The sequence below is a fragment of the Cyanobium gracile UHCC 0281 genome (assembly GCF_034931305.1).
In the GTDB taxonomy this organism is placed as follows: domain Bacteria; phylum Cyanobacteriota; class Cyanobacteriia; order PCC-6307; family Cyanobiaceae; genus Cyanobium; species Cyanobium gracile_A.
On the sequence record NZ_JAYGHY010000019.1, the window covers coordinates 1 to 50,699 of the forward strand.

General features: G+C 65.0%; 49 protein-coding genes, 1 tRNA gene and 1 pseudogene. 24 read left to right on the forward strand and 27 right to left on the reverse strand.

Annotation, left to right across the window (positions count from 1 at the left end; genetic code table 11):
• The 10 genes from hypF to VB739_RS07715 all read right to left on the reverse strand — a co-directional run.
• Window positions 1-2,168: carbamoyltransferase HypF (hypF, locus tag VB739_RS07670; RefSeq protein ID WP_323356507.1), on the reverse strand; the 2,168-nt coding region annotated here is incomplete at its 3' end.
• Entirely contained in the window at window positions 2,165-2,875 is a 711-nt protein-coding gene (gene hypB / locus VB739_RS07675; protein ID WP_416233310.1) for a hydrogenase nickel incorporation protein HypB, read from the reverse strand. The genes hypB and hypF, both read right to left, overlap by 4 nt.
• A gap of 150 nt (window positions 2,876-3,025) precedes the next feature.
• Complete coding sequence (locus tag VB739_RS07680; RefSeq protein WP_323356509.1) at window positions 3,026-3,946, reverse strand: outer membrane protein; 921 nt, start codon at window positions 3,944-3,946, stop codon at window positions 3,026-3,028.
• Window positions 3,947-4,353: 407 nt separating this feature from the next.
• Window positions 4,354-4,695, reverse strand: coding sequence for a hydrogenase maturation nickel metallochaperone HypA (gene hypA, locus VB739_RS07685; protein ID WP_323356510.1), 342 nt, complete (start codon window positions 4,693-4,695; stop codon window positions 4,354-4,356).
• Window positions 4,688-5,131 (reverse strand): hydrogenase maturation protease, encoded by a 444-nt coding sequence (locus tag VB739_RS07690; protein WP_323356511.1) that lies wholly within the window; start codon window positions 5,129-5,131, stop codon window positions 4,688-4,690. Before VB739_RS07690 ends, hypA begins: the two co-directional genes overlap by 8 nt.
• Window positions 5,128-6,570: a Ni/Fe hydrogenase subunit alpha gene (locus tag VB739_RS07695; RefSeq protein ID WP_323356512.1), complete on the reverse strand. Its 1,443-nt coding sequence runs from the start codon at window positions 6,568-6,570 to the stop codon at window positions 5,128-5,130. Before VB739_RS07695 ends, VB739_RS07690 begins: the two co-directional genes overlap by 4 nt.
• Before the next feature lie 10 nt (window positions 6,571-6,580).
• Window positions 6,581-7,159: an oxidoreductase gene (locus VB739_RS07700; RefSeq protein ID WP_323356513.1), complete on the reverse strand. Its 579-nt coding sequence runs from the start codon at window positions 7,157-7,159 to the stop codon at window positions 6,581-6,583.
• An 11-nt stretch (window positions 7,160-7,170) separates the two neighbouring features.
• Entirely contained in the window at window positions 7,171-7,890 is a 720-nt protein-coding gene (hoxU, locus tag VB739_RS07705) for a bidirectional hydrogenase complex protein HoxU (protein ID WP_323356514.1), read from the reverse strand.
• Window positions 7,887-9,485: a NuoF family protein gene (locus tag VB739_RS07710; protein WP_323356515.1), complete on the reverse strand. Its 1,599-nt coding sequence runs from the start codon at window positions 9,483-9,485 to the stop codon at window positions 7,887-7,889. The genes hoxU and VB739_RS07710 overlap by 4 nt, the downstream gene beginning before the upstream one ends.
• 53 nt (window positions 9,486-9,538) lie before the next feature.
• Window positions 9,539-10,576: an ABC transporter substrate-binding protein gene (locus VB739_RS07715; protein WP_323356516.1), complete on the reverse strand. Its 1,038-nt coding sequence runs from the start codon at window positions 10,574-10,576 to the stop codon at window positions 9,539-9,541.
• A 41-nt stretch (window positions 10,577-10,617) separates the two neighbouring features.
• Between VB739_RS07715 and VB739_RS07720 the strand changes: the two genes are divergently transcribed.
• Both VB739_RS07720 and VB739_RS07725 read left to right on the forward strand, forming a co-directional pair.
• Entirely contained in the window at window positions 10,618-13,359 is a 2,742-nt protein-coding gene (locus tag VB739_RS07720) for an EAL domain-containing protein (RefSeq protein WP_323356517.1), read from the forward strand.
• Between the two features lie 17 nt (window positions 13,360-13,376).
• Window positions 13,377-15,149, forward strand: coding sequence for a GGDEF domain-containing protein (locus VB739_RS07725; RefSeq protein WP_323356518.1), 1,773 nt, complete (start codon window positions 13,377-13,379; stop codon window positions 15,147-15,149).
• Here VB739_RS07725 and VB739_RS07730 read toward each other — a convergent pair.
• The gene (locus tag VB739_RS07730; protein WP_323356519.1) at window positions 15,131-15,634 is read right to left on the reverse strand and encodes an NAD(P)H-dependent oxidoreductase subunit E; all 504 of its coding nucleotides are present in this window, start codon (window positions 15,632-15,634) and stop codon (window positions 15,131-15,133) included. The two genes, VB739_RS07725 and VB739_RS07730, sit on opposite strands and share 19 nt — an antisense overlap.
• A gap of 350 nt (window positions 15,635-15,984) precedes the next feature.
• Between VB739_RS07730 and VB739_RS07735 the strand changes: the two genes are divergently transcribed.
• Both VB739_RS07735 and VB739_RS07740 read left to right on the forward strand, forming a co-directional pair.
• Window positions 15,985-18,015: a PAS domain S-box protein gene (locus VB739_RS07735; protein ID WP_323356520.1), complete on the forward strand. Its 2,031-nt coding sequence runs from the start codon at window positions 15,985-15,987 to the stop codon at window positions 18,013-18,015.
• A gap of 29 nt (window positions 18,016-18,044) precedes the next feature.
• Window positions 18,045-18,470, forward strand: coding sequence for a VOC family protein (locus VB739_RS07740; protein ID WP_323356521.1), 426 nt, complete (start codon window positions 18,045-18,047; stop codon window positions 18,468-18,470).
• Between the two features lie 23 nt (window positions 18,471-18,493).
• Here the strand turns inward: VB739_RS07740 and VB739_RS07745 are convergent, their stop codons facing one another.
• Both VB739_RS07745 and VB739_RS07750 read right to left on the reverse strand, forming a co-directional pair.
• Window positions 18,494-18,736, reverse strand: a complete 243-nt coding sequence (locus VB739_RS07745) for a hypothetical protein (protein ID WP_323356522.1) — start codon at window positions 18,734-18,736, stop codon at window positions 18,494-18,496.
• 78 nt (window positions 18,737-18,814) lie between these two features.
• Entirely contained in the window at window positions 18,815-19,540 is a 726-nt protein-coding gene (locus tag VB739_RS07750) for a DJ-1/PfpI family protein (protein WP_323356523.1), read from the reverse strand.
• Between the two features lie 68 nt (window positions 19,541-19,608).
• Between VB739_RS07750 and VB739_RS07755 the strand changes: the two genes are divergently transcribed.
• Window positions 19,609-20,721 carry a glutaredoxin family protein gene (locus VB739_RS07755; RefSeq protein ID WP_323356524.1) on the forward strand — a complete coding sequence of 371 codons (1,113 nt, stop codon included), beginning with the start codon at window positions 19,609-19,611 and terminating at the stop codon, window positions 20,719-20,721.
• A gap of 3 nt (window positions 20,722-20,724) precedes the next feature.
• Here VB739_RS07755 and VB739_RS07760 read toward each other — a convergent pair whose 3' ends face one another.
• From VB739_RS07760 to VB739_RS07770, 3 genes are all read right to left on the reverse strand, one after another.
• The gene (locus VB739_RS07760; protein WP_323356525.1) at window positions 20,725-21,024 is read right to left on the reverse strand and encodes an MTH1187 family thiamine-binding protein; all 300 of its coding nucleotides are present in this window, start codon (window positions 21,022-21,024) and stop codon (window positions 20,725-20,727) included.
• 264 nt (window positions 21,025-21,288) lie between these two features.
• Window positions 21,289-21,972: a DUF2459 domain-containing protein gene (locus VB739_RS07765; RefSeq protein WP_323356526.1), complete on the reverse strand. Its 684-nt coding sequence runs from the start codon at window positions 21,970-21,972 to the stop codon at window positions 21,289-21,291.
• A gap of 29 nt (window positions 21,973-22,001) precedes the next feature.
• A tRNA-Leu gene (locus VB739_RS07770) sits at window positions 22,002-22,085 on the reverse strand.
• A 41-nt stretch (window positions 22,086-22,126) separates the two neighbouring features.
• On the opposite strand from VB739_RS07770, the gene VB739_RS07775 reads away from it, so the two are divergent.
• The 5 genes from VB739_RS07775 (at window position 22,127) to VB739_RS07795 (ending at window position 24,688) form a co-directional block, all read left to right on the forward strand.
• Window positions 22,127-22,381: an NAD(P)H-quinone oxidoreductase subunit L gene (locus tag VB739_RS07775; protein WP_323356527.1), complete on the forward strand. Its 255-nt coding sequence runs from the start codon at window positions 22,127-22,129 to the stop codon at window positions 22,379-22,381.
• Window positions 22,378-22,713, forward strand: a complete 336-nt coding sequence (locus VB739_RS07780) for a DUF3007 family protein (protein WP_254944063.1) — start codon at window positions 22,378-22,380, stop codon at window positions 22,711-22,713. Before VB739_RS07775 ends, VB739_RS07780 begins: the two co-directional genes overlap by 4 nt.
• Window positions 22,714-22,757: 44 nt before the next feature.
• On the forward strand, window positions 22,758-23,603 hold the full coding sequence (gene trpA, locus VB739_RS07785; protein WP_323356528.1) for a tryptophan synthase subunit alpha: 846 nt from the start codon (window positions 22,758-22,760) through the stop codon (window positions 23,601-23,603).
• Window positions 23,604-23,745: 142 nt separating this feature from the next.
• Window positions 23,746-24,384 (forward strand): DUF938 domain-containing protein, encoded by a 639-nt coding sequence (locus VB739_RS07790; RefSeq protein ID WP_323356529.1) that lies wholly within the window; start codon window positions 23,746-23,748, stop codon window positions 24,382-24,384.
• A 37-nt stretch (window positions 24,385-24,421) separates the two neighbouring features.
• On the forward strand, window positions 24,422-24,688 hold the full coding sequence (locus VB739_RS07795; protein ID WP_323356530.1) for a YciI family protein: 267 nt from the start codon (window positions 24,422-24,424) through the stop codon (window positions 24,686-24,688).
• Between the two features lie 33 nt (window positions 24,689-24,721).
• On the opposite strand, the gene VB739_RS07800 is transcribed toward VB739_RS07795, so the two are convergent.
• Window positions 24,722-25,117: a c-type cytochrome gene (locus VB739_RS07800; RefSeq protein ID WP_323356531.1), complete on the reverse strand. Its 396-nt coding sequence runs from the start codon at window positions 25,115-25,117 to the stop codon at window positions 24,722-24,724.
• Entirely contained in the window at window positions 25,114-25,476 is a 363-nt protein-coding gene (locus VB739_RS07805) for an AbrB family transcriptional regulator (protein ID WP_323356532.1), read from the reverse strand. Before VB739_RS07805 ends, VB739_RS07800 begins: the two co-directional genes overlap by 4 nt.
• Before the next feature lie 103 nt (window positions 25,477-25,579).
• Between VB739_RS07805 and VB739_RS07810 the strand changes: the two genes are divergently transcribed.
• Complete coding sequence (locus tag VB739_RS07810) at window positions 25,580-26,056, forward strand: GNAT family N-acetyltransferase (protein ID WP_323356533.1); 477 nt, start codon at window positions 25,580-25,582, stop codon at window positions 26,054-26,056.
• Between the two features lie 18 nt (window positions 26,057-26,074).
• Window positions 26,075-26,623, forward strand: a complete 549-nt coding sequence (locus VB739_RS07815) for a Nif11 domain/cupin domain-containing protein (RefSeq protein WP_323356534.1) — start codon at window positions 26,075-26,077, stop codon at window positions 26,621-26,623.
• Here the strand turns inward: VB739_RS07815 and VB739_RS07820 are convergent.
• From VB739_RS07820 to VB739_RS07840, 5 genes are all read right to left on the reverse strand, one after another.
• Entirely contained in the window at window positions 26,532-27,068 is a 537-nt protein-coding gene (locus VB739_RS07820; protein WP_323356535.1) for a phosphate-starvation-inducible PsiE family protein, read from the reverse strand. The genes VB739_RS07815 and VB739_RS07820 overlap by 92 nt on opposite strands.
• Window positions 27,068-27,337 (reverse strand): hypothetical protein, encoded by a 270-nt coding sequence (locus tag VB739_RS07825; RefSeq protein ID WP_323356536.1) that lies wholly within the window; start codon window positions 27,335-27,337, stop codon window positions 27,068-27,070. The genes VB739_RS07820 and VB739_RS07825 overlap by 1 nt, the downstream gene beginning before the upstream one ends.
• Before the next feature lie 91 nt (window positions 27,338-27,428).
• Window positions 27,429-27,770, reverse strand: coding sequence for a hypothetical protein (locus VB739_RS07830; RefSeq protein ID WP_323356537.1), 342 nt, complete (start codon window positions 27,768-27,770; stop codon window positions 27,429-27,431).
• A gap of 9 nt (window positions 27,771-27,779) precedes the next feature.
• Complete coding sequence (locus VB739_RS07835; RefSeq protein ID WP_323356538.1) at window positions 27,780-28,157, reverse strand: YkvA family protein; 378 nt, start codon at window positions 28,155-28,157, stop codon at window positions 27,780-27,782.
• A 98-nt stretch (window positions 28,158-28,255) separates the two neighbouring features.
• Window positions 28,256-29,176 (reverse strand): sigma-70 family RNA polymerase sigma factor, encoded by a 921-nt coding sequence (locus VB739_RS07840; protein WP_323356539.1) that lies wholly within the window; start codon window positions 29,174-29,176, stop codon window positions 28,256-28,258.
• Window positions 29,177-29,391: 215 nt separating this feature from the next.
• Between VB739_RS07840 and VB739_RS07845 the strand changes: the two genes are divergently transcribed.
• Window positions 29,392-29,880 (forward strand): DUF2214 family protein, encoded by a 489-nt coding sequence (locus tag VB739_RS07845; RefSeq protein WP_323356540.1) that lies wholly within the window; start codon window positions 29,392-29,394, stop codon window positions 29,878-29,880.
• On the forward strand, window positions 29,880-30,617 hold the full coding sequence (locus VB739_RS07850; protein WP_323356541.1) for a peptidase: 738 nt from the start codon (window positions 29,880-29,882) through the stop codon (window positions 30,615-30,617). Before VB739_RS07845 ends, VB739_RS07850 begins: the two co-directional genes overlap by 1 nt.
• 9 nt (window positions 30,618-30,626) lie before the next feature.
• On the opposite strand, the gene VB739_RS07855 is transcribed toward VB739_RS07850, so the two are convergent.
• Window positions 30,627-31,433, reverse strand: coding sequence for a metal ABC transporter ATP-binding protein (locus VB739_RS07855; RefSeq protein ID WP_323356542.1), 807 nt, complete (start codon window positions 31,431-31,433; stop codon window positions 30,627-30,629).
• A 95-nt stretch (window positions 31,434-31,528) separates the two neighbouring features.
• Between VB739_RS07855 and VB739_RS07860 the strand changes: the two genes are divergently transcribed.
• Together VB739_RS07860 and VB739_RS07865 are read left to right on the forward strand one after the other, a co-directional pair.
• Window positions 31,529-32,200 carry an SDR family oxidoreductase gene (locus VB739_RS07860; RefSeq protein ID WP_323356543.1) on the forward strand — a complete coding sequence of 224 codons (672 nt, stop codon included), beginning with the start codon at window positions 31,529-31,531 and terminating at the stop codon, window positions 32,198-32,200.
• A gap of 36 nt (window positions 32,201-32,236) precedes the next feature.
• Entirely contained in the window at window positions 32,237-33,205 is a 969-nt protein-coding gene (locus tag VB739_RS07865; RefSeq protein ID WP_323356544.1) for an N-acetylmuramoyl-L-alanine amidase-like domain-containing protein, read from the forward strand.
• Window positions 33,206-33,340: 135 nt separating this feature from the next.
• Here the strand turns inward: VB739_RS07865 and VB739_RS07870 are convergent, their stop codons facing one another.
• Entirely contained in the window at window positions 33,341-33,601 is a 261-nt protein-coding gene (locus VB739_RS07870) for a hypothetical protein (RefSeq protein ID WP_323356545.1), read from the reverse strand.
• A 465-nt stretch (window positions 33,602-34,066) separates the two neighbouring features.
• On the opposite strand from VB739_RS07870, the gene VB739_RS07875 reads away from it, so the two are divergent.
• The 4 genes from VB739_RS07875 to VB739_RS07890 all read left to right on the forward strand — a co-directional run bounded on the left by VB739_RS07875 (window position 34,067) and on the right by VB739_RS07890 (window position 45,891).
• Window positions 34,067-36,466 (forward strand): autotransporter domain-containing protein, encoded by a 2,400-nt coding sequence (locus VB739_RS07875; protein ID WP_323356546.1) that lies wholly within the window; start codon window positions 34,067-34,069, stop codon window positions 36,464-36,466.
• 84 nt (window positions 36,467-36,550) lie between these two features.
• Window positions 36,551-37,330, forward strand: a complete 780-nt coding sequence (locus VB739_RS07880; RefSeq protein ID WP_323356547.1) for an N-acetylmuramoyl-L-alanine amidase-like domain-containing protein — start codon at window positions 36,551-36,553, stop codon at window positions 37,328-37,330.
• Between the two features lie 856 nt (window positions 37,331-38,186).
• Window positions 38,187-43,136: a DEAD/DEAH box helicase gene (locus VB739_RS07885; RefSeq protein ID WP_323356548.1), complete on the forward strand. Its 4,950-nt coding sequence runs from the start codon at window positions 38,187-38,189 to the stop codon at window positions 43,134-43,136.
• Window positions 43,137-43,446: 310 nt separating this feature from the next.
• Window positions 43,447-45,891, forward strand: coding sequence for an AAA family ATPase (locus VB739_RS07890; RefSeq protein ID WP_323356549.1), 2,445 nt, complete (start codon window positions 43,447-43,449; stop codon window positions 45,889-45,891).
• A 620-nt stretch (window positions 45,892-46,511) separates the two neighbouring features.
• On the opposite strand, the gene VB739_RS07895 is transcribed toward VB739_RS07890, so the two are convergent.
• On the reverse strand, window positions 46,512-46,877 hold the full coding sequence (locus VB739_RS07895) for a hypothetical protein (protein WP_323356550.1): 366 nt from the start codon (window positions 46,875-46,877) through the stop codon (window positions 46,512-46,514).
• Window positions 46,874-47,536, reverse strand: coding sequence for a bifunctional phosphoribosyl-AMP cyclohydrolase/phosphoribosyl-ATP diphosphatase HisIE (hisIE, locus tag VB739_RS07900; RefSeq protein WP_323356554.1), 663 nt, complete (start codon window positions 47,534-47,536; stop codon window positions 46,874-46,876). The genes VB739_RS07895 and hisIE overlap by 4 nt, the downstream gene beginning before the upstream one ends.
• 99 nt (window positions 47,537-47,635) lie before the next feature.
• Between hisIE and VB739_RS07905 the strand changes: the two genes are divergently transcribed.
• The 4 genes and pseudogenes from VB739_RS07905 to VB739_RS07920 all read left to right on the forward strand — a co-directional run.
• Window positions 47,636-48,136, forward strand: a complete 501-nt coding sequence (locus VB739_RS07905; RefSeq protein WP_323356551.1) for a 6-carboxytetrahydropterin synthase — start codon at window positions 47,636-47,638, stop codon at window positions 48,134-48,136.
• Entirely contained in the window at window positions 48,133-49,101 is a 969-nt protein-coding gene (locus VB739_RS07910) for a permease (RefSeq protein ID WP_323356552.1), read from the forward strand. Before VB739_RS07905 ends, VB739_RS07910 begins: the two co-directional genes overlap by 4 nt.
• Window positions 49,098-49,805, forward strand: coding sequence for a TIGR03943 family putative permease subunit (locus tag VB739_RS07915; RefSeq protein ID WP_323356553.1), 708 nt, complete (start codon window positions 49,098-49,100; stop codon window positions 49,803-49,805). The genes VB739_RS07910 and VB739_RS07915 overlap by 4 nt, the downstream gene beginning before the upstream one ends.
• Window positions 49,802-50,699, forward strand: a pseudogene (locus VB739_RS07920) (hypothetical protein); the annotation flags it as partial. The gene VB739_RS07915 and the pseudogene VB739_RS07920, both read left to right, overlap by 4 nt.

Consider the following 50,699-nt stretch of genomic DNA (forward strand, 5'->3'; position numbering starts at 1 on the left):
GCCCTGCTGGCGGCGATCGCCGCCAGCAGGGCGTCCAGCAGCGGTTCCCAGTCGAGCCAGCCCAGGCTCGGCCCCCCGGCGGCGACGCCCCCCGCAACAGCCTCCGGCGGCACCAGGGGCAGGGGCCAGCTCGCAAGCTCACCAGGGGCAGCGGCGGCAGCCCCCTCCAGGCGCAGACCCCCTTCGCCCTCAAAGCTCTGCACCTGCACCAGGCCCAGCAGGGAGGCGACCGCGTCGAACAGCCGACCCACGCTGGTGCTCAGGGGGCTGTTGCAGCCGCTGGCGATGGCCTGCAGCAGCAGCTGGCGCTCAGCGGCCGCGAAGGCGTTCAGGCTGTGGCGGGCGCCGGGGTGCGCCAGGGCCCAGGAGCCGGCGGCGGCCAGCAGCCCCAGGGCCGCTCGGCGCGGTTCGGCCATGGCCCGCTCACCGCCCGGCAGGAAGAAGGGCCTCAGGGCCACCAGTCGCTCGCAGGGGGCGGCGCCGGGCCCGCCCAGCAACAGCAGCTCTCCGCCCCACAGCTGGGAGGTGCCATCGGCACCCGGGGCGTAGCCGAGACCATCCCAGGTGACGGCCAGCAGCGGCAACGGCAGCCCGTGCTCGGCCAGCACCGCCAGGCCGTGGGCCCGGTGGTGCTGCACCGTTCGCCGCGGCCACGGCTGATCGGCGGCGAGTTGGTGGCTGAGGTACCCGGGGTGGGCATCGCAGGCGATCCGCGTCAGCCGCCCACCCCAGCGCCGCTCGATCGCTGCCAGACCGTCGGCCAGCCGGGAGAGCAGGCGGCCCTCGGCCAGGTCCCCCAGGTGGGGGGCCAGCCACAGCCGCCCGTCCAGCGCCAGGGCCGGCGCACTCTTGAGGTCCCCGCCAAGGGCCACCACCCCCTCCGGCGCCCCGCCTGGAGCCAGCGGCAGGGGTTCGGGGGCATAGCCCCGGGCTCGGCGCAGCAGGGCCGGCCGGCCATCAATCAGCTGCAGCACCGAATCGTCCAGTGGCCGGGCGATGGCGCGCTCGTGCACCAGGAAGACATCGGTGATCGGTTCGCCAGCCCCGCCCCCCAGCCGCGCCACCGCCTCGGCGGGATCGGTGCAGAGCGGCTCACCGCTGGGGTTGCCGCTGGTGGCCACCAGGGGCCGGCCGAAGGCGTGCGCCAGCAAATGGTGCAACGGCGACGCCGGCAGCATCGCCCCCAGAGAGGGGCTGCCCGGGGCCACCCCCGGCAGGGCTTCCGGGCCCCCCAGAAGGCGGCGCAGCAAGACGATCGGGGCGGCGGGTTCCGCCAGCGCCCGCCGCTCCTCAGCATCGAGGCGGCAGAAGGGGGCCATGGCGCCGGCCTCAGCCACCAGCAGGGCGAAGGGCTTGGCGGGCCGCCGCTTGCGCCGCCGCAGCCGCGCCACCGCCGCGGCGTTGGTGGCATCCACCAGCAGCTGGAAGCCGCCCACCCCCTGCAGGGCCAGGATCTCCCCGGCGGCGAGACGGCCGCAGCAGGCCCTGATCAGGGCCCCGGTGCTGCCGTCACCGCCCGGACCCGCCAGGGGCCTGCCGGCGCCATCCCACAGGGCCAGCCGCGGACCGCACTCCGGGCAGGCGATCGTCTCGGCGTGGAAGCGGCGATCGGCCGGGTCCTCGAACTCCCTGCGGCAGGCCGGGCAGAGCGGGAAGGGGGCCAGGGTGGTGTGGGCCCGGACCCAGGGCTCGGCGGTGGCGATGCTGAAGCGGGGGCCGCAGTCGCAGCAGCTGATGAAGGGGTAGCCGAAGCGGCGATCGGCGGGATCGGCCAGCTCGGCCAGGCAGGCGCCGCAGGGGGCCCGATCGGCCACCAGGGCCGCCGCCACCAGATCGATGCCGAGGCGCTCCGCCCCCCCATCCAGGATCCGGACCCCCGCCGGGGGCGCCCCGGATGGCCGTGTCGGCGCCGGCAGCCAGAGCGGATCCAACCGCTCCAGTCGGGCCCCGGGGGGCAGCTGACACGGCAGGCGTCGCAGGAACGCCTCCAGGGCATGGCGCTCCCCCTCCAGCTGCAGCCGCACCAGGCCAGGGCCGTTCTGCACCTCCCCACTGAGGGCCAGGTCGGAAGCCAGCCGGTGCACCAGGGGCCGGAAACCCACCCCCTGGACCACCCCACGGCACGCGAGCTGCAGCCGGGCCCGTCCGGCCCCAGGCGGCCCGCTCACCCGGCGACGGGCACCCGCTCCAGGCCGAGGGCCGCCAGCAGTGCGGCGATGCCCTCACCGGTGCGGGCGGAGACCTCCACGATCCGGGCCTGGGGGGCCACCCGGGCCACGTTGCGGCGGGCCTGGGGAGCCTCGAAGCCGCAGGCCTCAGCCAGGTCGACCTTGCTGATCACCACCACATCAGCGGAATGGAACGTGGCCGGGTACTTGAGCGGCTTGTCCTCCCCTTCGGTGACCGACAGCAGCACCACCCGCAGGCTTTCGCCCAGGTCGAAGGCGGCCGGGCAGACCAGATTGCCCACGTTCTCGATCACCAGCAGTTCCAGGCCAGCCAGGGGATGGCCGAGGTGGTCGAGCTCATGCAAGGCCCGGTGCACCATCGCCGCCTCCAGGTGGCAGGCCTGGCCAGTGGTGATCTGCAGGGCCGGCACCCCGGCGGCCCGCAGGCGACGGGCGTCGTTGTCGGTGGCCAGATCCCCCACGATCACCGCCATCGGATGGCGTGCCGCAGGCAGGGCCGGGGCCAGCTCCAGGGCCAGCCGCTCCAGCAGGGCGGTCTTGCCGGAGCCGGGGGAAGACAGCAGATTGATCACCCGGACGCCAGCGGCGGCGAAATGCTCCCGGTTGGCCGCCGCCTCGGCGTCGTTATGGAGGAGCAGGCGCTGGCCCAGCTCCAGGTGCCGGGGGGATTCGGTGGCGGCGGCCACCGGCTGGCCGCAATTGCAGTCGAGACACATCGCAGGATCGACCCCAGACAAGAGAGCGGCACGGAAAAGCCCCGCCGGGGCCCGGCCTGGCCCGAAGGCTAGGCACGGAGCTCCGACGGGGCCCTGATGGCCACCGGGACCATCCGGTGTTCACCAAAGACCGCGGATCGGCGCGGGGGCCGGTTCAGGCTGGGGCATCGGCATGGGTGCCGGCTGCATGATCGGTTCCGGCTCCGGGGTGGGAGCAGGTGCTGCCGCGACAGGGCGGGCGCCGAAGCGGTAGCGGAAGCCGATCTTGCCGCCGAAGCTGTTGAAAGCGTCGAAGGTCACGTTGTCGGAGGAATACCCACCAGCGCCCTGATAGACGCCCTCAAGGTAAACATCGGAGTTGTAGCTCATGGCGTAGCTGACGCCCACCTTGGCCTGCCAACCGAACAGCCCCTTGTTGACACTGCTGGTGGGGAAGCCGTTGAGGCTGAAGCTCGGGGTGCTGAGGTTGGTGTACCCGATGCCACCGCCGATGTAGGGCGTCCAGCGGCTGTTGGTCTCGATGTCGTAGTAGAGGCTGGCCAGCACATCATTCTTGTTGATGATGCCGGAGACATTGTTGGTGAAGGGAACGATGCCGAAGGCACCGAAGCCGATCGGGTTGGTGGCACCAACGGCGTTCAGGCTGGCCCGGCTGTAGCCGTAGGTGAGCTCAGCCCGCAGGGCACCGAAGTCGTAACCAACGCCGACGTCACCGGAGAAGCCACCGCCCAGGTCGAGCTTGGTGGAGTTGTTGTTGCCGAAGTTGAACAGCAGTGGTGTGAAGAAGGGTGAAACCAGCGTGCCGTTGCTGTTGACCGTCTGATCACTGGGGGTCTGGGCGCCAGCACCGATGGTGAGATACCAGCCCTTGGCGGAGTAGGCCTCTTTCACCACCGGCAGGGGATAGGTCTGGGCGATGAGGGTGGCCTCCGGCGCGACCTGGGGAGCCAGGCTTGCGCCGGGGGCTGGAGCGTCACTGGGGCCGGCTTCCGTGAACCCGGGAAGGCTTGCCGACGTTTCCAATGCCACAGGATTGGTCACCGGCTCGGTGCGCTCGCCAGCGGACCTGACCTCCGCCAGGGCGGGACCGCCCAGGAGAAGACCGCCCGTTGCAGCGATTCCCACTCCGCGGAGAAACGTCCGATTGAATGTCCTCGTGAAATAAGTCATGGGGGTTGCGTTCCTCTCACTCATTTACAAATAAACCCACGCCATGGTCGAAATGTCAGGTCATGGACAGCATCAGGCCTGGCACAGAGTGCAAAAAAAGAAAACTTGCGCAAGATTTCAGTTCATGCCTGAAAGTGGCTACATTTTGGCTGCGAGCGCATAATAGAGAATATTTTTTCTAGTCCTGATCGGGATAACCGCCGACCTTGGGCTGGGGCCGCGAGGTCCACATCGGCATGGCGATTCCGGGGGTGCAAGGCAGCCAGGCCCGCACGGGCTCAGTCGAGCTCCAGGGAGGCCAGCTGCAGTTCCCGGCCCCGCAGCAGCTCCCGGCTGATGCGGCCGCAGAGCGGGCAGTCGCAGCAGCCATCGCGCGCCGGAAACGGCTGACCGCAGGCGGCGCAGAAACACGCGGCGGCCACCGCCTCGATCACCAGCCGGGAACCGGCGGCGATCGTGTCCGCCATCACCACCGTGTGGGCCAGGCGCAGGGCCTCAATCTCCACCCCCGCCAGGCTGCCCACCCGCAGCGTGATGGCCGTGATGCGGCGGGCCCCATGCAGGGCGGCCTGCTCCAGGGCCTGCTGCCGCACCGCGTCCATCAGGCTGAGTTCATGCACGGGGCGCCGCAGCCCCCTGCAACCAGCCCCGCAGCAACCGGCGCGCCTGCGGCAACTGGCGCCGCAGCTGCGGCGAAAAGTGATCGCCCCAGGAGAAGTCGAAGGCCGGCACCAGCAGCTCGTGGGCCGGCACACAACGCTCGAACAGCTGCTCTGCCAGGGCCAGCAACCGGGCGGGCGCCACCCGGTGCGTGTCCCGCTCCCAGCCGTCGCTGGCCAGCAGGGGCCGCAGCAGGCAGCGGCTCCGGGGTGGCGCCAGCCAGGCATCGACGATCAGCAGCCGATCGGCCGCTGCCACCGTCTCGGCCAACTCGGGGGTGAGCTGGTGGCGCTGCAGACCCAGACCCTCCACCAGGTGCCAGCCCACCCCGTCATCACCCCGCAGGGGGTTGCCGATGCCGATCAGCAGCGCCCCCTCGACGCCAGGACCGCTCATCCCCGCAGGCGTTCGGCCAGCACGGTGCCATCGGCGGCCAGCAACTGCAGCCGCAGCGGCATCTGGCCGGCGGCATGGGTGGAGCAGGAGAGGCAGGGGTCGAAGCAGCGGATGCCCGCCTCCACCCGGTTGAGCATCGCCTCGGGGATCTCGGCGCCGGCGGGCACCGGATCGGGGATGTACGCCTGGGCGATCTGGTGCACGGTGCGGTTCATCGCCAGGTTGTTCTGGCCGGTGGCGATGATCAGGTTGACGCTGGTGAGCAGGCCGTCGTCATCCACCTTGTAGTGGTGGAAGAGGGTGCCCCGGGGCGCCTCGCTCACCCCCACCGCCTCGTTGCGGTTGAGGGAGGCGCGCAGACGGATGCGGCCGTGCATCAGGTCGGGATCGTTCACCAGGATTTCGATCGCCTCCAGGCAGGCGACGATCTCCACCAGCCGGGCGTGGTGATAGGCGAAGCTCGAAGTGGCGGTCTGGCCGCTGCGCTGGCGCAGCTCCGCCAGCTCCCGGTCGGCCCAGGGGGTGCCGATGCTGTCGCAGACGTTGAGCCGGGCCAGGGGGCCCACCCGGTAGATGCCGTCTGGATAGCCGAGGGGCTTGTAGTAGGGGAACTTGAGGTAGCTCCAGGGTTCCACCGCCTCGCCGAGGAACGCGGCGTAGTCGTCCTCGCTGAGCTGGTCGGCCACGATCGCCCCATTCGCATCGCGGAAGCGGATGCCGCCGTCGATGTGCTCCCAGAGCCCCTTGGGGGTCACCAGGCCCATGAACAGGCTGGGGAAATCGCCGAAGACGCGCTGCTCCTTCTGCAGGGGGCCGTCGAGGAGCTTTTTGTACAACTCCAGCGCCAGGGTCACGGTGGCGCGGGCCTCTGGCAGGCGGTCCAGGATCCAGTCCTTGGCCTCCTGGCTCAGGGGGGTGCGCACACCGCCGGGCACCGCCCAGGTGGAGTGGATCTTGCGGCCGCCCAGCAGCTCCAGGATCTGCTGGCCGAACTGGCGCAGGCGGATGCCGGCGCGGGCCAGATCGGGGTCGGCGGCCATCAGGCCGAAGACGTTGCGCTTGGCCGGATCGCTCTCCCAGCCCAGCAGGAAATCGGGGCTGCTGAGGTGAAAGAAGGAGAGCGCGTGCGACTGGGTGAGCTGGGCCAGGTTGAGCAGCCGCCGCAATTTGTCGGCCGCCGGGGGGATCGCAAGGGCCAGCAGCTTGTCGCCGGTCTTGGCGGCCGCCAGCAGATGACTCACCGGGCAGATGCCGCAGATGCGGGCCGTGATGCCGGCCATCTCGGTGAAGGGCCGACCCTCGCAGAACTTTTCGAAGCCCCGGTACTCCACCACGTGGAAGCGGGTGTCGGTGAGGTGGCCGGCCTCGTCGAGGTGGAGGGTGATCTTGGCGTGGCCCTCGATGCGGGTCACAGGGTCGATGATGACGGTGCGGGTCATGGCGTTGTCCTCATCCGAACCGCAGCATGGCGGACCCTTCCTGCACCGGCCGCTCACCGGCCAGCAACGGTGTGATCGCCTCGCGGATGCGCTCGGCGGAGGGGGGGCAGCCCGGCAGGTAGAGGTCGACAGGAATCACCTCGTGCAGGGGCAGCACCCGGGGCAGCAGCTCGGGCACGATGCCGGGGGCGAAGGGCAGCTGGCCCGTGGCATCGGCCAGCTCCAGGTAGCCGCGTTCCAGCACAGCCTTGGCGCTGTCGTGGCCGCCATCGAGCAGGTTGCGCAGGCCGGGCACATTGGCTGTGACGGCGCAGTCGCCGAAGGAGATCACCAGAGCCGTGCGCTCGCGCACCTGCAGGGCCAGTTCGAGGTTGTCGACATTGGCCACCGCCCCCTCCACCAGGGCGATGTCGACGTTCTCGGGGTAGATCTTGACGTCGGTGCCGACCGGCGAGAACACCACATCCACCTTCTCGGCCAGATCGAAGAGGAACTCGTCGAGATCCAGGAACGACATGTGGCAGCCGGAGCAGCCCGCCAGCCAGACGGTGGCGAGGCGGAGCTTGGCGGCGGGGGGGGAGGGAGTCATGGGGTGGGGGGTCACTGGTTGTGCCAGCGGCGCTGTTCGCGGGCAGTGCGCAACAGGGCGGGCAGGGTGGTGTTGGGCTGCTTCTCGGCGGTGGTGTCGCTGTTGCGGAACAGGGCGCCGGTGGGGCACACATCGACGCATTTGCCGCAGGAGGTGCAGGCCTGCACCTGGCCCCAGGGCTCATCCAGGCCGGCGACGATGTGGCACTGGCCGCCACGGCTGCCGATGTCCCACACATGGGCCCCTTCGATCTCGTCGCACACCCGCACGCAGCGGGTGCAGAGGATGCAGCGGTTGTGGTCGAGGGTGAACTGGGGGTGGGAGGCGTCCACCGGCCGCTGCGGGTACTGGTAAGGGAAACGGGAGTGGTCCATGCCCACGGTCACGGCCATGTCCTGCAGCTCGCAGTGGGTGTTGGCCACGCAGACGGCGCAGACGTGGTTGCCCTCGGCGAAGAACAGCTCCACCGTCATGCGCCGGTACTCCCGCAGCTGGGGGGTGTGGGTGTGCACCACCATGCCCTCGGCGGCGGCGGTGCTGCAGGCGGGCAGCAGCTTGTTCGAACCCTCCACCTCCACCAGGCACAGCCGGCAGGAGGACACCGGGGTGAGGCCTTCGAGGTGACACAGGGTGGGGACGTTGGCCTCCGCCGCCCGGGTGGCGTCCAGCAGGCTGGCCCCCGCCGGCACCGCCACGTCCTGGCCGTTGACGTTGAGGGTGACGACGCTCATCGCTCCACCCCCGCAGTGGCGACGCAGGCCGCTGGCTCCCGGCAGGCCGCCTCGTACTCGTGGCGGAACCAGCGCAGGGTGCTGAGCACCGGATTGGGGGCCGACTGGCCCAGGCCGCAGAGGCTGGTGACCTTGACCATCTGGCAGAGGGCATCGAGGCGCTCCATGTCGGCGGGGGTGGCCCGGCGTTCCACGAAGCGATCGAGCAGCTGGGCGAGCTGCACGGTGCCGGCGCGGCAGGGCACGCACTTGCCGCAGCTCTCGTTGACGCTGAAGCCCATGAAGTGGCGCGCCACCTCGGGCATGGAGGTGCTCTGCCCCATCACCACCATGCCGCCGGAGCCCATCATCGAACCCAGCTCCAGCAGGCTTTCGTAGTCAACGGGGGTGTCGAGCCGTTCGGCTGGGATGCAGCCGCCCGAGGGGCCGCCCGTCTGCACGGCCTTGATCGGCGAGCCATCGGGCACCCCGCCACCGATCAGCTCCACCACGGTGCGCAGGGGGGTGCCCATCGGCACCTCCACCAGGCCGGTGTTGACCACCGCACCGGAGAGGGCGAAGACCTTGGTGCCCTTGCTGTGCTCGGTGCCCATGGCGGCATACCAGTCGCCGCCCTGGCGCAGGATCGCCGGCACGGCGGTGAAGGTCTCGACGTTGTTGATCAGGGTGGGCGCCCCCCAGAGGCCCGACTGGGCCGGGAAGGGGGGCCGGGGCTGGGGCATGCCGCGCTGGCCCTGGATCGAGAGCAGCAGGGCCGTCTCCTCACCACACACATAGGCGCCGGCCCCCACCCGCACCTCCAGGCGCAGGTTGAAGGTGGTGCCGTGGATGTGGTTGCCCAGCAGGTGCCGGCTGCGGGCCTGCTGCAGGGCCAGCCGCAGCCGCTCGATCGCCAGGGGATACTCCGCCCGCACGTAGACGAAGCCCCGCTCAGCGCCGACGGCGTAGGCGGCGATCGCCATCCCCTCGATCAACCGGTGCGGATCGCTCTCGAGCACGCTGCGGTCCATGAAGGCGCCCGGGTCCCCCTCGTCGGCGTTGCAGACCACGTAGCGGGGGCCGGGGGGCTGCAGGGCCACCGTGTCCCACTTCAGGCCGGTGGGGTAGCCGGCACCGCCGCGACCGCGCAGACCGCTGCGGCGCATCTCGTCGCGCACCTGCTCGGGGGTGAGCTCCTCCAGGACGCGCTGCAGCTGGGCGTAGGTGCCGAAGGCGATGGCGTCGTCGATGGATTCGGGATTCACCTGGCCGCAGCCCTCGAGCACCACGGGCCGCTGCAGGGCGAAGAAGGGAGCCTCCAGATCGAGCCGATGGGCGGCCAGGGCATCGCCGCTGCTGGCAAGGCCGGCGGCGATCAGATCCCCGGCGTGCTCCGGGGCCACGCCGCCGAAGAGCTGGGTGGGGCCCGGGCCGTCGCAGGCCACCAGGGGACCGCTGCCACAGAGGCGCAGGCAACCCACCGGTTTGATCGTCAGCGCTTCAGCCGAGAGGCCGGCGGCGTCCCGGGCGCCCTCCAGGGCGGCACGCAGGGCCTGGCCACCGGCGGAACGGCAACCACTGGCATCGCAGCAGCGCAGCTGCGGGGGGACGGGCATGGGGACCGGGGACGCCTATCGACTTGCTAGCCAGGAAATCACTGCTGCGCCGCTCACTTGGCTTTGGCCAGCGCCCGGGCGATGCTGTCCACTGTGGCCGGCAGGGGGCTGTTGGCGGGGATCACGCCATTGGCGTAGAGCACCTTGCGGATCTTGTCCAGCAGCGGGGGCAGGTTGTTGTGGGCCGGGTTCAGCAGTTCGTACTGCTCCTGGGGGCCGGGGTAGCGGATGCCTTCCCACAGGGCAGCGGTCGCACCGGAATCAAGGCCCAGGTGGTCGGCCATCGCCTGGCGAACCTCCGCCGGACGGCGGCCTTCCTCCTCGCGCATCGCCTGCCAACCCTGAACGAGGGCCAGAACCGCGTCGGGATGCTGGTCGAGCAGCTCGGGTTCAACGGCGAGCACATCGAGGATCTCGTAGGGGAGTTGCCGGCTGGTGAACAGCGTTTGCAGCGGCTGGGCGCGAAGCAGCTGCTCGCTCCGGGGTGGGTAGGTCACCACCGCCTGCACCTCCCCCCGTCGCAAGGCCGCTTCCCAGGAGGTGGCAGGCAGGAAACGCAGCTGGGACGGCTCCGGGGGCGGCAGTCCCACGGACTCGAACGCGCGCGACAGAACGTACCGGGAGAGGCTGCTGCGGTCGAGGGCGATCGGTTGATCGGCCAGGCCCTTGAGGTCCTTCACCCCCTGACGGGCCAGCAGTTGATCGGCGCCGCGGGACTCATCGACCACGTAGACGATCACCGGACACCGCTCCGGGGCCACCCCGCAGATGGTGACGGCATCGATCGTGGTGGTGGCGATCGCCTGGGCCTTACCGGAGACATAGGCCTCCATCGTGCCTGCCGCGTCGGCGAAATTGCGCAGATCGAGGTTGATCCGGCGGACGTCGTAGTGGCTGCGCGCCTTGGCCAGGGCGAAGTAGGCGTACCCGGGCCATGGGTTCACCGCCAGCACGATCCGGGGAGGCTGGCGCTGGCACCCCAACGCCACCGCCAGCAGCAAGGACCCCAGCGCGGCGAAGCAGCCAAACCGCTGCCGCCAGCCCCGCCGGCTTCTCCCCGGAGGAAAGGCGATGCCGGCGTGAGCCCCCATGGGTGGACCCGGAAATGTGAAAAAAGTATGATGGATGTTCGATGCGAACGTTGCCGTTCCGCCAGACCCCGTCGCCCCATCTCCCCCTGCTCCCCCGCCCCCCTGCCGACGAACGCCTCGACCAGGAGCGCCGCACTCTGGTCTTTGGCGTGGTGGCCATGGGGCTCCTCGGCACCACCCTGCTGACCTGGAACAGTTACACCCAGTTCCAGTCGGGGCATGCCAGCCAAGAGAAGGCCACGGCCGATCTGGTCTATGCCGCCCTGCAGCTGAAATTGGTCAACTCGGAATCCTTGGTGCGGGGCCTTGCCGGACTGGATCGGGCCTCTGAGGAGGTCACGCTGGCCGAGCTGCAGCGGTTCGTCAGTGCCGTAGGAGCCGGTGGCCCGGCACTCGAAGGCATCGGCACCTTGGGCTATGCCACGGCCGCATCCGGCAGGGTCCCGATCCGCCTGATCGCGCCGCTCAATCCCGGCAACCGCCTGTTGCTGGGCAGCGATCTGCGCAGCTTGATCCGGAACTCCGGCCAGGCTCTGCGGCAAGACGCGAGTCCCCACGAAGGCTGGCTGTTCAGTGGGCGTCCCGGCCCGGGAGGACCTGCCTTTCTGGTGCAGGTCCTCCCCATCGGCGGCAGCAACGGCACAGCAGGCCGAGGAACGGCGCCACCGTCAACCTGGGCCTTCGCCACCCTGCCGCTGCGCGATTTTCTGGTGGCGGCCCTCGACCACCCGTTGATGCGACTGAAGGAGGAGGTGGACCTGCAGCTGTACAGCGGCGACCGTGCCGATCCACGCCAGCTCCTTTACGACTCCCGCAACCGTCCAGGGGCCGAAGTTCTGCCCCATGCGCTCTCGCGGCCCTTCGAAACCGGTGGCCAGCGTTGGCTGTTGCTGGTGCAGGTGCCCCTGCAGGTGTCCGGCCCCTGGCTGCCCACCTGGGAAGTGGTGCTGCTGCTCGGACTGACGAGCAGCGTGCTGGCCGGCCTGGTGAGCGATCAGTTCCTGCAACGCCGCCGGGCGCTTGAGCGGGAGGAGCGGAGCCTGGGCGCGATGCGGCGCAACTGGGAGGCCAGCCTCGAGTGGTTTCACCTGTATCGCCAGGCCTTTTCCCTGATCCAGGACGGCGTGGTGATCACCGACAGCACGGGATTCATCCTGACCTGCAACGAGGCCTATTCCGCCATCACCGGCTACGAGCTGGAGGAGCTGGTGGGCCGCAACCCCCGCATGATGAAATCGGGCTACCAGGACAAGGCCTTCTATGCGGCGCTCTGGGAACAGCTGCTCGCCAGCGACCGTTGGGCAGGGGAGATCTGGAACCGCCGCGCCAACGGGGAGATCTACCCCGTCTGGATGCAGATGGGGGTGGTGCGTGACGCCTCCGGCGCCCCCAGCCATTACGTCGCGGCTCTGGCCGACCAGACGCGACTGCGGGAGAAGGACCGGCAACTGGAGTACCTGGGTTATCACAACCCCCTCACGGAGCTGCCCAACCTGCAGATGGCCGAGCTGCAGCTGGGCCAGCTGTGCCAACAGACGCAACCGCTGGTGGTGATCTGGGTCGAGCTGGACGGTGTTAAACGCATCGAGGAAAGCTTCGGCCCGGCCAAGGGGGATGAGCTTGTCAAGGTCGTCGTCGAACGGCTGAACCGCTTCGTCGGGCCCACGGATGTCTTGGCCCAGGTGGGCAGGAGTGAGTTTTTGATCGTGCATTCGCTCGATCCCGCTGATCCCACAGGCGTGCAGATAGCCGGAAGGATTCTGGCTGGGCTCAGCGATCCGATTGGCCCGGTGGAAACGCTGGAGGTGGCCCTGGCGGCCTGGGCTGGCGTGAGCTGCTTCCCCCAGGATTCCAGGGAGCCGGAAAACCTGCTCCTGTTCGCGGCCACGGCCCTCGGACAGGCACGACGCCAGGAGGTGGGCACGATCCTGCGCTACTCGGGCGAGATGACGATCCGCAGCCGGCACCGCCTGGCGATCGAAGCCCACCTGCAGCGGGCCTTGGAAACGGGCCAGCTGGAGCTCTACTACCAGCCCCAGGTGGATAGCCAGGGGGATCTCCTCGGCGCCGAGGCCCTGCTGCGTTGGCGCAGTCCGGAGTTCGGTCCGGTCTCACCGCTGGAGTTTCTGCCGATCGCGGAAACCAGCGACCTGATCCACCGGATCGGCGCCTGGGTGCTCGAGGACGCCTGCCGCCAGTGGCAGGGGTGGGTGCAGGCCGGCCTCGCCCCTGGCCGGGTGGCGGTCAACCTTTCCACCCGACAGTTCCAGGACCCCAGGCAGAGCGTGCCCGAGCTGGTGCAGCACTGCCTGGCCCGCACGGGTCTGAGCACGGGCTTGCTGGAGCTGGAGATCACCGAGAGTTGCCTGATGCCAGCTCTGGGTACCCGCGAGCAGCTGCTTAAACTGAAAGAACTGGGTGTGGAGTTGGCCATCGATGACTTCGGTACCGGTTTCTCTTCCCTGAGCACGATCCACACCTTTCCAGTCAGCAAGCTGAAGATCGATCGTTCGTTTGTGGATGGTGTGGACACCAACCTCACCTCACAGGCGATCGTGCGCGCCACCTTGGCCATGGCCCGGGGACTGGGGGTGAGCACCCTGGCCGAGGGGGTGGAGCGTCCCGAGGAGCTGGACTTCCTGCTCCGCTGCGGCTGTCCTGCCTACCAGGGCTTCCTGTTCAGCCGTCCCCTGGCCGCCACGGAGTTCGAAGCCCTGCTCCGGCGGGGAGTGGCCGCCAACTCGGTGGCCGGCACTCAGCCGGCAAGGGTGCATCTGCCATGAAGCTTCCAGGCAGCAGCTTGACCCCGCGCCAGGGCCTGCTCCTGGGCCTGCTGACCGGCCTGGCCGTGCTGGGCAACGTGACCGCGGTGCCGCTGTTCTTCAGCATCCACATCCTGCTCGGGTCGATCGCGTCCACCCTCGCCCTTCTCTTGCTGCGGGGCTGGTGGAACGTGCCGATCACCGTCCTGGCGAGCCTCTACACCTGGAAGCTCTGGAGCCAACCCTGGGCCATCGTGATCTTCAGCGCCGAAGCCCTCTGGCTGGCGCTGTTCGTGAATCGCTTCAGCGGCCCACCGCAGAACGACATCAAAGGCAAGATCATCCTGGCGGATATCGCCTTCTGGCTTCTGGTGGGAACACCGCTGGTGTTCTTCTTCTACGACGTCGTGCTGGCGAACGATCCGGCCAATGTGGCCGTGGTGGCCGCCAAGCAAGTGGTCAACGGCATCGCCAACACGATGGGGGCCTTCTTCCTGTTCGTGCTGGTCCAGGTGTGGCGCAGCCGCCGGGGCCAGGGACTGTTGCCCCTGCGGGGCGTTGTGTTTTCAGTGGTGCTGGCTTCGGTTCTGTTGCCGTCGATGGCACTCAGCCTCCTTTCGGGCAACCTGCTGCAGAGCGCCACCCAGGAGGGGGTTCTGGAGAACCTCCAGACCGTCGGCGAAGCCGCCGCCAGGATCACCCCCCTCCAGTACGGCACACCCTCCCGGGCACTTCCTTCGAGCGTCGGTTCAGCGGCCTTCCTGCTCATCGACACCGATGGCAACCGGATCAGCTCCAACCCCGGCCTGTTCCTGCGGCTGGAGAACAGTTTCCAACCCGCCCCAGCGGAGCAGATCAAGGCGAATGGGCTGCAGATCCTGATCCCCAGGGATCACCGTCCTGGCCTCAAGGTGTGGTCCCAGGGGTACTGGAGCACCACCCAGCCCTCCACCCGTTATCTGGTGCAGGTCGTGCAACCCGCGGCACCGCTGGTGATGAAGCTGCAATCCCAGAGCACCACCTTGCTGACCACCCTCCTCTGGATGATGCTGCTGGGGGTGCTGCTCAGCGAAGTGGCGGCCAGCCTGGTGCAGAGGCAGCTTCAGATCCTGCCCCAACCCCTTGAGGCCGCCACCGAGGGGCCTGTGCCCGCCGCCAGCCTCGAGCGTGTTGCCCCTAACTCCCTCAGCAGCATTGCTGAGGTCTACGAACTGGCGAATCGCCTCCAGGAACAAAACACGAGAGTGCAGCGTCTGAGCCAAGACTTCACGGATGTGAGCTCCAGACTCAAACAGTGCACCGAGAGACAACGACGCTCGAGGACGTTTGATCTTCTCACCGGTGCCACCAACCGCTGTGAGTTGGAACAAAGTCTGTTGCAAGCCAGCGAACGGGCCCAGGCCTGCTCCGTGCCCGTGGCCTGCCTGGCCTTCTCCGTGCAAGGACTGCGGTCAATCAATGCGTACCACGGCCGGCAGAAGGGAGACGAGGTCCTGACGCAATTGATCACCGCTGTGAAGCCCCTGCTCCGTGCCAACGACGAATTGTTCCGCATCGGAGGCAGTGAATTCCTGCTGCTGCTCTGGGGCCAGCCGCTTGAATCGGCCCGCAGCACCGCCGAGCTGATCCGCCAGGTCATCAGCCAGGCCGAACTTCCACCTGGCGATCCATCATCCCCACGGCTGACCATGAGCGCAGGGGTGAGTCTGCTGGATGGCACCGATACCAGCGGCCAGGAGCTGCTCTCAAGGGTGGAACTGGCCCTGAACCAGTCCAGGGAGCTGGGAGCCCATCAGGTGGTGGTGCGCTGAGGCAGGCCGGCGGCCTCCAGGCGGGCGTCCAGCGCCTCGCTCTGGTCGACGGGCAGCCGCGTGATCAATTCCCCGTCCACCACCAGCACCGGCGCCTGGCCGCAGGCCCCCAGGCAGCTGACGTGCTGCAGGGCCCAGACGCCGTCCCCCGCCGCATCGTCGAGGCGCACCCCCAGCCGCTGCTCAATGCGGGCCGCCACCTGGGCGCCCCCCTTCACGTAGCAGGCGGTGCCGAGGCACACGGCACAGCGGTGGGCGGTGGGGGGCTCAAGCCGAAAGAGGTGGTAAAAACTGGCCACGCCGTGGACACGGCTCAACGGCAACCGCATCCCGGTGGCCACATCCCGCAGGGACTCCGGTGCCAGGTAGCCATGGAGCTCCTGCACCTGATGCAGCACTTCGATCAGGGCGTCGGCGCGGGCCCCATGGCGGCGGATCACCTGGGTGATGCGCGGGTCAGTGCTGGCCGGGGCCGAGCTGGTCATGCGGTTGTTCTCCCACCGTCCCTTGCTAGCCACCGCAAGGGCCACGGTCAGCAGACCGCGGCAGCAATGCAGCATCCGGGCCTACAGCCTGGAAGCCAGCGGCTACTTATAGTTCATCCCATGAGCACCCCTGCCGTATGAATCCTGCGTTTCAAGCTCCGTTCCGAGCCGTCTTGTTGAGTTTTGTTCTGTTGCTCAGTTCAGCGGCCATGGCCTGCGAAAAGCACATCAACGGCCACCAGAACAGTTCCGACACCCATTCGGAAAGCATCAACAACTAACTATCTTCACCCCAACCCGGTGAAATGGACGGCTAATGATTAGCAGTCACATTCGTTAGTCAGAATATTTTGATTCCTTTCCGCCCTCCTTACCATCCAAGAGTCGTCGTCTCGGCTGCTGCCCTGATCGGCCTCTTTCTGCTGGATCTGGCCCTCACCAGAAGCCTGGGATTCACTCTGTTTCCTTACTACTGGATCCCCGTGGTGCTGGCGGCCTCCTTCGCCACGCCACGCCAGGTGGGTGGGTTCACGAGCCTGGCGATCGTGCTGACGGTTGTCTGGTCCCTTCAGGCTCCCCAGCCCACAACGCTGGAACTGCTGCTGCGGCTGGTCGGGCTGATCGGGATGGCCTGGGTGTCCTTGCATCTGGCCCGGGAACTGCAGGCCAAGGACCGCAGCAACCGGGAGCTCAAGCAGCACTACCAGTTGCTGGCCGAAAATGCCCCGGATGTGGTCCTCAGCAGCAACCTGAACGGGCGGATCGCCTGGATCTCCCCGTCGGTGCACCAGTTACTGGGCCATGACTCCCGGCAGCTACAGGGACGCACCATCGACGAACTGCTGCTGGAGGCGGACCGCGGGCAGCTGGATCAGAGCATCGGCCTGGTCCTGCAGGGAAACAGCAGTGTCTGCGAGCTGCGCTTCCGGACCGCTGATGGGGGCAGCCGCTGGGTGTCCATGGCCCTGCGGCCGGTGCTCGGGGCCGCTGGCGAGGTGCTGGGGATGGTCGGCAGCTGGCGCGACATCCAGGGGGAGGTGGAGGCACGTCAGGCGGAGGAGCGCACCAAGGCGGCCCTGGAGGCCTCGGAAGAACGGCTGCGCCTCACGATGGAGAACGCCTCCACCGGCATCGCCCTGCTCGACGCCCAGGGGCATTTCCTCTCCATCAACCCCACGGGCAGCGGGCTGCTCGACCAGGACCACGTTGGCCTGGAGGGCCTCACCTGGCAGGCGTTCTCACCGGCGGCCGACCAGGCCAGCGAAGCCCCGCTGATGCAGGAACTGCTCAGCGGTCGACGCTCCTGCTACCGACTGCGCAAGCGCATCCTCCAGCGGCCCGACCGCTGCATCTGGGTGGATTGCAGTGTCTCCTGCTCGCGCCATACCGACGGCACCACAGCCTTCGTGATCGCCCAGTTCAACGACGTCACCGAGATGGTTCAGGCGGAAGCGGCCCTGGCCACCTCGGAGGAGCGCTACCGGCTGCTGGCGGAGAACTCCAGCGATGTGGTGCTGCTGATCAAGGACGAGCTGATCAGCTGGATCTCCCCGTCGCTCACCTGCATGCTGGGATGGCAGCCGGGAGACTGGATCGGCCATCCCCTGAGCCGCTTCATTCCCGCCGAGGAGCAACCGGCCCTGGAGCGCGATCTTCACGCCCTCGCCGCCGGTCGAACGGTGGTCAGCAGGCTGCAGGCCCTGGCCCACGATCACAGCCAACGCTGGGTGGAACTGCATGCCAGTCCCTACAGAGATCTCGATGGCCACCTCGACGGCATCGTGGGATCCTTCCGGACCGTGGATCAGGAGGTGGCCGCCGAAAGGGAGCTGGCCCGCCGCGCCTGCACCGACGAACTGACCGGGCTGGTGAACCGCCACGAGGCATTGGAGCAGATCACCGCCATCGCCGGCCGTGTGGTGCGCCAAGGCCATGCCACGGCCGTGTTGTTCTGCGATCTCGATAACTTCAAGGAGATCAACGACACCTTCGGTCACGTGCCTGGTGATGAATTGCTCAGGACCGTGGCCACGAGAATCCGCATGGGCCTGCGCAGCGGCGACATGGCCGCCCGCATTGGTGGCGACGAATTGATGGTGGTGCTGCAAGGGGTGCGACATCTGAGCGATGCGGTGACCATCGCCGACAAGCTGCGTCGGGCCGTGGCCGAACCGATCTCCACCAGTGCTGGCTTCCTGTCGATCACCCTGAGCATCGGCGTCACCATGGTCGAACCTGGCGAAGACTCCGACGAGATCATCTCCAGGGCCGACCGCGCCATGTACCGGGCCAAACAGACCGGGCGCAACCAGGTGCTGGCCTTCAGCGACCAGACCGACACGATCAAAGACCGGAGTGCCAGCTGGCAGCCTGCGCTCTGAACGGCTCAGGCGGCACGGCAGCGTGAACGATGGCTAGCGAGGCAACCGCCATGGAGATCATCGGCATTGACCATGTGGTCCTGCGCTGCAGGGATCTGGAGCGCATGGAGCGCTTCTACATCGACGTGCTGGGATGCACCGTGGCACGACGCAACGAAGCACTCGGCCTGATCCACCTCAGGGCCGGCAACAGCCTGATCGATCTGGCGGCCGTCAACGGGGAACTGGGTCGCCGGGGAGGTGCGGAGCCGGCGGCGGAAGGCCACAACCTCGATCATGTTTGCCTACGGATCGAACCCTTCGATGAAGAGGCGTTGCGGGCCCATTTCCGCCGCCATGGTCTCCAGACCGGCCCCCTCCATCACACCTACGGGGCGGAGGGTATCGGTCCGGCCCTCTATCTCGAGGATCCGGAGGGGAACAGCATCGAACTCAAGGGTCCTTGCCAACCCTGACCGGGCCTCGAGCCCCGGCAGCTTCAGCCACGCCAGGTGGGCTGGCCTCCGGGTTCCAGGGTGCCGCGGCGGCGCCAGAGCGCTGCCGGACTCACCTCAATGCCGTGCTGGCTGGCCAGATCAGCTGCTGCCTGGGGCGTTTCGGACGTTTGCAAGGCTTCGGCGAACACCGGATCACGGAGAGCCAGATCCTTCACCTGATGAAGGGCTTCCGCGGCGTTGGGCTGGGGATAGGTCGTTGTACTGGATCGCTCACAGGTTGTCATGGGATTTCCTCTGCTTTTGACTCATCCTAATCAGATTTAATCGTCATCATGATGAGTGCAAACACCTATCCATTCGTCTTACGATGTCTGAAAGTAAGCCGCCCCCTTGCCACTGCTGGCGGCAGACCCATAGATCTTCGTCGAAGGGAAATATTCGGCCTCCAGCTGTACCTGAGCGGCCGCCTCTTCTCCTGCCGTTTCAGCAATGAATTGCAGGGTAAGATCGATGCCCGACGAGATGCCCGCCGCCGTCCAGATCGCCCCATCGCGGGTGAAGCGTTCTTCCACCACCACCACGTCGCCGAGGGCCCGCAGCCGCTCCAGGGAGGCCCAGTGGGTGGTGGCCCGCTTGCCGCTGAGCAGGCCCGCGGCATGCAGAAGGAAGGCTCCTGTGCAGACCGACAGCACCGCCCGGCAGTGGGCGGCCTGTTGGCGGATGAAGCTGATCAACTCGGGATTGTTCACCTGCGTGCGGGTGCCCAGGCCGCCGGGCACCAGCAGCACCTCCAGGGGGGGAGCTGTGGCGAAGCTGGCCTGGGGCAGCAGCACCAGCCCCTTGGCGCAGGTCACCGGAGCCTCGCTCTGGCCAATCAGCAGACACTGTTCGGGTCCACCGCTCTGGCGCGCCCACAGGGTGGCCATCTCCCAGGGTCCGATGGCATCGAGTTCCTCCACCCCTGGGAACAGCAGGAGGCCGAAGATTCCGGCGCCAGTGGACGCGGCTGGATCCATCGTCAGCCCCGCCAGCAGGCACAGGAAAGCGACCCAGTTTCCCACCAGCCGCCAAACCACAGCGAGGATCAAGACCAGGCCGAGGAGCGATGGCGATGGGGACAGCCACGGCAACGAAAAGACTTTGGCGGCAAGCGCTGATGGCCCTGGCCCTGGCGGCCCTGCTGAGCCTGGTACCGCCCGCAGCCGCCGCTGCCGCCGCGGAACTGCAGGTGTTCGTGCGCGAGGGCTGTCCCCACTGCGCCGCCGCCAAGGCCTTCCTGCCCGAGCTGCAGCGGCAGCGGCCAGCCGTGCAGGTGCGGCTGCGTGACGTGGGGGTCGATCCGCAGGCCCGCGACGACCTGATGCGCCTGTCGCGGCAGGCGGGCATCCAGGCCCCCGGCGTGCCCACCTTTGCGTATGCCGGCCGGTTGCTGGTGGGCTTCGACGACGCCGGCGGCCGCGGGAGCGAACTGCTTGCCCTGGTGGCGACGCCCAGCACAGCCAACCCGGGCGAGGGCGCGGCCGGTGCCGGAGAGCTCAGCCTCGGCCCCCTGGGCCGCCTCAGCGTCGCCGAGCTCGGCCTGCCCCTGTTCACCCTGGCGATGGGGCTGCTGGACGGCTTCAACCCCTGCGCGATGTGGGTGCTGCTGTTCCTGCTGTCGCTGCTGGTGCATTGGCACAACCGTCGCCGCATGGCCCTGGTGGCGGGCACGTTCGTGCTGGTCAGCGGCGCGGTTTATTACGCCTTCATGGCCGCCTGGCTGAACGTGTTTCTGCTGCTGGGCTGGTCCACCGGGCTGCGGCTGGTGCTGGCCGGCCTGGCGATCACGGTGGGGGTGGTCAACGTGCTGGACAGTCGGCGCCAGGGCAGCGGCTTCAGCCTCTCGATCCCGGCGTCGGCCAAGCCAGGCCTTTACGCCCGCCTGCGCAACGTCGTCCAGTCCCGCTCCCTGCTGCCGGCCCTGGCGGCGGTGGCGGTCCTGGCCGTGGTGGTGAATGCCGTGGAACTGCTCTGCACCGCCGGCCTGCCGGCGATCTACACGGCAGTGCTCAGCCAGCAGAACCTGCCGGACAGCACCCACTACGCCTACCTGGGCCTCTACATCCTGGGCTACATCGCCGATGACAGCCTGATGGTGGCCGCCGCCGTGCTGGCCCTGAGCAGCAACAAACTCACCGAAGCCGGCGGCCGCTGGCTGAAGCTGATCAGTGGCGGGGTGATGCTGGCGCTGGGGCTGGCGTTGCTGCTGCGGCCGGGATGGCTCCTATGAGGCTCACCCCAGCAGCGCCTGCACGCTGGCCAGCTTGTCGTCGAGGCTCTGGTCGCGGTCGGTGCGGGTGTTGATCGTCACGGTGGTGAAGATCCGCGGGCAGCCCATGGCATGCACGGCGACATGGCAGGCCTCGATCGCCGCCATCACCGGCGCCCACTCGCCCTCGATGGCGGTGCCGTTGGGGTGCAGCCGAATCGTCAGCCCGGCCTGCTGCAGCACCCGCTCGCAGGTGGCCACGTAGGACGCCAGGCTCACCCCCACACCAATCGGCACCACACAAAGATCAACGATCACCTTCATGGTGCTGGGGAGGGGCAGGGGCTATCCCGATCATCACCAGGTGCCGATGCTGAACAGCAACTGCAACAGGGCAAAACCCGCCAGACAGGTGGCGGCTAGCAGCGGAGCGACATGAACCAATTTTCCAATCCCTCGTTGGTGCTGGTCTAGGCCGGGAGAAGCCCATGAGAAAGCCCATGGAGAGACTGCGTGTGGAGAGCCACAGACACAGTTAGTGATGAACTTTTGCCCTGCGTGCCCTGCATCGCGGCCCGACTCTCAGCCTCAGGGATGGGGGACGATCACCTCAAGAGCCCGCTCTCTTGGCCTGGCCACGGGCCGAAAGCCCCGCAAACGCCCAGGCACCTGGGCGGCGAGCACCACCCCTGTCGGGTCGATGGCGAGTCCGGCCTCCCGCAGCCGCTGCACGGTCCACCAGTTGCAGTTGCGAGACCACAGATAGGTGCCGTGAGCCAGGACAAAACGACCCCCATGGCCGGGCCGCCATGGCAGGGGGGCGCGTCGCCCGCCGGCGGGGGTGCGCTGGGCTGAGCGCTCCAGGGCGGTGAGCAGGGCCTGCAGGGTGGGGGCCTCCACCCGACGCTGCCACGCGGCGACCGTTCCCTCCAGCCGCGGTGGATCGGGGTGGCCGGCGAGGAGCAGCACCGAATCGGTGGGCAGAAACAGGGCGGCGATCAGGGTCTGTGGGCTGCGGTCAGCGCCATGGAAGTAACGCCGGTCGCCCCAGGCGACTTCCACGAACGGGGCCGCCTCCGCCCCCGGGGGACCGAGTCGCCAGCCTGGTGGCTGCTGCACCACGATCGAGGTGTGGTGACCCCAATCCGCCACCAGCACGGTGTAGGGCCCCGGAGGGGGCAACGGCAGCGGCGCCAGGTGGGCGCGGGGCTCGGGTCGCGCGATGGCCTGCAGCAGCGGCCGGCCCACCAGCTCCAGCAGGAGCGCCAGCATCAGGAGCCCACTCCCAGAAGCACCAACGATGGGGGCAGGGGGACTTGAACCCCCACAGCCTTGCGGCCTGCGGATTTTAAGTCCGCTGCGTCTACCAATTTCGCCATGCCCCCGCAGGGGGATCCTAGATTCAGCTCACTTCGCGACACCCCCGGTGGCCCTGAGCGGACCCCTGAGCAGCCTGCCGCTCGACACCCTGCTGGTGATCGGCGCCTATCTGGCCCTGGCCGGCGCCTACCTGGTGGTGGTGCCCCTGGCCCTCTACTGGTGGATGCACAAGCGCTGGACCGTGATGGGCAAGATCGAGCGCACGGCCATCTACGGCCTGGTGTTCCTGTTCTTCCCTGGGCTGATCCTGTTCGCCCCCTTCCTCAACCTGCGCATGGCCGGCCAGGGCAAAACGGCATGACCCGGGCCCAGGCGATCCTGCTCGGACTGGCGGTCTTCGCCATCGGCGGCGGCGGTTACTGGGTGTTCCGCTCCAGCGGCCTGGAAGGCTTCTCCCCCGGCATCGCCGCCTCGGCCCTGCTGATGCTGGTGGTGCTGGGGTGGACCGCCAGCTACCTGCTGCGGGTGGTGGGCGGCAAGATGACCTACATGGAGCAGCGGCGCCGCTACCGGGCCGCCTACGACGCCGTCACCGACGATGAGCTGCAGCGCAAGTTCGACGCCATGAGCCCCGAGGAGCAGGCCAGACTCCTGGCCGAGGTGGGCCAGCTGCAGGCCGATGCTGAGATGTGAAGACGACCCCATAGGCTCAGGGGCACCGTCCTGAACCCGGCCCGATGAGCGTTGCCGCCACCGCCGGCCCTGCCACCACCCCCACGCCGATCCAGCAGCGCTTCGCCGCCCTGCGGGCCGAGGGTCGCTGTGCCCTGATGCCGTTTCTGATGGCCGGGGACCCCGATCTGTCGATCACCGCCGCCAGCCTGCTGGCCCTGCAGGCCGCCGGCGCCGATCTGATCGAACTGGGCATCCCCTACAGCGATCCGCTGGCGGATGGCCCGGTGATCCAGGCCGCTGCCAGTCGGGCCCTGGCCGCCGGCACCACCCCGGGCCGGGTGCTGGCGATGCTGGAGTCCCTGCGGGGCCAGCTGACCCTGCCGGTGGTGCTGTTCACCTACAGCAACCCCCTGCTCAACCGAGGCATGGACAGCTTCTGCCGCGAAGCCGCCGCCGCCGGTGCCGCCGGCCTGGTGGTGCCCGATCTCCCCTTGGAGGAGGCCCAGAAACTGTCGGCCATCGCGGCCGGCCATGGTCTGGATCTGGTGCTGCTGGTGGCCCCCAACACCCCGGCCGAGCGCATGGCCCGCATCCACACCGCCAGCCGCGGCTTCACCTACCTGGTGAGCGTCACCGGGGTGACGGGGGTGCGCACCAGCCTGGAAACGCGGGTGGGGCCACTGGTGCAGCAGCTGAAGGAGCTGGGCCCCACGCCGGTGGCCGTGGGCTTCGGCATCGCCACCGGCGAGCAGGCCCTGCAGGTGCGCCGCTGGGGTGGCGACGGCGCCATCGTGGGCAGCGCCCTGGTGCGGCGCATGGCCCAGGCCCACCAGAGCGGAGCTGATGTGGCCGCCGATGCCGGCGCCTTCGCCGCCGAGCTGCGCGCCGCCCTTGATCAGCCGCTCTAGCCGAGCTACAGCACAGGGGCGCAGGCGCTCAACGACAGCAGCAGCGCCAGGGCCGCCAACAGTGACGCCGGGCTGAGCCGTGGGATGGGGCGCAGAGCAGGGGTTCGCATGGCCATCGAGCGACAACCCCCATGATGGGCCGATGCTCCCCGACAGTCTGCCGTTCTCCCCCGCCTGCCTGCGCAACCAGGACCCCATCCTGACGCTGCTGCGCCGCTGGATGCCCCCGGCGGCGCGGGTGCTGGAGGTGGGTTCGGGCAGTGGCCAGCACGCCATCCACATGGCCCGCCATCTGCCGGGGGTGTGCTGGCAGCCCAGTGAGCGCTCCGAATCCCTGGCTGGATTGGCCGGACGCCTTGCCCTGGAGGGCCAGGCGGGGTTGGCCCCGGGGGCCCGGGTGGCACCGCCGCTGGTGCTGGATGTGACCGAGGCCCAGTGGCCCGCCGGGCCCTTCGAAGCGGTGTTCACAGCCAACACGCTGCACATCATGCCGGCGGCCGCCGTGCCCCACCTGCTGGCCGGCAGTGCCCGGGTGCTGACGGTCGATGGCCTGCTGCTGATCTACGGCCCGTTCCGCTACGGCGATGAGCACACGGCCGCCAGCAATGGGGCCTTCGATGCCCAGCTGCGGCAGCTGGATCCGGCCATGGGGGTGCGTGATGCCGAGACGCTTCAGGTTGAAGCCGCTCGCCTGGGGCTGCACCTGCAGGCCGATGCGGCGATGCCGGCCAACAACCGCCTGCTGGTGTTTCAAAAATGCAACGAAGGGCGCGGAGAATGAAAGGCTGAGGGACGTTCTACCCCCCACCCTGCGGCCCATGAAATTCGTCCTCTGGGGCACCTACTGCGCCGACGCCCTTGAGCGCCGCAGCCCGTATCGCGACGAGCATCTGGCCGGACTGCAACGCCAGAAAGAGGAGGGCGTGCTGCTCACCCTGGGGCCCACGGTCGACGCCAGCCACGTCTTCGGCCTCTACGAAGCCGACGACCTGGAGACGGTGGAGAACCTTGTCAAAGGGGACATCTACTGGCGCCAGGGCATCTGGACGGCCGTGGAGGTCTATCCCTGGATCCAGGCCTTCTGAATCGGGCGGACGCCTGGAGCGTTGAGGCCTGCCTCAGCCACGGGGCCAACCCGCCTGGGCCTGCTGCCACACCCAGGCGGCCACCGCTTCGGCCCCGCCATCACCGAGGGCCTCGCCGTAACCGCCCATCTGGCCGAGGCCTGCGGCGGCAATCGTGGCAATCACCTCTGGGTTGGCGGCGCCATTGCGCTCCAGTGCTGCCAGCTTCAATGTCTTGTTGCGGCGAAGGATGTTGCCACCCTGGACATGGCAGCCGGCGCAATGGGCCTCAAACAGCCGGCCGCCGGCTTCGAGACTGACGCGATCGCGATCACCGGGATCCACAGCGAAAGCTGCCGCGGCGACACCCAGAGCCGGAGGCGGCAGGATCAGGCCCAGCACCAGCAGCAAGGCCACCAGCACCGAGACCAGCGGGCGCCAGCGGATCAATCCTCTTCGTCGGCGCTGCCGGCGGGGATCAGGCGGATCTGTTTGCGGCCGAGCTTGATCTCGAACTCGTCGCCGGGCTTGAGATCGAGCATGGCGGTGTAGGCCTTGCCGATCAGCAGGTTGCCGTTGCCCTGCACCGTGGCCACATAGCTGAGTTTGCGCCCGCCTTTGCCCACCTTGCCGGCTGCACCGAACTCGACGCCTTTGGCCTCAAGCAGGGCCTCGTAGAAGGCGGTGAAGTTCAGGCGCTCGGCGCCATCCTTCTTGGTGGAAACATAGCCACAGGCCCGCACGATCTCAGACTTTCCGACATCGCCGAGTTCCTTGACCTTTGCCAGCAAATCCGATCCTGTCAACATGGTATGTACGGGTTGTCGGCTGTGTGGTGAGACATAAAACATACACCAGCACCATCAGCCTTCTGCCGATAGCGGCGACAATCCATGCACATTCACCGCCACGATGCTGCCGATCCGTCCACTCCGGCCCGACGATTGCCAACAGCTGATCGCTGTTTATCACGAGGCGGTCATCAGCCAGGCCGGCAACCTCTACAGCCCGTCACAGATCGAGGCCTGGTCACAACAGGCGAGCCGTAATGAAGCCTTGCGGTCGTCACTGCTACGCGGCCACGGGTTGGTGAGTTGTGCCAACGGCGACGAGACGATCATCGAAGCGTTTGCCCTTCTCGACCCGGTCGACCGGCTCGCCCTGCTCTACTGCCGGGGTCGCTCCAGTCGCCAGGGACGGGCGGGTGCCCTGCTGGAGGCCCTGGAGACGCACGCCCGCTCCCAGGGCGTGCTGCGCCTGCGCACCGAGGCCAGCCAGCTGTCACGGCCGTTGCTCGAGCGGCGGGGCTGGGTGGTGGACGCCGAAGAAACAGTGATCCTGGGCGGCGTCTCCTTCCTGCGCTGGCGGATGGGCAAGGATCTGCTCTGACGCCTGCGCCCCTCCCCGATGGCCGAAGCCCAGCTGCAGCAGTTCCTGGAGAAGGTGCGTCAACTGAATGCCTTCGTGGCCCTGAGCGAGGCCGATCCCTCCCTGCGCCAGGCCCTGCGCGACTGTGACGATCACCATCAGGTGGTGGCCCTGGCCCGCTCCTGCGGCTTCGAGATCGGCCGCCGCTGGGGGGAGCCAGCCGCCGGCGACGGGGCAGGATCAGCCGCTGCTGGGGCCGGTGCCTCCCTGGTGCGGGGTCCCTGCCCAGCCCCTGGTGAGGAACTCACCACCGTGCTGCTGCAGACCCCGCAGCTGCGGCTGGAGCGGATCCACTCCTGCAGCGCCTCCAGCCCCGAGGGCTTCTGGTACGACCAGACGGAGCACGAATGGGTGCTGCTGCTGCAGGGCAGTGCCCGGTTGCAGTTCGCCGGTGAGGCCGAAGCCCGCTGCCTGGCCTGCGGTGAGGCGCTGCTGATCAGTGCGGGCCAGCGGCACCGGCTGCTGGCGAGTGACCCGCCTCCTGGAACGATCTGGCTGGCTCTGTTCTGGCCGCCCCATCCCGCTTAGCGAGTTCCGCGTCATGGACCCGACGCACCAACCAGAAGGCCACCGCCAGGCACAGCACGGCGATCCCGAGGCCCACCACGAGCATGGGCTTGTTCTCGGCGTTCGGGGGCAGCACGATCACCTTCCTGGCCACGGCCGTGATGGCGGTGAGCAGCACCAGTTCGATCTGCACCACGTGGCGGCGCAGGTAGGAGGTGATGTTCTGCAGCACCTCGATGGCGATCAGCAGGTTGAGCAGATCGCCGAGCACGGCGATGAGACCTTCCCCCACCCAGCGCCGGTTGGGGTCGAACAGCTGAACGACGACCTCGAAGGTGAACTTGAGGGCCGCCACCAACAGCACCAGAAAGAGCATGACGGCCAGCAACTTGGCCACCAGGCGCTCTCCCCGGTCGATCAGGCGAAGAAAGATCGTGTCCTGGAAGATCCGCTGCAGGCGTCGCATCAGTTCGTGAACGGCTGGTAGTTGGGCTTGGCCGGTGTGTCACTGGGGGAGTTTTCGATCACCGTGTCGCAGGTGATCGAGCCATCGGGGCTGGTGACGCAGTTGGTGGGCTTGATCTGGGTTTCCGGACCCACATTGCCACCACGCTTGAGCATGAAGGATTCGGCCTGGGCCTGGGCGGCGCCGCTGAAGCACAGACCGGCCACCAGGGCAGCGGCGGCCCGCAGGGAGCAGGGGAAAGCGCGGGTGAGGACGGCGGTGGCGTTCATGGCGGTGGTCGTCGGCGCGGGGCCGCAGGATCGGTCAGCCCCCACTCTGGAGGCTGGTCGCCTGGCCCGCCAGCGCGGCGCGTCTGGGGCGTCAGCTGCCGCTGTCGCCGCGGATTTCCTGCAGCAGCAGGTCGAGCTGCCCCATCGAATCCGCCATCGGGTCGCCGGCGGCGGCAAAATCGCCGTCCTCGCCGGGCTCCTCGGCCAGCCACTGGGCCTCGATGGCACAGAGGCGTTCGGCCAGACCCGCTGCCCCCTGATGGCTGTAGGTGCGGTGCAGCTCCTCAAGCAGCACGGGCATGCGGATGGAACCGGCCCTCAGGGCCCGACGCAGGTCGGACTGGGTACGGCCGGTGAGCCGCAACCAGTCCTTGAGGAGGCTCTGGAGCTCGTCGAGCTGCTCCGGGCTGAGGGAGGGGGCGGACGCTGGCATGGCCAGACGCTACCCCTGCTGGCGGAAGAGGGGGAACCAGCGATCCAGCCGGCTCTGGGCCCGGGCGCGGATCGCCGGCGTGCGGTGGGTGCCGCAGAGCCCCAGCAAGGCCGTGAGCGCCACCATGTCGTCACTGAAGCCGGCCGCCGGGATGAAATCGGGGATCACATCGAGGGGCAGCAGCAGATAGGTGAGGGCCGCCAGCACGGTGAGCCGCACCTGGGGAGGGGTGGAGCCATCGAGCAGGAGCTCCACGCATTCGAAGGCAGGCCGGGCGATGGTGCGGCCGGCCCGACGCAGCAGCCGCACCAGCAGCGCTTCATCGAGAACGGCGCTCTCCAGCACCTCGGCATCGACGGGCGCCTGTTCAGCGGGAGCAACAGCCATGGCGATCTGCTCGGGGGAAGGGACACGCCAACGGGTTGGGCGTCCATTCATTCTGTGGGCCACGCAGGCCGATCAACGAGGGGTGGATCCCCCTACGTTCACTCCTCCACCAGGCCGCTTTCGATGCCGGTTTTGCGCAGCTTGCGCAGGGCCCGCTGCACCACCTGGCGGCAGTACTCGCGGCTGCATTCCAGCTGCCGGGCCACCTCGGCCAGGGTGCGCCACTCGTGGCTGCCGTCGAGCCCGAAGCGCAGCAACACCACCGTGCGCTCCTTGGGGGTGAGGTTGGACTTGTCCAGCAGGGTCCAGACCGACTCGGTGCGCTCGGCCTGCTCGGCCCGCTCCATCGGCGCCGGCTCGTTGCTGGGCAGCACGTCCACCAGCTCGGAGGGATCGGCCTTGGAGCGCACGGCCCCCTGCAGGCTGACCGTGACACTGCGCAGCTCGCAGCCCAGCAGGTCTTCGACCTCAGCCACGGGCAGCCCCATGGCTGTGGCCAGCTCACCGGCGGTGGGGGAATGGCCGTGGGACTGGAGGTGGCGCGCCTTGGCGGCCCGCAGCCGGGTGAGCTTCTCGTTGACGTTGACGGGAATGCGGATCGTGCGGCTCTGGGTGGAGAGGGCCCGGTTCAGCCCCTGACGAATCCACCAGTAGGCATACGTGCTGAAACGGTGACCACGGGTGGGGTCAAACTTTTCGACGGCGCGGGTCAGACCGATGGTGCCTTCCTGGATCAGATCAAGTAAATCCAGGCCCTTGCCCTGATAGCGCTTGGCGAGATTGACGACCAGCCGCAGGTTGGCGGTCACCATTTGCTGTTTTGCTCGCTCGCCGTTGCGCATGGTGCGCTTTTCGAGATCGTCGTAGTCGCAGGCCGGGCCGCTGCCACCCGCCTCGGAACAGCGTTCCTGCAGGCTGACCATCGCCTGAACTTTTCGCCCGAGGGTGAGCTCCTGCTCAGGGGTGAGCAGTTGATGGCGGCCAATCTCGCCGAGAAAGGCACTGAGGGAACTCGCCATAGAGCATCCGAATCGCTGTGTTGAACCTACGGTTGTTTCTGGATGTTCCTGAAACAAACAGAAAGCCTTCAGTGTTTGGTTGCGGCTTCCACATACAGGCCGCTGATTCCTTATTTTCTGCTGATTTCAACCTGGCCTCCAGGCCGTGCTCGCCCAGGGGCCCGCAGGCCAGGAGCCAGCCGCTACCGTCCGGGGCGATCCCCTGACACCAGCCGATGGCCGGGCTTCTCTCCATCCCCTCCGAGGTGCTCTCCAGCGCCGGGGTGGCCTACGTGCACTACCTGAGCTTCATGGTCTGCTTCGGCGCCCTGGTGCTGGAGCGGCGCCTGATCCGGCCCGACCCGGACCGCAAGGACGCGATCCTGATGGTGATCACGGACGTGACCTACGGCCTGGCCGCTCTGGGGGTGCTGCTCAGCGGCATCCTGCGGGTGCTGTATTTCGGCCAGGGCACCAGCTTTTACACCGAGAACCCCCTGTTCTGGTGGAAGGTGGGCACCTATCTGGCAGTGGGAGCCCTTTCCCTCTACCCCACCATCACTTACATCCTCTGGGCGATTCCGCTGCGCAAGGGGGAGTTGCCCCAGGTGAGCGAGGCCCTGGCCAACCGCCTGCGCTGGGTGCTCAACATTGAGCTGGCCGGCTTTGCCGCCATCCCCCTGATGGCCGCCCTGATGGCCCGTGGAGTCGGACTGGCGGGCTGATGGGCCGGCTCCACCGCCTGCCAGTGGCCTGCCTGCTGCCGGCGCTGCTGCTGCTGACGGCGCCGCTCCAGGCCGCCGAAGCGGATTGCCGCGTGGCCGTGGCCACCCGAGGCGTCGCGGAAACGCCGGTACCGCCCGCCGCCATTGCCCCGGGAGCTTCAGGTGAGGACTACCGCCAACGGCTGCGGCCCACGGGCTTCGGCTGGCCGCGGCTGGATCACTGGTGCGTGTGGGTGGAGCCCGCGGCGACAAGCGGAGCGGGCCAACGCTGGGACGCCCTCTGGCTCGGGGCTGTGGAGCGGGCCCTGGGCCAGTGGCAGAACGAACTGACCATCACCCGGGTGGAGGATCCGGCGGCGGCCCAGGTGCGGATCCTGCGGCGGCGGCCGCCCCTGCAGCGGCAAGCCTCCGGCCGCACCCGGGCCAGCCACGGCCGCGCCGAGCTGGCGGTGGTGGAGGCCGACCGGGGCGCCGGCTGGATCCTGGAGCCGCAGGTGCAGGTGCTGATCAGCCCGGGCCAGCGGCCGGAGGCCACCGAAGCCACCGCCCTACATGAGCTGGGCCATGCCTTCGGGCTGTGGGGCCACAGCGACGACCCCGCCGATGCCATGGCGGCCGTTCCCGGGGCCCAGCCGGTGCTGGCGCTGAGCCAACGCGATCTGGCCACGCTGCGCTGGCTGTATGCGCAACCCACACGCTTCGGCTTGCCCGTGCTTTCGGCGCCCGCGTCCCGCTGAGGGAGCCGTTCAGGCCGGCGGGCTTTCCTCGGCATGGGGGGGCCGGTGGGGCGGGTGGCGGTGGTGGTAGGGGACGAAGCCCGGGCCGTAGATCTGGGCCAGCCGGGTGGGGCTGAGGGCGTGGTCGGGGGTGCCGTGGCAGCGCAGGCTGCGGTTGAGGCAGAGCACGCCATCGCAGGTGCGGCGCACCATCTCCAGATCGTGCGACACCTGCAGGATCGTCCAGCCTTCGCTGCGGCGCAGCTGATAGAGGAGGGTGTGGAACTGCTCGGCGGCGCGGGCATCAAGGCCGGCCTGGGCCTCATCGAGCACCAGCAGGCGGCGGGGGCGCACCACGCAGAAGGCCAGCAGCACCCGCTTGAGCTGGCCGCCGGAAAGCTCGGAGAGCAGACGGTCGGCCAGGTCGTCGCAGAGGGTCTTGCGCAGGGCGGCGCGGATGGCGCTGCTGCGCTCCTGGCGGCCCAGCCAGGGGAGCGACAGGCCGGGCGAATCCCAGCCCAGGCCCACGAATTCGGCCACCGTGAGCGGGAAGCGGCCCCGGGGCGAAAGGCTCTGGGGCAGGTAGGCAAGCTTGGCGCGCAGCTCCCGCGGCAACTGGCCGCGGCTGCCGAGGCTGCAGCCCAGGAAGCGCACCTCGCCGGCCTGGCGGGGCAGGATGCCGAGGATGGCCTGCACCAGGGTGCTCTTGCCGGCCCCGTTCGGACCCACCAGGGCGGTGTCGGATTCGGCCACCAGCTGGAAGCTGACGTCATCCACCGCCGTGACGGCCTCACGCCGCACGCTGAGGTGACTGACTTCGAGAACCATTTCGGCCATGGGGGCAGCCTACCCAGCCGGCCCCGCCCTGGCTGTCGCCATGCCAACGGGCGGGCCACGAGAATGGACCCCAACGCTTTGAACCGAAACACCTCATGACGTGCATCGCCGTGACGGGAGCCTCAGGCAAGACGGGTTGGCGGGTGGTGGAAGAGGCCCTGGGCCGGGGCTGGGGCGTGAAGGCGATCCTGCGGCCGGGCTCGGCGGTGCCGCCCGGGCTGGCCGGCGCCGAGCTGGTGCGCCTGGAGCTGGGCGATGGCCAGGCACTGGCGGCGGCGCTGGCCGGCTGCGACGCCCTGGTGATCGCCACCGGGGCACGGCCGTCGGTGGATCTGGCCGGGCCGTTGAAGGTGGATGCCCTGGCGATGCGCCCCCAGATCGCCGCCTGCAAAGCCGCCGGTGTGAAGCGGGTGGTGCTGGTGAGCTCCCTGTGCAGCGGCCGCTGGCTGCACCCCCTGAATCTGTTCGGGCTGATCCTGGTGTGGAAGGGGGTGGGGGAGCGCTGGCTGGCCGCCAGCGGCCTCGATTGGACGGTGGTGCGCCCGGGGGGGCTGAAGGAAACCGAGGAGGGGATCGAGGCCGAAGGCATCCGCTTCAGCGGGCCTGACCAGCAGGAAAGCGACAGCATCCCGCGGCGGCTGGTGGCGCGGGTGTGCCTGGATGCGGTGGAGAGCCCGGCCGCGATCGGCCGCATCATCGAGATCACCAGCAGCCCCCAGCTGCCGGCGGTGGGGCTGGAGGCGTGGCTGGCGAGCAGCGCGGCCTGACGGCGGCTGTAGGGTCGCCGCGGCGGTAGCAGCTGGATGCGAAAACCCACTCTCCTGCTGGGCCTCACGGTGCTGATCACCGCCGGAGCCAGCTTCGCGGCGGCCAACCTGCTGCTGCGCAACGTCGCACCAGCCAGCCGCAGCGTGGCGGCGGCGCCGCCGCCCCTGCCGGGGGGTGTGGCCCTGGCGGAGCCGTCGCCGAAATTCGTGGGTGAAACGCGGGTGCTGGCGATGGAGGCGATCGATGCCACCGCCTGGGCGCCAATGAACCAGGCGCTGGTGCAACTGGCGCGCCGCTTCCTCGACTATCCCTTCAAGGGGTTCTCCCTTGATGGCGGCCCGAAGGAGCAGCTGGTGCTGGATCTCACCAACTTCGACTGTTTGCTGTTCGTGGAGCAGCTGCTGGCGCTGAGCAACAGCCGCAAGGTGGACACCCAGGACGAAGGGGTGGAGCGCTTCACGCAGCACGTGCGGCGGCTGCGCTATGTGGATGGCGAGGTGGACTACTGCCGGCGGCAGCATTACTTCAGCCGCTGGGCCGAAGCGGCGGAGCGCAACGGCTACGTGGTGAACCTCACCCCGTTCCTGCCGGGGGCGAGCAGCCGCACGGTGCCGCTCAACTTCATGAGCAACCACATCAAGAGCTACAAGCCGATGCAGCTGGCCCGCAACAGGCAGTGCATCACGGAGCTGGAGAAGGATCTGGTGGTCAACCAGCCCTACATCCCGCTGGCGGCCCTGCCGGGGGTGCTGCCATCCCTACGCAGCGGTGACATCTTCGCGCTGGTGACCAAGGTGCCGGGGCTGGATGTGACCCACGTGGGCTTCCTGGAGAAGCGCGACGGGGTGATTGATGCGATCCACGCGGCGGAGGGGGCGGGGGTGATCCGCAGTGAGAACTTCGCGAAATACGCGGGGCGGGTGCAGGACGTGATCGGGGTGGCGATTTATCGGCCGAGGCCGAATGATGGGGGGAAGGGGAGTGTGGCTAAGCCGGGGGGATGAGGTCCACCTAACTAGCGGCAGGACGATGGAAGATGGTTGTAGGGCCGTCATCACCGCCCAAATTCCGTTCACGCTCCCTGTGCGGTGGAAACACCCAGCAGGGACCAGAGACCAGAGCGATGCGAATCCAGCGTTTCAGATCACCCCATTAGCCCTCGCTACTGCGCAACTGGTCCGGTGGCGGCAGCTGGATGTGGTCTTCCAAGGGCTTGAAGTAGGCCCGCTCACCGCCCCTGTGGCAGCCACGAAACGCTCGGCACTCTCCAGCCGCACCGCCACCCGTACGGCATTGAAGACGGAGCTGGTCTTGGCCGTGAGGTAGGCGCCTGGCTTGGTGGCCTCGGCGGCCGCCCCCTCGAACAGGCCGCTGATCGGCCCATCCGCCAAGAACGCCAAGTTGCCGGCCTACCTGCGGTTCTATAACGGCCGCAGGAACCTGATGGCCCTCGGTGGCCTCGCCCCCAAGCAGCGGCTTGCTCAGCAGTTGACATGACCAACCTGATGGAAAACCACCCATACCGCCCTGTGATCCTTCTCCAGACCAGGCGACGCTCAAAGGCCATCAGGCTGTCAACCGGGATCATTGCAGGGTTATTTCTCATCAGCGCAGGCCACGGAAAGGCCGACGTCGTCATCGTCAACACGCCCAATGGCACAACCGGTGGATCGTTGCTGATTGACGGAACCGGACTCATCAGCTCACCAAAATCGCTGATCTTCACAACGGGCAGAATTCCAAGCCAGATCAACACGCTGACGCTGGGCCTGAACCCCTTCAGCGTTGCAACGCCACTGCCGCTCACCACCAGCCTTGGGGTCTCGATCTGGTCCACAACAAGTAGCGGCGCAAACCCGGTGCCTTTGTCAGCCCTGACAGCCTCTCAGCGCCTGACTGCCACCATCGGCGCGCTGCGACAGCTCTACACGTTTGATTCCAGCAGCCTCGGCAGCCTCAGCTCCTTCACCCTCAATCCAGACACCACCTACGGGCTGACGCTGTCTGGCCTTGTCGATGTCGCGATCAACGACCAGCCGAAATGGGGCAACACCGGCAATACGGGGGCGGGTAGAACTGAGCCCACTGGCCTCAATGGGTTCACCTACAACTCCTTCGCCATCAGTGAGGATGGGGGGCTGACGTGGTGCACGGCACAACCAGCCGCGAACCCCTGCGGATTTCCCTACAACGCGATCTTCCTGGATGTCAGGTTCCTGGGCGTCACCCCAGGCACCACCACCCCGGCCAGCGCTCCCTCCAGCCCCCTGCTGGCGGGCGGCACGGTGATCGTTGACCAGCCAGGCACGTTCCCAACGAATTACTTCCTGAGCAGCCTGGGTGGAACCATCGATATCAATGGCAAGATTTCGACCTTTACAGGCACGTTTTCCGGCAACGGCCCCCTGACCTTCTCCAATAGCGCCAGTGGCGGCCAGACGAGTCTGGTCGGTCTGAGCACCTACACAGGGGCAACGACGGTGCAGCAGGGAGCAACCCTGGCCGTGAACGGTTCGATCGCCCCATCCTCAGGATTGACGGTGCAATCCGGCGGCACGATTGCTGGGTCCGGCCAACTCCCTGGCACCTCGATCGCCTCCGGTGGTGTGATCGCCCCGGGCAACTCGATCGGCACACTGACCGTCAACGGGAACTACAGCCTGAATGGGGGAACGCAGGCCATCCAGATCCAGGGTCCCCAGAGCGACCGCGTCGTCGTGACCGGGACGGTCACCGTCTTTTCGGGTACGACAGCGCTCAGTTCCTATGGCGGCGGCACGGCCTGGCCTGGATTTCGCTACACGCTCCTCACCGCCAGTGATCCCTTCTCGACGCCCTTGGCCCTGGGGCTGGATGCCGCGTCGATCACCCCATCGGCGCTGCTGCAGTTCGGCACGGCCTTGATCCAGGAAGCCGATGGCAACCCCCGCACCTTCGACGTGCAGTGGCGCCCCAGGAACGGCAGTGGTGCGGTGGCTTCGGCGCTGCAGGCCTTGGGGGCTGCCGGTGGCAATGGCACCGCTGCCGCGGGGGTGTTCGATTCGGCCTTCAACCGCCTGGCCATCGCGGCGGCGGGCAATATCAATGCCACCGGGGCCGCGATCGGCAGCACGGGTTTCACCACAGGCCAGGCCATGGCGGCAGGGCTGAGCAGCGACCTTGTGTTCCGCCTGGCCAATCTGCTGGCCATTCCTTCCGGGGCCGGGCTGGAGCAGGCGGTGAATTCGATCACGCCGGAGTCCTATGCCGCGTTCCAGAGCGTGGGGCTCAATGTCCTGCGGCAGCAGCGGCAGACCCTGATGGCCCAGGCCGGCGGTTGCCGGACGACGGGTTGGGTGATTGGTGGCACCACCCGGCGGAACGACGCGGCCTCCGCAGACAGGAAGAACGGGACACCGGTGTGCGTCTTCGCGACCGGGGGCAATGCCACCTCCACGATTGATAGCCGGGATGGGCTCTCGGGGTATGACGCCGCTATCGCCGGTGGCTTCTACGGCATCGAAGTTCAACCCAGCCAGCAGTGGACGCTGGGAGGGGCCTATGGCTACGGCACAGCAGGGTTGAGCAACCTGGGGGCCGGCAGCAACAGCATCAGCTCCAACATCAACAGTGGCTCGCTCTATGGGGTCTACACATCCGATAGGGCCTGGACGATCAAGGGCCTGCTGGGATACGGCAATTACAACATCAATGGCCTCCGGCGCCTGATCGCGGTGGGCAATGGCAACGCGATCACCGGCGGCACAACAGCCCATGGCTACACCGCGGGGCTGCAGGCTGACTATGCGATTCCGCTCAGCAAGCCAACCGCCACGGTGCCGGTCACGCTCAAACCGCAACTGGGTGTGGCCTATGGGGCCTATCAGCAGGACGGCTTCAGCGAAAGCGGTGACCCGACCATGAACCTGAACGTGGGGGGCCACACCAGCCACAGCCTGGTGGGAACGCTGGGCGCCGAGGTGACGGCCACGATTCCCCTGAATCCTGAGAGGAGCCAGCTGCTCAAGCCACGCGTCGCCGTGGCCTATCAGGTGGATGCACTGGGCGATCGCAATGGCAACAGTTCGCTGAACGCCAACCTGCCGGGAGCGGGCGTGAGCTTCAGCAGCACGGGGCAGAATCGCGGCATCAACGATCTGACGCTGAGCGGCAGCCTGGAGTACGACATCGCCAGCAAGGCGTCCTTGTATATCTCTGCCTCCTATGAAGTCTTTTCCACGGGTCGTCAGTTCGCCTATGGCGGTGGCGTGAAACTCAGCTTCTGAGCTGGAAGAGGGGGGTGCGCAGGCTGATACCCCCTCACCCATCAAGCTCCAGCCACTAGCGTCTCGCCACCGCTACCGGGATGTGTGGCACTGGGTGACCCGCCACCAGGATTCGTGGGGGAATCGCGGGCGCTGACGGTTGAGGCGATCGACGCCACCGCATGGGCGCCGATAAACCAGTCCCTGGTGAGCCTGGCGCGCCTCTACCTGGCCCTGCCGTTCCAGGGCCTCTCCCGCCATGGCGGCCCGAAGCAGAAGCTGCTGGCGCTGAGCAACAGCCGCAAGGTGGACACCCAGGACGAAGGGGTGGAGCGCTTCACGCAGCACGTGCGGCGGCTGCGCTACGTGGATGGCGAGGTGGACTACTGCCGGCGGCAGCATTACTTCAGCCGCTGGGCCGAAGCGGCGGAGCGCAACGGCTACGTGGTGAACCTCACCCCGTTCCTGCCGGGGGCGAGCAGCCGCACGGTGGCGCTCAACTTCATGAGCAACCACATCAAGAGCTACAAGCCGATGCAGCTGGCCCGCAACAGGCAGTGCATCACGGAGCTGGAGAAGGATCTGGTGCTGAACCAGCCCTACATCCCGCTGGCGGCGCTGCCGGGGGTACTGCCGTCGCTGCGCAGCGGCGACATCTTCGGGCTGGTGACAAAGGTGCCGGGGCTGGATGTGACCCACGTGGGCTTCCTGGAGAAGCGCGATGGGGTGGTGGATGCGATCCACGCGGCGGAGGGGGCGGGGGTGATCCGCAGTGAGAACTTCGCGAAGTACGCGGGGCGGGTGCCGGATGTGATCGGGGTGGCGATTTATCGGCCCAGGCCGAATGATGGGAGGGAGGGGAGTGGGGCCAAGCCAGGTCAGTGATACATATAGTTTCCAATGTGCACAAAGTTCATGAGACGACGCGAGAAAGCGGTGGGGAGTGTTTCACCCGCTACCTGAAGCGCCCAGAATCCACCACGCCTAATCGACGCTGGGAACACCACCAAAGGCGAGGGAGCATGATACGGATCAAAACCAGCGCATCAGATCACCCCATCCGGACTGGTTGCATCCAGGACCGCCAAAAGCTGCTCCAAAACCTGTCGCACTGCAGGGCCGCGATCTGGGTGGTGCACCGCCGCGAAGACCCTCGCAGTGATGCGGGAATCAATCTCCTGCAAGCAGATCGTGCTGTCCATCAGCAGCTGTACGCCAATATCGGCGGTAGTGAAAGGCATAGTCATGGTGAGACTGCCTACAGGGTTCCCAACGCCGGTCAAGGGCGTCAAAGTGGCGCAAGGGCTCTCAAGCGCCGAGCCCGATAGCAGACGAGGACATCCAGGCCGCAGAGGCTACAAAAGAGAATAATGAGCAGCCCTTCTCCAAATGAGTGAATTTCTATACCCGTAGCCAAGCATCATCGGGTCAAGCACATCAGCTCCCCAATGTATCAATTCAAATCAACTACTCTGCTATTGACCAGCTCCAATAAGCTCAGGCAGGCAATGATCACTTCGGCAGATGTGGATCCCCCAAGTGGATAAGGCTGGCTCGCGTTCTGCAATATGCCATTCACCGTGTGCCCTTACAGATCAGCACCAAAGAAAGCACTTGATCATAGAGAAAAGTGTACGTGTTCCCGGGGCTAACACAATTGCTCATGGGGGGTTCATGCGGCATTATGGCACTGCAGACTGGCGGAAGCCTGGCCCACCTAAGTACTGCTTGTGATAAAGAGATGAGCATCCTCACCATCCTCGCTGAATTCCGCGAAGCCGCGCTAAACAATCGTGACCTCGGTGACAAGTTCGAGCGACTCATCCGTCGCTACCTCGAACTCGACCCCCAATATGCCGAACGATTCTCCAACGTTTGGCTTTGGAACGAATGGCCGCACAAGGGCGAGGTCGGCGATATCGGAATTGACATTGTTGCCGAAGAAGAAGCAACTGGCGACATCGTCGGAATCCAGTGCAAGTTCTACCTACCAGATCATCATCTCGCCAAAGCAGATATCGACTCATTTCTATCTGCCCTCGGGAAGAAGCAGTTCGCATCAGGCATAATTGTCTCTACCACTGATAAATGGGGATCAAACGTAGAGCACACAATCAAGGATCAGAGCAAACCCATCCAAAAGCTTCGTTTTCAAGATCTTGACGCCTCACCCGTGGACTGGTCGAGCTTCTCCCTGAACTCGATCAACAAGCTGAGGCTTTTGAAAAAGCGGAATCCTCGTCCTCACCAGCAAGCTGCAATTGCCGATGTGGAGGCCGGCTTCACCGAAAACGTTCGCGGCAAGCTGATCATGGCTTGCGGAACAGGGAAGACTTACACGTCTCTCGCAATCACAGAAGCGATTGCCAAAGGTGGAAACGTTCTTTTCCTCGTTCCTTCGCTCGCATTGCTCGCCCAGACTCTCCGCGAGTGGACAGCATACTCTATGAAGCCCATACACGCTATCGCAGTCTGTTCAGATGCAAACATAGGACGCCGTAAGCATAGGGACGACGAAAATACTGAGATAGACATTACCGACCTCGCCTTTCCGGCTACAACCAACACCAAAGCCCTTATCCGCCAGTGGGACGCCATTCAACGCAAGATCAAGAAGCGTAAGCAGTCCAAAGAAAACCGGGGTACGGCCGTCGTCTTCTCCACTTACCACTCCATTGCTTCGGTCCATGAAGCGCAAAAGGCCGGCCTTCCCGTCTTTGATCTTGTCATTTGCGACGAAGCGCACCGCACAACCGGAGTCACACTCTCAGAGCAAGACGAGTCGCATTTCGTCAGAATTCACAACAACGATTATATCCGGGCAGACAAGCGTCTCTACATGACAGCAACTCCACGAGTCTATGGCGATGAGACGAAATCCAAGGCCGACGACGCCGAAGCCACGCTCTGCTCAATGGACGATGAGGCCCTCTATGGCCCCGAGTTCCACCGGCTCGGCTTTGGAGAAGCCGTTGAACGGAACCTCCTAACGGACTACAAAGTCCTTGTCCTTGCGGTAGACGAAGGCTATGCCGCCAAGGCCTTCCAGGCGCTAATCACCGATGCCGACAACTCCCTAAAACTCGACGATGCCGTCCGAATCACAGGATGCTGGAATGGTCTCGCCAAAAAACTCGACCATACCACTGCTGACGAGGCAGAGCTATACGGTGACCTCGCCCCAATGCGCACCGCCGTCGCCTTCTCACGCTCCATCGCGGACTCCAAAGCATTCTGCACCTACTTTGAGGAACTCGTCAAGATCTACAAAGCTGACAACCCTGAAGAGGATAACCTTCTCGAAGTTCAAGCCGACCACGTCGATGGAGGCATGAACGCTATTTCCCGCGCCCACAAGCTTGACTGGCTTAAGGAACCAGGCCCCGCCCTGCGTTGCCGCATCCTATCAAACGCCCGCTGCCTGTCCGAAGGCGTTGATGTTCCCAGCCTTGACGCCGTGATATTCCTCAATCCGCGAAATTCTGTCGTCGATGTCGTCCAGTCCGTCGGCCGCGTCATGCGCAAGGCAACTGACAAGCAATACGGTTACATCATCCTTCCCATCGGAATCCCAGCCGGCGTTACCCCCGAGGAAGCACTCAGGGACAACAAAAAGTACGCAATCATTTGGCAGGTACTCCAAGCTCTCCGCTCCCACGACGATCGATTTAACGCCACCATCAACCAAATCGAACTGAACAAGAAGCCTCCAAAACAAATCGGCATCATCGGGATCGGTGAAGCTGACGTGAGTGGCGAGGCCAAAGACTCGAACCTGGATGCTGACGTCGCAGATAAGAAATCAATGGGTGCGGAGCAAACCGCCTTCGACTTCTTCCACCAGCTTCAGGAATGGAAGGACGCCCTCTACGCTCGTATCGTCAAAAAATGCGGAGAGCGGCGCTACTGGCACAAATGGGCAGAGGATGTAGCCAAGATTGCACAACGCCACACCGACCGCATCCAGCTCCTCCTCAAAGAAGGGGACCCAAGCCACGTCAGAGCGTTTGAACAATTCCTCTCCGGCCTCCACACAAATATCAACCCAGCCATCACTCGAGGTGAAGCTGTCGAGATGCTTTCTCAGCACCTAATCACTAAGCCCGTCTTTGACGCCTTGTTCGCAGATTACGCCTTCTCAGACCACAACCCGGTCTCCCAAGCAATGCAATTGATGCTAGATGTCCTGAGCGATCAGGCCCTCGAAAAGGAGATTGCCAGCCTAGAGAAGTTTTACGCCTCGGTTCGCACCCGTGTGGCTGGGATTGACAATGCCGAAGGCAAACAAAAGGTAATTCTAGAACTTTATGACAAGTTCTTCTCTACTGCCTTCAAGAAATTGGCCGAGCGGCTCGGTATCGTTTATACGCCCGTCGAAGTAGTCGATTTCATAATCCAATCCATCGAAGATGTGCTCCAAGACGAATTCCAGACCTCTCTCAGCGCCAAAGATGTCCACATCATCGACCCCTTTACCGGCACTGGCACTTTTATCACCCGTCTCCTTCAGAGCGGCATCATCAAGCCGGAAGACCTCTACCGTAAGTACACCCATGAACTCCACGCCAACGAGATCGTGCTTTTGGCTTACTACATCGCAGCAATCAATATTGAGGAAACCTACCACGCCCTTCAGCAAGAGGACGCCGAAGGCAGGATCGAAGACGAGTCGAATACACCCGAGGCGACCGAGTATATCTCATTCGACGGTATCGTCCTTACCGACACCTTCCAGCTTGCCGAAGCATCAGGTCAGACAGATTTAGAAGACGTCATGTTTCCAGTAAACAACAAGCGGGTAACTCGGCAGAAAAAGGCCCCCATCCGAGTCGTTATCGCAAATCCTCCCTATTCTGTTGGGCAAGGAAGCGCTAATGACGATAATCAGAATTTACGCTATCCTCACCTAGACAGCAGAATAGAGGAGACATACGCTAGGCGATCAAAAGCAACGCTCAAGAGGCACCTATACGACTCATATATTCGCGCCATTCGCTGGGCATCAGACCGAATCGGCGTACAAGGAATTATTGGTTTTGTAACTAACGGGTACTTTGTAGATGCAAACAATATGGATGGTCTTCGCAGCTGCTTAGTAGACGAGTTCACGTCGATCTACGTGTTTAATCTTCGAGGCAACCAACGCACCTCTGGAGAGGAGTCTCGGCGCGAAGGAGGTAAGATTTTTGGTTCGGGTTCAAGAACCCCTGTTGCTATCTCGATTCTAGTTCGCAATCCAGATAAAGGGCCTCCCGGAGAGATTTTCTACTATGACATAGGCGAGTATCTAAGCCGCACAGAAAAGCTCAGCATTGTGGCCAAGCTTGCAAGTCTGAATGGCCTCCATCGGGGGAAGCAATGGCACAAGATTCATCCGAACCCAGAAGCAGACTGGGTCAATCAACGTGATCCTGCCTTCGATTCATTCATACCTCTGTTTGAAGATGAGCAGCAAACTTTCTTCGCAGCAAGAAGCCTGGGTGTTTCAACCAATCGCGACTCATGGGTCTGCGGATTTGGGAAAGCGCACCTCTCTAAAGTAATTCAAGGTTCCATTGATGCTTACAATGAGGAACTAACCTCAATCACTAGTACCGATGAATCTGTTGAACCCTCCAAGAAGGATCCCACACGAATCGCCTGGTCAAGTACCCTGCTTAATAAGTTTGCTGCAAGAAGAGAAGCAGCATTTAACAGCAGTCATTTTCGATTAACAGCCTATCGCCCTTTCTCCAAATCACACCTCTATTTTGATCGGTTTTTGGTGGATCGACCAGGCAAGCATAATCAGTTTTTTCCCTCTCAAAGCCATGCAAACATCGCGATCTGCGTGTCGGGCATAGGTAGCCGCTCAGCCTTCTCCACTACGATCGCCGATTTAATTCCCAACCTTTCATTCGCTGATGTCAGTTCCGGATCACAATGCTTTCCTCTATATCTATTTGAGAAGCCCGAGGCCGAGTTAGCCCAACTAGATTTCGACAATGCCTACATTGAAGGCGAGGTCATCTACGGATACCACCGCAAGTATGCGCTCACTGACGCCATACTTGCAGAATTCCGCAGTGCTTATGGTGATGATGTGAGCAAGGAGGACATCTTCTACTATGTATATGGCATACTTCATTCGCTTGAATATCGAGAGCGCTTTGCCGTAGATCTCAAGAAGATGCTGCCTCGCATCCCTCTGACAAACGATCGCGCTGACTACGAAGCCTTCACCAATTCAGGCCGAGATCTCGCACACTGGCACCTTTGCTACGAGACCATTGACCCGTGTCCCGATGCACAAGAGCAGAGTGACCAGCTATGCCTAGACCCGTGGGACCTATACAGGGTTAAGAAAATGACCTTCTCTCGCCCAAACGAAGCTCAGAAAGCTGAAGGGCTGAAGTGGGACAAGACCCGCATCATCTACAACAGCAAAGTCACTCTCACAGGCATCCCCTTGAATGCCTACGACTATGTCGTAAATGGAAAACCTGCGATCGAATGGGTCATGGATCGCTACCAGTACACCGTTGATAAAAAGAGTGGCATCACAAATGATCCAAATGACTGGTGCCACGAACATGACAACCCCCGTTACATTATCGATCTCCTTAGGCGTGTTATCCGCGTCTCTCTTGAAACAAATAGGATCGTCGACAGCCTCCCCTCACTAAATGAAAGACCCCACAAGGCCCCTTGAATTGTGAGCCTTAGAGGCGCTTGGCTCTGCATTCTCAAGAGATTAGCGAGCCCCTAGTAACTATGATGGTGCCACATATGCTAAGAGATGCCATCTACCTAGCGATTGTTCATTATCGGCAGATCGCCAGGATTAAAGCAAAATCTTTTTCGTTTATATGAGTCTCTGAACGGGTAGCCTCATCTACGATCTTCAGCATGATCACGGACACCCTTAGGATCTCTGCCTAGGTTCCTTGGAAAGAGGCTGGCTGCGAGATAGCAATCATTGAAGTCATGCTATATGCTTTAGTCACCAACAGATTCTTTCCATGGCTGGCGAGATCCGGAAGATTGATTTGATTCGGGGAATGGCAGTGTTTCGTGACTTTCATTGGGCTTCTTCCGTAAGGGATGGAGGGAATAATATCGCTGAGTTCAAGAGGATCAACATCCTTTACGGCAGAAACTATTCAGGCAAGACAACTTTGTCTAGAATCTTTAGAGCGCTTGAAACCGATTCAATTTCAGAAAAATATGGCTCACCTGAGTTTCAGGTAACCTTTGAAGGTGGCAGCACCGTGACTGAAGACTCTTTAGGTAGTCACGGCCAAGTAATTCGGGTTTTCAATGAAGATTTCATAAAAGAAAATCTCCGCTTCATTGTTGATGATGAGCACACAATCAATTCGTTTGCCATCTTGGGAGAAGACAACACAAGGCTTGAGGATGAGATCACCATGCTTGAAGCCGAGCTTGGGTCAGAAGAGGATATGTCTGGCCTCCTTGGGGGACTTCAGGGTGCTGAGCAAAAGCTTGCTACAGCCCGAAAGGCTCATGACGATAAAGTATCAGAGTTGGAAGAAAAGCTACGTGACAAGTCTAATAAGCCGGGATCCGGAATCAAGCACAATAGATTGTTTGGTGTAGCCATATATAATGTACCTAAACTAAAAGAAGATATCTCTTCAGTCTCGAGAGACTCCTATTCACCACTTACTGATGATCAAATAGGCGAATTCCATAACATCCTAAGGGAAGATCCCAAACCAGAAATTCCTGAGTTATCTCCATTCAATCTTCAATACTCGACGATAGCGATAAAGGCTCATGAGTTAGTAACTAAGAAAATTCAAGCTTCTGCCCCAATTCAAGAGCTTCTCAACGATGCGGCATTAGCGGCATGGGTAAGAGCTGGGCGAGGCCATCACGAAGGAGAAAGGGATGTATGCGCTTTTTGTGGGAATAGCCTCCCTTCAGATTTATGGGACAAACTAGATAATCATTTTAATCAGGAATCTGAAGTGCTTCGAGGAGACATTGATAGCCTTCTTAAATCAATTGAGCATGAGCGTGCTCAATTTCCCGACAAGTTTAGAATCAAGATCTCAGACTTTTATTCAAAGTTCAGCACAGAGTTAGATTCTGTCGCAAACCAGTATTCAACTCAATCTGCCATTTATCTGAATGGCCTTGATGCCATAGAACAGAAACTCAATGATCGAAAGATAGATATCTTTAATTCACTCGAGTTCGAAGCCCCTCCATCCGCAGTTGATGAGTTAAATGCTGCTAGAGCTATACTTGAAGGAATACGAGTCAAATCAAACCAGCTCACTGCTTCGCTGAGCGCAATCCAATCGGAGGCTCGCGCTGATCTGCGCCTCAATGAAGTTTATACATTCAAAAGTGCTATAAAGTACGAGAATGAATGTAAAGCCATTGATTCGTTATTTGTGATTGTAGGCGAGGCAGAGGCAACTAGGAATTCTGCAAGGATAACAGTTAATTCGAAGCGTGCAAAGATCGTCGAACTGAAGGCTCAACTTAAAGATGAGAGCAAAGGCGCTGAACGAGTGAATGACTATCTAAACAATTTCTTCGGACACCAGTTTCTTTCACTCAAAGCTGTTGAAACAACCCCAGGAGATTCCTCAACGGGATACCGATTTGAAGTGACTCGCGACGATAAGAAAGCTTTCCACCTTAGTGAAGGAGAATGCAGTCTGATTGCATTTTGCTACTTCATTGCAAAGCTTGAGGATATCGATACTAAGGGAAACCAGCCGATTATCTGGATTGATGATCCTATTTCCAGCCTCGATTCAAACCATATCTTTTTCGTTTATAGTCTCATCAATGCAAAGATCGTCACGCCTGAGCTAATCGCTAATGATGGCGAGACGACAGAGCGGGAGCGCTTCAAGCAGCTATTCATGTCAACTCACAATCTAGATTTCTTGAAATATCTGAAGCGACTTCCCGGAGCATCAAATAAATCAAAGTCTCAATACTTCATAATTGCACGGACTGAAAAGGCCAGTATCATATCTCTGATGCCACGTTACCTCAAAGACTACGTCACGGAGTTCAACTTCTTGTTTCACCAGATTTTCAAGTGCGCCAATGCGCAAGTTTTGTCCGAAGATGATTATGGCTGTTACTATAACTTCGGAAATAATGCGAGAAAGTTTCTTGAAGCATTCTTATATTATAAATTCCCGAATGCTGTAGAGGAGAAAGACACTAAGCTTGCTCGATTTTTTGGAGACGACGCACTAGCCACATCACTTACAGAAAGAATTAACAATGAGTACTCGCACTTGGCTGGCATGTTTGAGCGAAGCATCCAGCCGATAGACGTACCTGAAATGAGATCGGTTGCAAGATTGATCCTTCGGAAGATTCAAGAGAAGGATCAAGATCAATATGCAGCCTTGCTACAAAGCATTGGAGAAAGCTATGAACTGCACGGCGGCACACCCGAACAGCTGTAGGTGCTGGTGGCCTTAGAAACTGATAATCTCGAAACAATTTTTCTGCATATTGCCTACATCGCTGGCTTTCAACTGCGATTTCACAGTGATTAGCGGATAGCCTTTGCTCTCTAATCCTTTACACGATGTTCCTTTTTCATGTTTTTCTATTGAGCCATTCTATCCTAATGATACCTGCATGACTTCGCACATAAAGTGGAGTATGAGAGAAGGTCTTATCTGAATTCAGCCTTGATAGAGTTTACGTCTAGAAGAGGCTTGCCTTTCAGTTCTTGCTTTAACTTCTTATCATTAGGTGCTTAATGGAGCCTCGAATGATTGGCAATAATGCCCTCCCGAGGAGGAGCAATCCAGGCGATGCAATGAGACTCTTTCTATATTGTCTGATAGGGCTAGGATCTTTCGAGATCCCCTGAATTCCATACCATGTCTGTGATGGAATTCCTTCTGTGCTTTGGTTGAGCCATTTCGGATTAATAAGTCACAGAAAATGATTTTACCGCTTTTACATCAGCTTCTCATCGCTTCAGGTTTAGCACAGCTTTTCAGAATAAGTAAAGCAATTTGAGCAAGCAAGATGGTCTGTTCATAAGGGTATTATTCACATCAGATCATATTTCTCACCGATCCAACTCCAACCACTTCCGCGCCTCCACCGCCGCCTTCTCCTGCCCCTGCCGGTGCCCGAAGGCAAACGCCGCCACACAGATCAACGTGATCGCCGCCGGCACCGTGCCCGACGGCAGCCGGTTGCGGTTGGCCAGGTCGTCCGGCAGGCCCCCCAGCGTCAGCACCAGGAAGCCCACCGCCCCCAGGGCCGTCAGGCCATAGAGAAACGGTGTGATCGTGCGGCGCGTCAGGGCGTGCAGCAGCAGCACCGCCGGCCCCACCCAGGGCAGGCTCGAGCCCAGGGCCCATAGCCAGCGTTCGCCCGATCCATCGGTGAGCCGCCGGCGGCAGGCCAGTTCCCGCTGCAACCGGCTCATTCGCGCCGTGGCGCGCCGCGCCGCTCGGCCAGCACTTCCTGCACCCGGCGCCAGTCGACGCCGTGGTGGGCCAGGGCCACCTGCAGATGAAAAATCAGATCGGCCGCCTCACCGGCGATCGCGTCCGGGTCGTCGTCCTTACAGGCCATCACGAATTCGGCGCTCTCCTCGCCGATTTTCTTGAGGATGCGGTTGTCGCCCCCCTCCAGCAATTTGTTCGTGTAGCTGCCGGGCTCCGGGCGCTCGCGGCGCCCGTTGATCACCCGCGCCAGCTCGGTGCACACATCCGCCGGCGGCGGCAGGGCGTCCGGGCCGCCCGCGGTGGCCTCCGCACCTTCCTCGTAGAAGCAGCTGCGGGCGCCGGTGTGGCAGGCCACCGCGCCGGTCTGCTCGATCGTCAGCAGCAGCACATCGGCATCGCAGTCGTAGCGGAGCCCCCTCACGTGTTGGAAATGGCCGCTGCTGGCCCCCTTGTGCCACAGCTCCTGCCGCGAGCGGCTCCAGTAGTGCACCTCGCCCGTGGCCAGCGTGTGCTCGATCGCCTCCCGGTTCATCCAGGCCACCATCAGCACCGCCCCATCCAGCCAGTCCTGGGCAATCGCCGGGATCAGCCCCGCCCCATCGAAGCGCAACGTGGCGATCAGCTCCGGGCCGGGCAGCGCCGCCCCCCCACCGGGGCTGGGCGGATGACAGGATCCAGGGGAAGCGGCGGAGGGAGCCCCCACGGGACGCGACGTCAGCTGCAGTGATCCTCCCCCATGCCCATCCCCGCCGCCCACACCTGCAGCAAGAGCTACGGCGGCTTCCCCTGCTGCCACCGCCAGTGGCGCCACCCGGGCCACTGTCGTTTCGTGCACGGCTACAGCCGCAGCTTCACCTTCTGGTTCGCCGCCCACCACCTCGACGTCCACGGCTTCGTGGTCGACTTCTCCAGCCTCCAGCCCCTGCGCGAGCGGCTGGAAGAGCAGTTCGACCACACCTTCCTGGTCAACCACGACGACCCCCTCCTCGCCCAGTGGCAGGCCCTGCATGACCAGGGCGCCCTCGACCTGCGCGTGATGGCCAACGTGGGCATGGAGGCCAGCGCCGAACTGGTGTGGGGCTGGGCCAACGCGTTGCTGCACCAGCGGGATGGGGGCCGCAGCTGCTGCTGGCGCGTCGAGGCCCGCGAGAACGAGGCCAATGCCGCCCGCTTCACCGCCGTGCCCGCCTGGTTCGACGCTGCCGCCACGCCTCAGGAGCCCTGGCCGGCGCCGTGATCCTCACCCGTCTGGCCACCGCCTGGGCCCTGTTCCAGGGGCTGCTGATCGAGGCGCTGCCCTTCCTGCTGATCGGCGTGCTGATCTCCGCCGGCGCCCGCTGGTTCGCCCCCGGCGGCCGCTGGCTGCGGCGGCTGCCGTCCCATCCCCTGCTGGGTCCGCTCACCGGCGCCGCCCTCGGTTTCGCCCTGCCCGCCTGCGAATGCGGCAACGTGCCGGTGGCCCGCCGCATGCTCAGCGGTGGCGCGCCCCTCGGCGCCGGCCTGGGCTTCCTGTTCGCCGCCCCCGTGCTCAACCCGATCGTGATCGCCAGCACCTGGGCCGCCTTCCCCGACCAGCCCTGGCTGCTGCTGGCCCGCCCCTTCGGCGCCGTGCTGGTGGCCGTGGCCCTGGCCCTGCTGCTGGGCCTGGTGCCCGAGCCGCTGCTGCTGCAGGCCGACCTACTGGCCGAACGGCGCCTGCACCAGCCCCTGGCGGCGGTGGGGCTGCTGGAGCGCTCCAGCGGCCTGGTGGGGGCGCCGCCAGCATCGGCCCTCAGCGCTGAGGCCGCCCCGCCCCGGCCGCCCCTGGCGGAGCTGATGAAGCATGCCAGCCAGGAATTCCTGCAGCTGGCCCTTTTGCTTGTGATGGGCTGCGTCATCGCCGCTCTGGTGCAATCCTTCGTGCCCCGCAGCTGGCTGCTGGCGGTGGGCGGCGCCCCCACCCTCTCGATCCTGGCCCTGATGCTGCTGGCCCTGGTGGTGTCGGTGTGCTCGAGCGTGGATGCGTTCCTGGCCCTCAGCTTCGCCGCCCAGGTCACCCCCGGGGCCCTGCTCGCCTTCCTGCTCCTGGGACCGGTGATCGACCTCAAGCTGGTGAGCCTGCTCGGGCTGCTGTTCCGACCCCGCGGCCTGGTGCTCACCACCGCCGGGGCCGCCCTGATGGTGCTGCTGATCGGCCAGTGGGTGAACCTGTGGCGCCTGTGACTCCCCTCCTGCTTCAACGGGCCGCCCTCTGGCGCGCCGCCAGCCTCGGCCTCTGGGCCCTGGTGCTGCTGGTCAGCAGCGTCGACGGCCGCCTCGATCTCCTCCTGCGGGCCGTCTTCCACCCCCTGGTGGCCCTGGCCGGCCTGCTGCTGCTGGCCGTGGCCCTGCTGCAGCTGCGCCTGGCCTTCGGGCCCGGCCGGCAGGAGCGGGGCGACCGGCGCCAGGCCCGCACCCTGCTGCTCACCGCCGCCATTGCCCTGCTGGTGCTGCTGCTGCCACCGGCCCCCTCCTTCGCTGATCTGGCCGGCCAGCGCCCCCGCGACGAGACCGCCGAAAGCGAGCTCAGCTTCGTGCTGCCGCCGGCCCAGCGCAGCCTCACCGACTGGGTGCGGCTGCTGCGCAGCCAGCCCGATCCCAAGCTGTTCGCCGGCGATCCGGTGCGCATCAGCGGCTTCGTGCTGCCGATGGAAGGGGAACCTCCCCAGCTGGCCCGGCTGCTGGTGCGCTGCTGCCTCGCCGACGCCTCCCCGGTGGGGCTGCCCGTCCACTGGCCGGCGGGAGCGGCCCCCTTCGCCGCCGACCAGTGGCTGGCCATCGACGGGGTGATGGGCCTCAAGCCCGCCCCCGGCGGCGGCGAACGGCTGGAGGTGGTCCCCAGCCGCATCCGGCCGATCCCCCGGCCGGCCCGGCCCCTGGAACCATGAGCCCGCTCTCCCGTCTCCCCTGGGCCCGGCCCCTGCCGCTCAGCCTGGGCCTGGCCGGGTTGCTGGCCCTCGTCCAGCAGCAGCTGCTGCTGAACCACCCGCCCCGGCTCGAGCGGCTCACCCCGGTGGCCGCCAGCTCCGGACCCGCCGCCCTGCAGGCCCGCTTCAGCCGGCCGATGGATCCTGCCAGCCTGGCCGCAAGCAGCAGCCTCTCGCCGGCCCTGGCCCACCGCTGGCTCGGCGACGGCGACACCCTGCTGCTCAACCTCTCCCCCGACCAGCGGATCAGCTCCCCCTTGATCCTCCAGCTCGCCGGCCGCGATCGCCGCGGCCTGGCCCTGCCCCCCCAGCGCTGGCAATGGGATCCGCGCCCCCGGCTGCTGGCGGTGGTGCCGGTGGGCGCCGGCGAGCAGGTGCAGCTGCGCGAGCACGACGGCCGCTGGCACCCGATCACGCCGGTCTGGCCGCGGATCACCATGCTCGAACCGCTCGGCAACGGCGAGGCCGTGGCGGTGGTGGCCCGCTCCGAAGCCGGCCGCTTCCGGGTCTGGCGGGTGCCCCTGCGCCAGCAGCCCCTGCGCCCCCTGGGCCGCCACGGCAACGCGGCGCCCAGCCCTGTGCAGGCCGGCAGTCCGGTGCCCCTCGGCCCCGCTGACATGGTCTTCGCCCACATCAGTGCCAACCGCCGCGGCGAGCTGCTGGTGCAGGCGGGCGGGGAGCAGCCCGACCAGGTGAGCCTCCAGTTCTGGCCGTCCAGGGGCGGCCCGCAGGACCTGCCGCTGCAGGCCAGCGGCGCCGTACGGCTGCTGCCGGAAGGCGGCTCGGCGGTGGTGCCGGAGATCGACGGCCTCAGCCTCCAGAACCTGCCGCCGCGGCCGCCCCGCCGTCAGACCC

Excerpts from the sequence above, each read along its gene's own strand:
- VB739_RS07840 (WP_323356539.1), bottom strand. The coding sequence starts at position 29,176 with ATGGCGAGTTCCCTCAGTGCCTTTCTCGGCGAGATTGGCCGCCATCAA.
- VB739_RS07905 (WP_323356551.1), top strand. The coding sequence starts at position 47,636 with ATGCCCATCCCCGCCGCCCACACCTGCAGCAAGAGCTACGGCGGCTTC.
- VB739_RS07710 (WP_323356515.1), bottom strand. The coding sequence starts at position 9,485 with ATGCCCGTCCCCCCGCAGCTGCGCTGCTGCGATGCCAGTGGTTGCCGT.
- VB739_RS07895 (WP_323356550.1), bottom strand. The coding sequence starts at position 46,877 with ATGAGCCGGTTGCAGCGGGAACTGGCCTGCCGCCGGCGGCTCACCGAT.
- VB739_RS07845 (WP_323356540.1), top strand. The coding sequence starts at position 29,392 with ATGGCCGGGCTTCTCTCCATCCCCTCCGAGGTGCTCTCCAGCGCCGGG.
- VB739_RS07720 (WP_323356517.1), top strand. The coding sequence starts at position 10,618 with ATGCGAACGTTGCCGTTCCGCCAGACCCCGTCGCCCCATCTCCCCCTG.
- VB739_RS07740 (WP_323356521.1), top strand. The coding sequence starts at position 18,045 with ATGGCTAGCGAGGCAACCGCCATGGAGATCATCGGCATTGACCATGTG.
- VB739_RS07765 (WP_323356526.1), bottom strand. The coding sequence starts at position 21,972 with ATGCTGGCGCTCCTGCTGGAGCTGGTGGGCCGGCCGCTGCTGCAGGCC.
- hoxU (WP_323356514.1), bottom strand. The coding sequence starts at position 7,890 with ATGAGCGTCGTCACCCTCAACGTCAACGGCCAGGACGTGGCGGTGCCG.
- trpA (WP_323356528.1), top strand. The coding sequence starts at position 22,758 with ATGAGCGTTGCCGCCACCGCCGGCCCTGCCACCACCCCCACGCCGATC.
- VB739_RS07815 (WP_323356534.1), top strand. The coding sequence starts at position 26,075 with ATGGCCGAAGCCCAGCTGCAGCAGTTCCTGGAGAAGGTGCGTCAACTG.
- VB739_RS07810 (WP_323356533.1), top strand. The coding sequence starts at position 25,580 with ATGCTGCCGATCCGTCCACTCCGGCCCGACGATTGCCAACAGCTGATC.
- VB739_RS07885 (WP_323356548.1), top strand. The coding sequence starts at position 38,187 with ATGAGCATCCTCACCATCCTCGCTGAATTCCGCGAAGCCGCGCTAAAC.
- VB739_RS07820 (WP_323356535.1), bottom strand. The coding sequence starts at position 27,068 with ATGCGACGCCTGCAGCGGATCTTCCAGGACACGATCTTTCTTCGCCTG.
- VB739_RS07795 (WP_323356530.1), top strand. The coding sequence starts at position 24,422 with ATGAAATTCGTCCTCTGGGGCACCTACTGCGCCGACGCCCTTGAGCGC.
- VB739_RS07805 (WP_323356532.1), bottom strand. The coding sequence starts at position 25,476 with ATGTTGACAGGATCGGATTTGCTGGCAAAGGTCAAGGAACTCGGCGAT.
- VB739_RS07890 (WP_323356549.1), top strand. The coding sequence starts at position 43,447 with ATGGCTGGCGAGATCCGGAAGATTGATTTGATTCGGGGAATGGCAGTG.
- VB739_RS07855 (WP_323356542.1), bottom strand. The coding sequence starts at position 31,433 with ATGGCCGAAATGGTTCTCGAAGTCAGTCACCTCAGCGTGCGGCGTGAG.
- VB739_RS07830 (WP_323356537.1), bottom strand. The coding sequence starts at position 27,770 with ATGCCAGCGTCCGCCCCCTCCCTCAGCCCGGAGCAGCTCGACGAGCTC.
- VB739_RS07825 (WP_323356536.1), bottom strand. The coding sequence starts at position 27,337 with ATGAACGCCACCGCCGTCCTCACCCGCGCTTTCCCCTGCTCCCTGCGG.
- VB739_RS07695 (WP_323356512.1), bottom strand. The coding sequence starts at position 6,570 with ATGACCCGCACCGTCATCATCGACCCTGTGACCCGCATCGAGGGCCAC.
- VB739_RS07715 (WP_323356516.1), bottom strand. The coding sequence starts at position 10,576 with ATGGGGGCTCACGCCGGCATCGCCTTTCCTCCGGGGAGAAGCCGGCGG.
- VB739_RS07730 (WP_323356519.1), bottom strand. The coding sequence starts at position 15,634 with ATGACCAGCTCGGCCCCGGCCAGCACTGACCCGCGCATCACCCAGGTG.
- VB739_RS07790 (WP_323356529.1), top strand. The coding sequence starts at position 23,746 with ATGCTCCCCGACAGTCTGCCGTTCTCCCCCGCCTGCCTGCGCAACCAG.
- VB739_RS07780 (WP_254944063.1), top strand. The coding sequence starts at position 22,378 with ATGACCCGGGCCCAGGCGATCCTGCTCGGACTGGCGGTCTTCGCCATC.
- VB739_RS07865 (WP_323356544.1), top strand. The coding sequence starts at position 32,237 with ATGCGAAAACCCACTCTCCTGCTGGGCCTCACGGTGCTGATCACCGCC.
- VB739_RS07860 (WP_323356543.1), top strand. The coding sequence starts at position 31,529 with ATGACGTGCATCGCCGTGACGGGAGCCTCAGGCAAGACGGGTTGGCGG.
- VB739_RS07690 (WP_323356511.1), bottom strand. The coding sequence starts at position 5,131 with ATGAGCGGTCCTGGCGTCGAGGGGGCGCTGCTGATCGGCATCGGCAAC.
- VB739_RS07850 (WP_323356541.1), top strand. The coding sequence starts at position 29,880 with ATGGGCCGGCTCCACCGCCTGCCAGTGGCCTGCCTGCTGCCGGCGCTG.
- VB739_RS07835 (WP_323356538.1), bottom strand. The coding sequence starts at position 28,157 with ATGGCTGTTGCTCCCGCTGAACAGGCGCCCGTCGATGCCGAGGTGCTG.
- VB739_RS07700 (WP_323356513.1), bottom strand. The coding sequence starts at position 7,159 with ATGACTCCCTCCCCCCCCGCCGCCAAGCTCCGCCTCGCCACCGTCTGG.
- VB739_RS07745 (WP_323356522.1), bottom strand. The coding sequence starts at position 18,736 with ATGACAACCTGTGAGCGATCCAGTACAACGACCTATCCCCAGCCCAAC.
- VB739_RS07755 (WP_323356524.1), top strand. The coding sequence starts at position 19,609 with ATGGCCCTGGCCCTGGCGGCCCTGCTGAGCCTGGTACCGCCCGCAGCC.
- VB739_RS07760 (WP_323356525.1), bottom strand. The coding sequence starts at position 21,024 with ATGAAGGTGATCGTTGATCTTTGTGTGGTGCCGATTGGTGTGGGGGTG.